Raw genomic sequence first — 54,180 nt, 5'->3', positions numbered from 1 at the left:
ACCACCGGCAAGGTCGACCGGATCATGCGCGCAGGCGGCATGCTGTCCGTCTCCCATGGCCATCCGCTGATGACGAGGGTCACCGGGGTCGGCTGCGCAGCGGGCGCCCTGATCGCGGCATGCTGCGCGGTCGAGGGCGATCCGGCAGTCGCGGCCGCCGCCGCGCTGACCGCCTATGGCGTCGCCGGCGAGATTGCGGCAGAGACATCGCAAGGGCCCGGCAGCTTCGCCGTGCACCTGATCGACGCGCTGGCAGGGATGGACGAGGCCACGCTGCGCGAACGGATGGGAGAGCACGGGTGAGCGTTGATATCCGCCTTTACGGCATTGTCGATCCGCAGATCGCGGCCGGGCGCTCGCTGGCCGATCTGGCGCGTGCCGCGGTCGATGGCGGCGCCACCCTGATCCAGCTGCGCGCCAAGACCGAGACGACGCGCGAGATGGTGCGCGAGGCCCGGGCCATCCGCTCGGCCCTGCACGGTACAAGGGTGCCGCTGCTGATCAACGATCGCGTCGATGTCGCGCTCGCTTCCGGTGCCGACGGCGTCCATCTCGGCGCCGACGACATGAAGCCGAACGATGCCCGCCGCCTGCTCGGGCCCCGCGCCATCATCGGCGCGACGCTGAAGCATGAGGATGAACTCACCGCGCTTGCCGCGGCGAAGATCGACTATGCCTGCATCGGCGGTGTCTTCCAGACCTCGCACAAGGACAATGCCGGCTCCTCCCTCGGTCTCGACGGCTTCACGGCCCTGCGGCGCAAGGCCGCTGCCGCATTGGGGCCGCTCCCGGTCGGAGCCATCGCCGGCATCACGGCAATGAATGCGGCCTCCGTCATCGAGGCTGGGGCTGACGGCATTGCCGTGATCGGCGCATTGTTCGTGCAGGACGATGTCGAGGCCGCCGCGCGCGCGCTGCGCGCGGTGCTCGAGCGGCTGCTGCCGACGCCGCCAGAAGCTCCCGCATCCGCCTGAACCGTCACGCGGCAATGCCGGGCGCGCAGCCCCGCCACGAGCGCCCGGCCCCTTGCTTCGCGCCCGTCGCTCGCCCATGAACGGCACGACATCGAGGGAGCGCTGCGTCATGACGAATTATGTGATCGAACCGCCCGGCATCAACGCGGTTCCGGTAGCGGGTGGCGGGCGCTTCCCCGTGCGCCGCATCTTCTGCGTCGGACGCAACTATGCCGAACATACCCGCGAAATGGGGGGCGATCCCGACCGCGAGGAGCCGTTCTTCTTCACCAAGCCCGCGGACGCGCTGGTGATCAACGGCACCGACATGCCCTATCCCAGCAAGACCAAGGACCTGCACCACGAGATGGAGCTGGTCGTCGCGATTGGCACCGGCGGGCGCGACATCCCGGTCTCCGAGGCGCTCTCGCATGTCTATGGCTACGCGGCCGGGCTCGATATGACCCGCCGCGACCTGCAGGGCGAAGCCAAGAAAACCGGCCGCCCCTGGGACATGGGCAAGGGCTTCGACCAGTCGGCCCCGATCGGGGAGATCGTGCCGGCGAGCCATAGCGGCCATCCCGCGGCCGGCAAGATCGAGCTCACGGTCAATGGCCGCGTGCGCCAGACCTCCGATCTCGCCAAGCTGATCTGGAGCGTGCCGGAGACGATCGCCTATCTTTCCGGCCTCGTCGCGCTGGCTCCCGGCGACCTGATCTTCACCGGCACGCCGGAAGGTGTCGCCGCCGTCGTCAAGGGCGACGTGCTGGAAGGCGCCATCGACGGCGTCGGCACCGTCCGCACCCGGATCGCCTGAAGAGACTTCGAGGAACCTGACCATGCAGCTGACCCCTGACGCCCGCGGCGTCTATCCCATTGCGCCGACCCCCTTCACGCCCGATGGCGCCATCGACTGGACGAGCACCGACCGGCTCTTCGATTTCTACGCCGGCATCGGTTCTGACGGCATCACCGTGCTCGGCATCATGGGCGAGGCGCCGAAGCTCGAACCGGAAGAGTCCGTCGGGCTCGTCAAGCGCGCCGTCGCGAAGATGGGTGGCAAGCCGATCATCGTCGGCGTTTCGGCGCCGGGCTTTGCGGCTATGCGCTCGCTGGCGCGGCAGGTGATGGATCTCGGCGCCGGCGGCGTAATGATCGCCCCGCCGCCGAGCCTGCGCACCGACGACCAGATCGTCGGCTATTACGCCCAGGCCGTCGAGGCGATCGGCAGCGACATTCCCTTCGTCATCCAGGACTACCCGCTGACGCTCTCGGTGGTGATGACGCCGGCCGTGATCCGCCGCATCGTCCAGGACAACCCGTCCTGCGTAATGCTGAAGCACGAGGACTGGCCGGGACTCGAGAAGATCTCGACGCTGCGCAAGTTCCAGGCGGAAGGCAGCCTGCGCAAGATCGCGATCCTCACCGGCAATGGCGGGCTCTTCCTCGATTTCGAGATGGAGCGCGGGGCCGACGGCGCCAATACCGGCTATGCCTTCCCGGAATTGCTGATCGACGTCGTCCGCCTTTCCAGCGAAGGCAAGCGCGACGCGGCTCATGACATCTTCGACGCGCACCTCCCCCTGCTGCGCTACGAGCAGCAGCAGGGTGTCGGCCTTGCCGTCCGCAAATATACGATGATGAAGCGCGGCATCCTGGCCAGCGACGCCCAGCGCAAGCCGGGCGCCGGTCTGACGGCCGCGGCCAAGGCGGAAGTGGACTATCTGCTGACGCGGCTGGCAAAGCACGACCCGCGCGCCAAGTTCTGAATGCCGGAATCGCGATGGCCCCCTCTCAACGAGAGGGGGCCATCGCCTTGTCTTCAAGCGCTCAGTGCGTGTGCTCGGCGGCTGCGCCCTTGGCGCCGATCCCCTCGACCTTGAACTCGACCTCCACCACACCAGCCTTCTCGAAGGTCAGCGTGCCCTTGACGCGCTCATCCTGCTTCAGCGGCTGCTTCAGCTCCTGGAACATGATGTGGAAACCGCCGGGCTTCAGCTCGACCTTGGCGCCGGCCGGGATTTCGATACCCTTTTCAAGCTCGCGCATGGTCATCACGCCATTGGTGACCGCCATTTCATGGATCTCGCCGCGACCGGCGAAGGGCGCAGAGACCGCAATCAGCCGGTCGGGTGTCGAACCGGTATTCTCGATCGAAAGGTAGCCGCCGCCGACCTTGGCGCCGGCCGGCGTGGCGCGCGACCAGGGATGGCCGATCTTCAGCGGGCCAGCCTTGTAGTCATGGGCGAAGGCGGCGGCGCTCGCGAGTGTGAGCGCGATCGCGGCGAGGTAGTGAACGGGCCTATTCATCAGCATGGTCCTGAAAGAGGTCGCGGCCATTCGCGAATGGCCGGAAATCCCGGCTTGCGGCGGCCTGTCCGGCTGGCCGCGAGACGAGAGGGAGAGACGAAACCGTGTTCAGGATGCGATCGGCGGCGCTCGCGATTGCGGCAGCCCGAGGACCGCGCCATGGATGGCATCCGTCCGAATGGGAACGGAGCGCTCCAGCGGGGCCGCAAGGCGCGCGCCCACCGGCTGAGGCGGTACAGGAGGGATCGCAAGGGCAGGATTGATCGGACAGCCGATGCAATGCTGGACGCCATTCGCCGGCTCCGGAACCTCGGACGTGTCCGAGACGGATTGCCCGGAACACAGAACCGCACCTGCGAGCGCTGGATGAGCCGCAAAGGCTGATGCCGGCGCCAGGCCTGCCGCCAGAACGGCCAGCGCATAGACGGCCGCAAGCCAGGCTCCGAGGACGGAGCGGCGCAGCGTCTCAAGCGGGGGACCAAGGGCCGACATGGCGCGACTTGGCCTCGTCACCTGCTCTCCGTCAAGCCGCGCTCTGTCGCAGGGGGAGGTCCGCGGGATGGTCGAGGAGAGATTTCTGCCCCCTCGGCAACGGCGCGCGAAAGATTCATGCCCTTTCATTCGTTTCTTTAAAAGAACGATCGGGTTGACAAAGAGGACACTTTCACCCAGATTGGCACTGTCGCTGGACATGGTTCGGCGGCCGCGGAGATTTGAGCGAGCAGCTTGCGCCGCGTCACCAAACGCTAAAGCGCCACGACCGGGTCGTGGGCTCCAGTGACGAGGAGATGAACATGACCGTTTCGACCTTGCGCCGGTCCGCTGCCACCATGCTGATGGCTGCCTGCTGTTGTCGATGCTGATCCTGCATTGAAGGACCGCCCGGGCTGACGCCGGGGCCTCTCCCAATCCGATCCGCCCAATCGAACGCCGCCCATGCGGCGGAGGCAAGCCATGACCCAGTCGCAGACCCAGCAAGCATTCATCATCGAAATCGGCGAGACCCAGGCCGGGCTCGTCAATCGCCGCAATGACGAACGCTTCTTCACCTTCATTTCCGCCTCGTCCGCCTTTCGCGCACTCGAGGGCCTCCGTTTCGCAACGCCAAGCGCTGCCGAGATCGCGGCCCGGCAACTCGCCGCCTCCCAGCGCCGTCCCGCGCTGCGGCTGGCGTCATAGCGGGGGCAGGCCGATGCCGCTGATCACGACCCTGAGCGCATTGCTGCGGGACTGGCTCGACCGGGCCCTTTCCACCGCGCTCGCACCATCTTCGACCCAGGAGCGAGTGGACGAAGACGAGAACACACGCCGCTCCATCCACGACGTGACGCTGGAACAGCTCGGCATCTCGCACTGGTCCTGCCACACGCTCCTCTGAGGTTATGATGAACGCTCTCGTGAAGCCCGACGCCTTCAGCGTCGGTGCCAACCCCGTTTTCAGTCCCGAGCCGGCGATCCGGTTCGAGAATGTCGGCAAAATCTTCTCCGGCCGCTCCGGGCAAGGCGCCGTGACCGCGCTCTCGGGCATCGATCTGACCGTGCCGCGCGGCGCAATTCTCGGGGTGATCGGCCGCTCCGGCGCCGGCAAGTCCACGCTGATCCGGCTGGTCAACGGTCTGGAGCGGGCGAGTTCCGGCCGCATCCTGATCGAGGACGAGGATGTCACAGGGCTGACCGAAGCCGGTTGGCGGGCGCGGCGCCGGACGATCGGCATGATCTTCCAGCACTTCAACCTGCTCTCGTCGCGCACCGTCTTCGACAATGTCGCGCTGCCGCTTGAAATTGCAGGCGCGCCCAGGGCCGAGATCGAACGCCAGGTCACGCGGCTGCTCGATCTCGTCGGCCTGTCCGACAAGCGCGAGCGCTATCCGGCCGAACTCTCCGGCGGCCAGAAGCAGCGCGTCGGTATCGCCCGCGCGCTTTCGACCGAGCCGAAGGTGCTGCTCTGCGACGAGGCGACCTCGGCGCTGGACCCCGAGACGACACAGTCGATCCTCGGCCTGCTGAAGCGGGTCAACCGCGAGCTCGGCATCACCATCCTGCTGATCACCCACGAAATTCCGGTGATCAAGGAGATCTGCGACCGCGTTGCGGTGATCGAGGGCGGGCGGATCGTCGAGGAAGGCGAGACCTTTACCGTCTTCACCCAGCCCAAGCACCCGACCACCACGCGCTTCGTCGAGACGGTGACCGGTGTCGAACTTCCCGCCCATCTCGCCGGCCGGGTCAGGCCGGAGGCACGTCCAGGCGACAGCGCCCTGCTGCGCATCACCTTCATCGGCGAGAATGCGACGGCCCCGGTGATCAGCCGGCTGAGCTCGATCGTCGGCGTCGATGTCAACATCCTCGCCGGGCGGATCGATGCCATTGCGGGCCAGCCCTTTGGCAGCCTGCTCGTCTCGGTCACGGCCCATGAGCCGGAACTCGCTGCCGTGCTCGGCGCCCTGAAGAGCCTCGAACTCAAGGCGGAGGTTATCGGCCATGTCTCCTGAACTCATCCGCCTCATCGCCCAGGCGACCGCCGACACGCTGCTCATGGTTGCGGTCGCAGCCGGGATCGGCACGCTGATCGGCCTGCCCCTCGGCGTCTTCCTGGCGACCAGCAAACGTGGTGAGCTCTTCGCCGCGCCCGCCGTCAACGCCGTGCTCGGCGTGCTCGTCAACGCCACGCGCTCGACGCCCTTCATCATCCTGGTTGTCGCGATCATCCCTTTCACCCGGCTGCTCGCCGGCACCTCGATCGGCACCAATGCTGCCATGGTCCCGCTCACCGTCGCAGCCGCCCCCTTCATCGCGCGACTGATCGAAGGCGCCATCCGCGAAGTCGATCAGGGCCTGGTCGAGGCCGCGCGCGCCATGGGGGCGAGCCCGCTGCAGATCGTGCGCAAGGTCCTGGTGCCCGAAGCACTGCCGGCGATCACACTCGGACTGACGCTGGCCATCGTCAGCCTGATCGGCTTCTCGGCCATGGTCGGCGCCGTCGGTGGCGGCGGCCTCGGCGATCTCGGCATCCGCTACGGCTACCAGCGCTTCATGCCGGACGTGATGGCCGTCGTCGTCGCCGTGCTGATCGTCCTCGTCCAGACCGTGCAGAGCATCGGCGACCGGCTTGCCCGGCGCCTCAACAAGCGCCTGCGCCACGTCTGAGCCAATCCGTGCTCAACCGTTCAAACACCCGCAAGGAAACATCATGTCGATCAACCTGACCCGCCGCGCCGCGCTTGCCGCCTCCGGCCTCGCCCTTCTCCTCTCGGTGCCGGCCCTTGCCCAGCAGAACCAGACGCTGCGCATCGGCGTCTCGCCCGGCCCGCATGCCGAGATCCTCGAGAAGGTGAAGCCGATCGCCGCCAAGAAGGGCCTCGACATCAAGATCGTCGAGTTCTCCGACTATGTCGTACCGAACCAGGCTCTGGATGCAGGCGAGCTGGAGGCCAACTCCTTCCAGCACCAGCCCTATCTCGACAACCAGGTGAAGGACCGCGGCTACAAGCTGGTCAGCGTCGGCCTGACCGTGAACTTCCCGCTCGGGATCTATTCGTCGAAGTACAAGAGCTGGGCCGAGATTCCCGATGGTGCGACTGTTGCCATCCAGAACGACCCGACCAATGGCGGCCGCTCGCTGCTGCTGCTGCAGGACAAGGGCGTGATCAAGCTGAAGGACGGCGTCGGCGTGAAGCCGAGCGTCGCCGACATCACCGCCAATCCGAAGAAGCTGAAGATCATCGAAATCGATGCGGCGCAGGCGCCGCGCTCGCTCGCCGATGTCGGGGCCGCCTCGATCAACACGAACTACGCCGTCGACGCCAAGATCGAGCCGACCTCGGCCATCCTGCGCGAAGACCCGAAGGGCCCTTATGTCAATGTCATCGCCGTGCGCGAGGCTGACAAGGACAAGCCCTGGGTCAAGACCCTGGTCGAAGCCTATCACTCACCCGAGATCAAGGCCTTCGTCACCGAGCGCTTCAAGGGCAACGTGCTCGCTGGCTGGTGATCTCAATCGTTCCTCCCACCTGGTCACGCGATACGGCCAGGCACCTGCCCCGGATGCGCAAGCATCCGGGGTTTTTCTTTGCAGGCAAGATGGGCCGGGCCTGCGGCGGCGCAGGCGGCTATGATGGTCGCAGGATTGTCGCGATCAGAGGAGGAGATCATGCGTTGCCTGCCGCTCGCCGCCTGCGCCCTCGCCTCACTGCCGGCCGCCGCCCAGACCGAACGGCTGGCGCGCCCTGAACTCGTGCTCAAGACAGTGGTTCCGGGAATGCCGACCGGTCCCCAGCAGGAAATCAGGGTGATGACCGCCATGATCAAGCCGGGAGACAGGACACCGTTCCATACGCACCGTTTCCCGGTGACGGTCCATGTCATCGAAGGCGCCTTCACCCTGGAAATGCAGGGGCGCACGGCCGTGACAGTGAAGGCCGGCGAATCGCTGGTCGAACCGCCGAACGTCAAGATGACCGGCTACAACCGCGGCAACGAGATGCTGAAGGTGGTGATCTTCTATGTCAGCGAGCCGGACACGCCGTTCCTGGATCCGGTTCGCTAGAAACCCGGCAACGCTGGATCATCAGACCGGACCTTCCGGTCCGACGATCCAGCCATCTGTGTTTGCGTCGTCTTTCCCGAAAACCGCAATCCGCTTTTCGGGGCGGTGCCTGAGGCCCGCTGCCGGGCGATTGCGCGTGCCTTACCGCGAGATCTTGCCGAAGGCGAAGAACTGGGTCTCGCCGGAGGAATCGTCGACACCGTCATTGTCGGTGACAACGAAGAGATTGCCAGCCTTGTCGACAGCCATGCCCTCAACCTTGTCGAGCCCATAGCCGCCAGCCTTCATCAGATCCGGCGTGAGATCGCGCAGCGGCTTCTTCTCGACGGTCGGGATGGCGGCGGCGCCGATTGCGGCCGGCGTCAGACCCTTGACCGAGAAGGTGGCCAGCGTCTTCACCGCCTTGGCGCCGAAGAGATTGTCGCGCTCGATCACGGCAAAGGTCTCGTTGCCGAGATAGGTCAACTCCGAGAGGCCCATCCAGGCACCGGCGGCCGGAGCCGTCAGCGGGTAATGCAGCACGCCCCACTGCTTGCTGGCCGGCTTGTAGGACAGGATCTTGGTCTTGCCCTTGGGATCGTCCTTCCATTCGCGCTGCACGGCAAGCCAGACGGTCTCGTCCGCGCCCTCGCCGGTCACCGTCACGCCCTCGAAGCCGAAGCGCACGGCATGCTTGTCGAGCTCTTCGGGAAGGTGGATCTCCTCCTCGATCTCACCCTTTGCGGTCGCCCGCAGCAGGATATTGCGAGTCGGCTTGTCCTTGATCTCGGGATTGCCCTCCGAAGCCAGCCAGAAGCCGCCATTGGCGCGGGTCGCGATCCCTTCCAGGTCATAGGAGGCGGGCTTGCCATCCTTGGTCACCGTCAGGCCGGCGACGATCCTGGCCGGCTTCTGCGTGGCGTCGATCTCGAGGATACGGGACGGCGTATAGGCGCTGTCTGTCACGGCAAAGAGGCGGCCAGCTGTGCTGCCATGGGCGGCAAGTCCGGACAGCGCGCCCCAGCCGATCGGCAGACCCTCATGATCCTGCGAGACGATCGTCGGATAGGCGGCCGGGCCTTCGTTGCGCTCATAGATGGTCACTGCGGAACGGGCGCCACCCTTCTCGCCGACATCGGTCTCGGAGGCCGACACAAGGAGATTGCGCTGCGGGATGGCAAGCAGGCCTTCCGGACCGATGCCACCCGGCAGGGCCTGGAGGTAACGCGGTGCTTTCCCGGCGCCCTCGTCCTTGAAGACCAATACGAGCGAGGCGCGCTCCAGGCCGACGAAGATCAGCTTGTCATTGCCGTAGGTGCCGACCTCGATCCCTTCCGGTTCGCTGCCCTTGGCGGCCGAGCGCTTTTCCGGATAATGGCCGTGACGCATGGCGATATGGTCGACCATCGCAGCCGAATCGAACTCGATCGTGCCGTCCTTGCGGAAGATGGTGAAGCCGCGCGAGCCACCCTTCCAATCGCCTTCATTGGCGGTGACGAAGCGCTCGGTGTCGATCCAGCGCACCGCGTCCGGCTCGCGGGCGACGCCCTTGAGTTCCTCGACCGGCTTGATTTCGCCGTCGCGGGTCTTGTCGATGTTCTTCAGATCGACGGTGCCGGCGGAGAAATGGGTGACGATCTTGCCGGTCTTGGTATCGATGATGGCGAGGTGGTTGTTCTCCTGCAACGTCACCACGGCGAGGCCGTCCTGGTTGACGTCAACGAATTCCGGTTCGGGGTCGGTCGGCTCGATGGCGGCGATGCCCGTCAGGTCGATCACCTGGCGCGAGGCGCAATCGGCGCCGCCATCCTTGATGCCGACCAGGGTCAGGTTGCCGGCGGGCAGCTGCGGCAGCGCACCCTTGTTCAGCTTCTCGTCGCGCTCGTTCTCGATGACGATGGCGAGCTTGCCCTTGTCCTTGGTCAGCGTAATCGAATCCGGCTGGCCGCCGAGCTCGCATTTGGCAACGACCTGCCGCGCCTTGAGATCGACCGTGGCAAGATGCCCGGCGGGCTCCTTGAAATTGTCGCCGGAGGTGACGACCACGACGAAGGCCTTATCGCCAAGGATCACGACCGAGGTCGGTTCGCCCTCGAGCGGAATGAAACCTGCCGGCTTCGGAGCGGAGGCCGTCGTGATGTCGATCAGGCCGAGGGCCTTCTGCTCGGCATCGGTATAGGCCAGGAGCGTTCCCGCTTCGTTGGCCGCGATGATCTCCGACACCGTCTTCTTGGACGCGTCGCGATCGGCCGGCAGGTTGAGCGGCACGGAGAAGGTCGCGACACGGTTGAACATCGGCTCGGCCAGAGCTGTGCCGCCAAGCAGGACCGAGGCGAGAGCCGCGAGAACGAGTGAGGTACGCATGGGGCGGTCCTGTTCCGTTGGGGCAAGAAACTGTGCAGGCCGCATCAGCTATTGAGTGCGCACGACAGTTTCGTGACGCTTTCCCCGATCGGAGCCCGCGCTCCCCCATTGGGCCGCGAACAAGACGCCCCCACCACATGATGGCTTTGCGAAAACAGCTCGACGCCCTCCGGCGGCGGCCGGAAGGCGTCGAGTTGGAGATGCCTGCCGCTTGCATTCAGGCGGCGACGGCGGCGGCGGTCGAGCGCTTGAAGCCGATGATCTCGAGTTCGGTGACGATCGCGACCGCTGCAGCCTGCGCGAGCACGAAGGCGATGCCGAGCCCGGTCGGCGCAAACCATCCCGCAACCAGGATCAGGATGCTGTCGGCGATCCAGAGGAGGTTGATGCCAATCACCGCATAGACGGCGAGCCGCGGCAGGGTTTCGCGACTGGAGAAGAGGGCCAGCAGCGCGGCGCAGGGGAGCAGCACCAGGCCGGCGCCGCGGAGGAAAGCCTCGGGGAAGCCGAGCAATCCGGTGAGCGGCGCAGCAGCGAAGGCGAGCAGCAGACCGGTGGCGGCGCAGGCAGCGGCATCGAGAGCAAGGGCATTGCGGAGGAAGCGCGAGGACTGGATCGAGGACATGGCGTGGTCTCCTGGGTGTGAGCCCGTTCCGGCGGCCGGCCCGGGCTGTTGATGTTGGAGACATGCTGACGCTGTCGTGTCGGCCCGTCGATTAAGCGAGAGGTAATTGGAACGAACCGACAGCCCGGATAGGTTTCTCGCCATGAACAAGCATCATCAACCCACCGTCGGTCACCTCATCCGCGACTGGCGCCAGCTGCGCCGGCTGAGCCAACTCGACCTCGCGCTGGAAGCAGAGATCTCCCAGAAGCATCTCAGCTTCATCGAGAGCGGCCGCTCGGCGCCGAGCCGCGACATGGTTCTGCACCTGGCAGAGTATCTCGCTGTGCCGCTGCGCGAGCGGAACGCCCTGCTGCTCGCCGCGGGCTATGCCCCGGTCTATCTCGAACGGTCGCTGGAGGATCCGAGCTTGCAGGCAGCCAAGTCGGCGATCGATCTCGTGCTGAAGGGGCACGAGCCCTATCCGGCCGTCGCGGTCGACCGGCATTGGACGTTGCTTGCCGCGAATGCCGCGGTGACGCCTCTCCTTGGCCTTGTCGCGGATGCCGAGCTGCTGCGCCCACCCGTCAACGTGCTGAGGCTCAGCCTGCATCCGGGCGGGCTCGCACCCTTCATCGTCAATCTCGCGGAATGGCGAAGCCATCTGATCGCAAGGCTGAGGCAGCAGATCAGGGCGACGGCCGATCCGATCCTGGCCGATCTCCTCGTCGAGTTGCTTACTTATCCGGCGCCGCCTCAGCCCGCTCGCAAGGGCCACGCGCCGGAGCCCGAGGCGGAAGCTGCGATCGTCGTGCCGATGCAGCTGAAGGTCGGCGAGCAGGTGCTCTCCCTGATTTCGACCACAACCGTCTTCGGCACGCCGGTCGACATCACGCTGTCGGAACTGGCGCTGGAAACTTTCTTTCCGGCCGATGCGGCGACCGCCGAGGCGCTGCGGGCGATGGCAATCGCATCCGCGGACCGGTCCGGAGCAGCTTGAACTTTTCCGGGAACCTTTGCCCGTTCCAGCCGTTTCCTCAGCACAAGTCGCTGATACGACATGCGTTTTTCAACAGAGGAACAGGACCCATGGGCAGCACCGCGGACAAGATCAAGGGCATGGCCAACGAGGCCGCTGGCAACGTCAAGCAGGGCGTCGGCAAGGCGATGAACAAGCCGGGGCTTCAGGCCGAAGGGATTGCGCAGGAGCGCAAGGGCGAGGCCCAGCAGGCCGTTGGCAAAGCCAAGGATGCGGTCAAGAAAGTGATCGACAAGGCCTGATCTGCATCAGGCCGGCGATCTGAAAGGCGGGTGCCCCGGACGGGTCGCCCGCCTTTTCAATTGCGGGGCCCGTGCTCAGGCCGCGCCGCCGCTCATGCCGCCCAGGAACTCCTTGACGCGACCGAAGAAGCCGGCGGTTTCCGGGTGGGTTGCGCCTGAGCATTCGCGCTCGAATTCGAGCAGCAATTCGCGCTGACGCGCCGTCAGCTTCTGCGGCGTCTCGACGACGACCTCGATATAGAGATCCCCGACTTCGCGCGAGCGCAGCACGCTCATGCCCTTGGCCTTGAGCCGGAACTGCTTGCCGTTCTGGGTGCCCTCGGGAATTTTGACCCGTGCCTTCTCGCCCGTCAGCGTCGGGACTTCGATCTCGCCGCCGAGAGCCGCCGAGGTGAGGCCAAGCGGCACCCGGCAGAACAGATCGGCCCCGTCGCGCTGGAAGATCGCGTGCGGCTTGATCGACAGGAAGATGTAGAGATCGCCTGCYGGCCCGCCGCGCAGGCCAGCCTCGCCCTCACCGGCAAGCCGGATGCGTGTGCCGTCCTCGACGCCGGCCGGAATGTTGACCGAGAGCGTGCGCTCGCGGGTGACGCGCCCGGCGCCCGAGCAGTTCTTGCAGGGGTCGTCGATGACTTCGCCGCGTCCGTTGCAGGTCGGACAGGTGCGCTCCACCGAGAAGAAGCCCTGATTGGCGCGCACGCGGCCATGGCCGCCGCAGGTCGGGCACTGGCGCGACGTCGAGCCCGGCTTGGCGCCGGTCCCGGAGCAGGATTCGCAGGCAATCGAGGTCGGTACGCGGATCGAGGCGCTCTTGCCGGCGAAGGCGTCCTCCAGCCCGATTTCGAGATTGTAGCGGAGATCGGCACCGCGCTCGCGGCCATTGGCACCGCGCGGTCCACCGCGGCCCCGCGCATCGCCGAAGAAGGAATCGAAGATGTCCGACATGAAGTCGGAGAAATCGGCCCCGCCGCCCGGACCACCGCCGCCATTCTCGAAGGCCTGGTGGCCGTAGCGGTCATAGGCGCCGCGCTTCTGGCCGTCGGCCAGGACCTGATAGGCCTCGTTCAGTTCCTTGAACTTGGCCTCGGCCCCCTTGTCGCCGGGATGGCGATCGGGATGGCATTGCATGGCGAGCTTGCGGAAAGCACTCTTGAGCTCCGCCTCGTTAGCCGTCTTCGAGACGCCGAGGATCTCGTAGTAGTCGCGTTTGGACATCAAACAGCTACCCCTTCGTTCTTCTCGGCATCATGGCCGGGGGAACCCGGCCATGTTCGTCAGAAGAACGACATTTCCCTTGCAAGAGGCCCTTCCCGAACGAGATGGCCGGGGCAAGCCCGGCCAGGTCGTCGTGGAGAGGTCAGAGCGCGATCAGGCGCTCTTCTTCTTGTCGTTCTTGTCGTCGCTGACATCCTTGAAGTCGGCGTCGATGACGTCGTCCTTCTTGGCGTCGGCATGCTCTTCGCCGCCTTCAGCCGTGGCACCCTCGGCCTGGCTCGCCGCATACATGGCTTCACCGAGCTTCATCGAGGCCTGCATCAGGTCGGTAGTGCGCGAGGTGATCGCCTCGACATTCTCTTCGGCCAGCGCGGCCTTGAGCGCGTCCAGTGCGGTCTCGATCGCTGACTTGTCGGCGGCAGAAACCTTGTCGCCATAGTCCTTCAGCGACTTCTCGGTGGAGTGCACCAGGCTCTCGCCCTGGTTCTTGGCTTCCACCAGCTCGCGACGCTTCTTGTCCTCGGCGGCATTCGCCTCGGCGTCCTTCACCATCTTCTGGATGTCGGCCTCGGAGAGACCACCGGAAGCCTGGATGCGGATCTGCTGCTCCTTGTTGGTGGCCTTGTCCTTCGCCGTCACCGAGACGATGCCGTTGGCGTCGATGTCGAAGGTCACCTCGATCTGCGGCATGCCGCGCGGCGCCGGCGGGATGCCCATCAGGTCGAACTGGCCGAGCATCTTGTTGTCGGCAGCCATCTCGCGCTCGCCCTGGAAGACCCGGATCGTCACCGCGCCCTGGTTGTCCTCGGCGGTCGAGAAGACCTGGCTCTTCTTGGTCGGGATCGTGGTGTTGCGGTCGATCAGGCGGGTGAACACGCCGCCGAGCGTCTCGATGCCGAGCGAGAGCGGGGTCACGTCGAGCAGCAGCACGTCCTTGACGTCGCCCTGCAGCACGCCGGCCTGGATCGCGGCGCCAATGGCGACGACCTCGTCCGGATTGACGCCCTTATGCGGCTCCTTGCCGAAGAACTGCTTCACCACCTCCTGGACCTTCGGCATGCGGGTCATGCCGCCGACGAGAACGACCTCGTCGATCTGGCCCGCCGAAAGACCGGCATCCTTGAGCGCCTTGCGGCAGGGCTCGATGGTGCGCTGGATCAGATCGTCGACCAGGCTCTCGAACTTGGCGCGCGAGAGCTTGATGGCGAGGTGCTTCGGCCCGGAGGCGTCGGCAGTGATGTAGGGCAGGTTGATTTCGGTCTGCGCGGCGCTGGAAAGCTCGATCTTGGCCTTCTCGGCAGCTTCCTTCAGGCGCTGCAGGGCGAGCTTGTCCTTCTTCAGGTCGATGCCCTGCTCGCGCTTGAACTCGTCCGCAAGGTACTCGACCAGGCGCATGTCGAAGTCTTCGCCACCCAGGAAGGTGTCGCCATTGGTCGACTTCACCTCGAAGACGCCGTCGCCGATCTCGAGGATCGAGACGTCGAAGGTGCCGCCGCCGAGGTCATAGACCGCGATCGTGCCGGTGGTCTTCTTGTCCAGGCCATAGGCGAGCGCAGCCGCCGTCGGCTCGTTGATGATGCGCAGCACCTCGAGGCCGGCGATGCGACCGGCATCCTTCGTGGCCTGACGCTGGGCGTCGTTGAAATAGGCGGGAACGGTGATGACCGCCTGCGTGACCGGCTGCCCGAGATAGGCCTCGGCGGTCTCCTTCATCTTGGTCAGGGTGAAGGCGGAAATCTGCGAGGGCGAATAGTCCTTGCCGTCAGCCTCGACCCAGGCATCGCCCGTCGGGGCCTTCTTGATCCGGTAAGGGACAAGATTCATGTCCTTCTTCGTCATCGGATCCTCAAAGGTCCGACCGATCAGGCGCTTGATGGCGAAGAAAGTGCGCTCCGGATTGGTGACGGCCTGACGCTTGGCCGGCTGGCCGACAAGCCGCTCGCCGTCATCGGTGATGGCGACGATGGAGGGCGTGGTGCGCGCGCCCTCGGAATTCTCGATAACCTTCGGTGTAGTGCCTTCCATCACGGCAACGCAGGAGTTCGTCGTGCCGAGGTCGATACCAATAACTTTACCCATGGACGGGATCCCTTTCGATTAGCAGATCGCCGACCGGCGACGCATTTCGCACCGCCTGCCGGCCCATGGACCGGCCCGCCCCCGCCTTACGCGGCAAACGGAACCGGCATTCCACGTTTCGCGGTCGTCAAACCGCCTCTTGGCGGCGTATATAGTGAGGGTGTTCCCGCCCTTGCAAGACACGGAGCCGGATTAAGAATCGGCAACCGCGCGCGTCACGCGGGGAGAGGTCGCGGCCGCATCATTGCCAAGCAGTGTTGCGCCAATGCTCTTGCACGCGTTCGCTCGCCAATTCATGCAGAAGATTGCGTTTACCATTTCACGGCACCCGATGCTGACCAGACCCGGCCGCATAGCCCTCAAGATCTTCGCGATGCTGGCTGCAGCCGGTTCGGGTGGGCTTGCCCAGGCTCAGCCGATGCAATTGCCGGGCGCGCAACCCTTCAATCCGCCGGGCGCACATCAGGCGGCGCCCCCCGGCACGGGCGGACCGGCCAAGCCGCACACCCCGTCGATGCCGGCCATCAAGCTGCCGACCGAGGAAGGGATCATCGGCCGCGTGCTCCGGCAGAATGGCGGCGCCGGCGAAGCGGTCTTCGAGAAGACACCGACCGGCTTTGGCCTCAAGCTCAACGCTGCCGGCTTCCAGCCCGGCAACCTGACCGAGCCCTGTGCCATTTCCTTCGGCGATACGCCGCTGCCGGTGACATCGCTCGGCAAGCCGGCCGGTGTGCCACGCTACAAGCTGGAGGCCTCGGCCTGCCCGATCGTGTTCGATGTCCTGGAGGGCGCCTTTCTGGTGGTCGAGCCGGAGCAACCCTGCGTGATCGAGGCAGCCGCCTGCCGGATCGATCCGCGAGGCCTCTGGGGCCCTGATGCACGCACCCTCTCGGCGCGGGCCAAGGAGATCGAATCCGAACGCGGCAGGGCGGAGCGCGCGGTGCGCGAGGGCTTTCGCGCGCTTGCAGCCAAGGGCGATCTCAGCACGCAGCGCAGCATCGCGCGGGAACAGGCCGGGTTCACCTCCGAGCGTGAGCTGACCTGCCGTGATTTCCAGCGCGAAGGCTCGCTCGGTTTCTGCGCCGCGCGCATCACAGAGGCCAAGGCTGCCGCAATCCGTGCCCGCCTCGGCCTGCCCGAACCCAAGCCCGAACGGCCCAAGCCGGCGCCCCCCGGCGCGGGCCCCCCCGGCGCGCCCGGCCGCGCCGGCGGTTGCCGTTCCGACGCAGTAAGCCCGGCCCTTACACTTTCGGCAGGTCCGGAACCTTGTAGGCCGTGGTCGCCTTGATCCGTTCCATCGCGAAGCGGGAGGTGACGTTCTTCAGCGGAATCGTCTCGATCAGCCGCTTATAGAACCCGTCATAGGCCGCCATGTCGGCAACCACCACGCGCAGCATGTAGTCGACATCGCCGGCCATCCGGTAGAACTCCATGACCTCCGGCATCGACGCGACCATCTGCGCGAATTTTTCCAGCCAGGGACCGGAATGGTCGGCGGTCTCGATCTGGACGAAGACCGTGAGCCCAAGTCCGATCTTCTCCGGCGCCACCAGCGCGACACGCTTGGTGATGACGCCCGTCGCCTCCAGCCGCTGAATCCGCTTCCAGCAGGGGGTCTGCGAGAGGCCGACGCGATCGGCCAGCTCGGCGATCGAGATGTTCGCATCACCTTGCAGGACAGTCAGGATTTTCCGGTCGATCGCATCCATTCTCTCAGCCCATCAATTGGAGAACTAATTTCCTATTGAATTGGGAATCTAGAGAAAAATCATCTTTTCGATGCCCGCATCTTGCTTTCAGATAGAAAATCCTTTTCTCAATCTGTCAACCGGCGTTCTCGCCGGACCGATTTTCATGAAGGATGGATCGATGGATCGCCGCCAGTTTCTGCTCGCCGGCTCTTCGCTTCTCGCGAGCACTCCCCTTGCCGGCGCTGCATGGGCCCAGAGCGGCGTGACAGCCCGTGTCGGCTACATCCCGGTCATCGGCACGGCGCCCGTCTTCGTTGCCAATGGCGAAGGCTGGCTCAAGGAGGCCGGCATCAATGCCGCCTTCACGGTTTTCGAATCCGGTCCGAACATGATCCAGGCCCTGGCCTCGGGCACGATCGACCTCTATGTCGCGGGCATCGCGCCGCTTGCCGTCGCCCGCTCGCGCGGCGTCGACATTCGCGTCGTGGCCGCAACTGCGATTGCCGAGAACGTCTTCGTGGCAGCTCCCGCGCTCGCCAAGTTCTTCACGCCCGGCACCGCACCGGCTGCGGCCTTCAAGGCGCATAGGGCCACCACCGGAAAACCGGCCCGGCTTGCGACCCAGCCGGCCGGCTCGGTGCCCAACACCACCCTGCAATATTGGCTCTGGGAGGTCGCCAAGGCCGACAAGGCCGATATCGAGGTCGTGCCCATGGGCATCGACGCGACACAGCAGGCCGTGCTCGCTGCAGCTGTCGAGGGCGCGATCGTGCGCGAGCCGGCGCTGTCGATCATCCAGACCCGCAATCCCGGCATCAAGCTGATTGCCGGCGGCGAGGAGCTGTTCCCCGGCCAGCCCGGGACCGTGGTGGCAGCATCAGGCGATTTCGTCACCAAGAATCCGGACGCCGTGCAGAAGCTGGTGACGAGCCTGGTGCGTGCCGCCGCTCTGATCGCCAAGGACCCCGACAAGGCTGCCCCGCATGTCGGCGCCGCGCTTGGCAAGGGTATCGTCGACCCGGCCCTGATCCGACAGGCGCTGACCTCCCCCGCCAGCAAGTTCCAGATCGATCCGCGCGTCATCATCGAGCCGTCGCGTGCCATGCAGGCCTATCAGGTCAAGCTTGGCTCGCTCGAGAAGGAACTGCCTTTCGACGGCCTGTTCGAGACCCAGTATTACGAGCGCGCCATCAAAACCCTCTGACAGAATCCGGCGGCTGATCTTGACCTCGCTCAGGGCTCCGGCCCTCGCCTTTGCAGGCCTCCTCGCCTTCTTGCTGCTCTGGGAGGCGATCCCCTATTTCGGGCTGGTGAACCCGGCCTTCCTGCCTGGCCCGTCTGCCTTGCCGAAGGCATTCTGGCGCGAAGTGACCTCGGGCGCGTGGTTGTCGGCGATCGGCGGTTCGCTCGGCCATTATTTCACGGGCCTCATCGTCGGCGCCGGCCTCGGMATTGCCACCGGCGTGCTCGTCGGCATGTCGCGCACCGCGGAAGAGGCCACGGCCTGGGTCGTGCGCGTGCTTCGGCCGATTCCCGGCCTCGCCTGGGTGCCCTTCGCCATCATCTGGTTCGGGGTCAATCCGTCGGCGGCGGTCTTCATCATCGCCATTGGCGTGTTCTGGATCGTCTTCTTTGCGGCACAGGGCGCGATCCGCGGTGTCGATCGTGACCTGATCGAGGTCGCGGACGCGTTTGGTTTCCGATCGGCTTGGCAGCGTCTGAGCAAGATCCTGCTGCCGGCCGCAATGCCCGGCATTCTGGTCGGCGTCCGCACCGCGCTCGGCCAGGCCTGGATGGCGGTGGTCGCCGCCGAGATCTTTGGCGTCGCCGGCGTCGGGCAGCGCATGATGCAGGCCTCCAGTCTGCTCGCGACCGACATCGTGGTGATCTACATGCTGACCATGGCCGCGCTTTACGGCCTGCTCGACACCGCCTTCGTCGCTTTCCAGGGATGGGTGCTGCGATGGAAAGCGTGATCGACATCAAGGCCCTGTCGCTGACCTTCACCCGCGACGGGGAAGCGACCGAGGTGCTGCACAAGCTTGACCTGCAGGTCGCGCGCGGCGAATTCCTCGCCATTGTCGGCCCATCCGGCGTCGGCAAGTCGACCCTGCTGCGCGTCATCGCCGGGCTCGCCAAGCCGAGCGGCGGCGAGGTCATCTTCCATGCCAGGGACCGGACTCGCCGGCCAGTCGCGCTGGTCTTCCAGGATTCGCGCCTGCTGCCCTGGCGCAAGGTGATCACCAATGTCGGCTTTGGGCTCGAGGGGCGGGCCTCGCGCCCCGCGCGGCTCAAGCAGGCTCAGGAGATGCTCGATCTCGTGGGGCTGGGTCAGCTCGCACAGCGCTGGCCCCACCAGCTCTCGGGCGGCCAGCGCCAGCGCGTCTCGCTGGCGCGCGCGCTCGCGGTCGAGCCGGAAATCCTGCTGATGGACGAGCCCTTCTCGGCACTGGACGCACTGACGCGCGAAACCCTGCAGGACGAGCTGATCCGCGTCTGGCAAAGCACCGGCAAGACCGTGCTCTTCGTCACGCATGACATCGACGAGGCTGCCTATCTCGCCGACCGCGTCGTCGTGCTCTCGGGCGCACCCGGCCAGATCATCGCCGAGCATCGGATCACCGCTCCGCGTCCGCGCCGCCGCGGGGCCGCCGCCGAGACCGAGATCGTGCGGGCCGTGCGCCGCGGACTTGGCGCCGATATCGTCGCGGATGGCGCAGCGATCTGATCGCCGGTCACACCACGTCGTGATTCCGCGCAGCGCAGCGCAGCCTCGGACGCCCTCACGGGCGCCGGGAGCGATGATCGCGTCCGGAACGGCGGCGCTGCGCGGCTCGCCCGGAATGGTGACGCTCCCGTGCGCGGGGCGACATCATGGCGCGGGGCATCCTTGCGCCTGACGCCCGAAGAAGGCCCTGCTCACGCGCTATCACCGGCTTGTCATTGGCGCGCAGCGCCAATCTGGGGCAGGTGAGCTGAGGCTTTTACGATTTGATGACGGAAAACATGGTCGAGCGCATTACAAACGGCTTGCTGCGGCGGGGCCTTCTCATCCTCGCGCTGCTCCTGCCCGGCGCCGCCCTTGCCGCCGAATCTGCTGCGGTCACCAGCCCCCGCGTCACTGCGACCCTGCTCTCCAGCCGCGACGTCGTTGCGCCCGGCGAGCGCTTCCAGGTCGCGCTCAGCCAGAAGATCGCCAAGGGCTGGCACACATACTGGGCCAATCCCGGCGATTCCGGCGAACCGACGCGGATCGAGTGGACATTGCCCGCAGGCTTCAGCGCCGGTGCGATCCAATGGCCGGCGCCGAAGGCGCTCCCGGTCGAGCCGCTCGTCAATTTCGGCTTCAGCGATGCCGTGCTGCTGCCGGTGGAGATCACCGTTMCCGAAGGCGCACAGCCGGGCGAGCGCCTTGCCCTCAAGGCGAACTCGACCTGGCTGGTCTGCGAAAAAATCTGCATCCCCGAGGAAGGCTCCTTCACGCTCGACCTCAAGGTCGGCCCGGCCCCGGTCGCCGATGAGGCGGCACAGTCGCGGATCGATGCGGCCCGCGCCGCGCTGCCGCAACCTGCCGATTTCCGGGCGAAGCTGACCCAGGACGGCGATGCGCTCGCCCTCGCGCTGCCGGGCCTCGGGCAGCCCGTCGAGGAGCTGCGCTACTTCCCGCTGCTCGAGACCTTGATCGAGCACGCAGCCCCGCAGACCGCGACGAACACTGCCGCGGGCACGGTCTTGCAACTTGCCCGCTCCAGCTCGTTCAAGGTCGGCGAGACCGAGCTCAGCGGGGTCATCACCTATCGCGAGGCCGGCGTGCCGCGTGCGCTCAGCCTGATGGCCGATGTCGAGCCTGCGCTGGTCAATTCCACCGCGGCGCCGCAAGCTGCCCAGGCCCCGGCCGTGGTGCGCGTCGCCGCAGCGCCCGAAAGCAACCTGACGCTCTGGGCGGCACTGGCCTTCGCCTTCGCCGGCGGCCTGATCCTCAACCTGATGCCCTGCGTGCTGCCGGTGCTGTTCATCAAGGCGCTCGGCTTCGCGCAGGCCGCGCAGGCGAGCCGCGCCGAGGTGCGCGAGCAGGGTCTGCTCTTCCTTTGCGGCGTCCTTACCAGCTTCATCATCCTTGCCGGCGCGGTGATCGCACTGGCAGCGCTTGGCACCAGCATCGGCTGGGGGTTCCAGCTGCAATCGCCGCCCGTCGTGATCGCGCTGGCGGTCATCATGGTGCTGATCGGCCTCAACCTGCTCGGCGCATTCGAAATCGGCGGCTCCGTCCAGGGCGCCGGACATGGGCTTGCCTCCAGCGGCGGACGCTTGGGCGCCTTCATGACCGGAGCACTCGCCGTCATCGTCGCGACGCCGTGCACCGCCCCCTTCATGGGCGCGGCGATGGGGTATGCCGTGACGCAACCGCCGCAGATCGCGCTTGCGGTCTTCCTGGCGCTGGCGCTCGGCTTTGCCGCGCCGGTGGTCATCCTGTCCTTCGCTCCCGGCTGGCTGCGTCTGCTGCCCAAGCCCGGCCGCTGGATGGTGATCCTCAAGCAGGCCTTTGCCTTCCCGATGTTCGCGACTGCGACCTGGCTGGTCTGGGTCGCCTCCGTCCAGGCCGGGCCCGGCGGCGTGCTTGCCGCTCTGGCGGCGATCCTCGCCGCCGGCTTCCTCGTCTGGCTGCTCGGCCTCGGCCGCAGTGCCGGCGGGCGGACCCGAATCGCCCTGTCGGCTCTCGCCCTGTTCGTCGCCGTCAGCGCCGGGGCCTTCGTGCTGCAGAGTGCCGTTCCAAGCGCGACGGACGCAGCACGGGCCGGCGACATCGAGCCCTGGTCTCCCGAGCGCGTCGCCGCGCTGCAGGCGGAAGGGCGTCCCGTTTTCGTCAACTTCACCGCGGCCTGGTGCATCACCTGCCTCGCCAATGAGCGGGTCGCACTGGTCCGGCAGGAGGTCAAGGACACCTTTGCCAAGCTGAACGTCGCCTATCTCAAGGCCGACTGGACCAACCGCAATGCCACCATCGCAACCGCGCTTGCCGAGCACGGCCGGGCCGGCGTGCCGCTCTACCTGTTCTATCCCGCCACGAAGGGCGCGCCGCCCGAAATCCTGCCGCAACTCCTGACGACCGACATGCTGGTCGAGGCCGCCGGCCGTGCCGCCGGCAAAGAGGCGAGGACCGCGCAGAACCGACCCTGATCCTGKGAAGACGGAGGCAGACGTGACAGCTGTGACAGGTCAGAGGTTCATCGCAGGCCTGGTCCTTGCGGGCCTCACCCTCGCAGCGGGCCCGGCGCTCGCGCAGAGCGGCCTGCGGATCGGTGCGCCGGCCCCCGCCTTCTCGGCGCTCGATGTCGACGGCCGGACCCGGTCGCTCCCGGAATTCGCGGGCAAGACCGTGATCCTGGAATGGACCAATCACGACTGCCCCTATGTCCGCAAACACTACAACAGCGGCACCATGCAGAGCCTGCAGCGTGATATGACGAAGGAAGGCATCGTCTGGCTGAGCGTCGTCTCCTCACCGCCGGGCGAGCAGGGCTATGTCACGGCCGCCCAGGCCAAGGGGCTGACCGCCTCGCGCAACGCCGCCCCCAGCGACCTGTTGCTCGACTCCAAGGGCACCATGGGCCGCGCCTATCGCGCGCAGACCACGCCGCATCTGTACATCATCGATGGAAAGGGCACGCTGGTCTATGCGGGCGCGATCGACGACAAGCCCTCGGCCAGCGCCGCCAGCCTGAACGGCGCCAAGAGCTATGTGCGCCAGGCAGTCGCCGAAATGAAGGCCGGCAAACCGATCTCAGAAGCCACAACCAAGGCCTATGGCTGCGCGATCAAGCTCGCCCCGCTGAGCTGACGGCGGCGAGCGCCGCCTCCGCACTGTCGCGGTGCCGCCGATCCACCTATGTCGAGGTCAGCGCGGCATGGTGCCTGATCGGCCACATCGACGATCGGATCCCTGGTCCGGCGGGGGGCCTGGGGCGTCTCCTTGAGCGTCGCCTATCTCGCGACCAGCTGGACCAGCCCCAGGACAAAGCTCCATCCGGGCCGGGAAATGTCGTCACGTACGAGCCGGAAGCCGAGATTGCTCGGAGGCGTGCCGGATGCGCAGCCGCCGGCGCGCGCATCGCGAACGAAATCCGCCATGTAGGCCCGATGGCGGCCCTCAACGACGCGAACCCCGCAATTGGCCAGGACAGCCGTCCTGGCCCCCGTAGCATCGACGGCGATGCGCTGAAAACAGGTGTCGGTCCATTCCCAGACATTGCCGGCCAAATCGAGAAGGCCATTCTCGTTCGCGCCGAAACTTCCAATCGGTTGTGGCGCCTTTGCGACTGTCGTCACGCGGCTCGCGTCCCTGTCATAGATAGCAAGCGCTCGCTGGCCGGGGTCGCCGCCGCTGAGGTTTTCCGGCAGGGCGTCGTCGTGGAATCGGCTCGCGGCTGCATAGGCCCACTCGTCGTCCGTCGGCAGCCGGAACGTCGTCCCCATCTCGCGTGACAACCAGGACGCATAGGCCTGAGTATCCCGCCAGCTCACTCCGACGACGGGACGGTCAGCGGCAGCAGCGTCGGTGCCCGCCATCAGGCAGGCTCGGGCTTTGACGCAGCGCAGATAATCCGCGACCGTGACCTGATTTTTCATCACAGCCAGCGGCCTGTCGACAGCAACCGCCACAATCGGCGCGATGATCGGCTTCCCGTCCCGCAAGAACTCGCCGCTGGCACGATAGCGGAATGTACCCGACCGCAGTTCCACGAAATCCGGGAGCGGCGCACGTGCTGTCGCCGATCCGGTGCCATATCCCGGCGCAAGGACCGAGATCGCGATGGGCGCCAGCGCCGCGGTGGCCAGGGCCATGAGTTTGAACGCGGACAGCATGATGCCTCCCGAGGCGGCCGTCCGACGGCCCTAGGCGGATGATGGTCAGATCATTTGTGCGCGACATTGCTCACAATCGGTTCGGGCGCCTTTACCTGGGTCATCAGGTCATCATTCCATTGACCCTCGACCCTGAAATGGGCTGTCGCACCAAGTTCGAAGGCCTCGATCATGTTGTGGTTCACGTAACCGACAATGCCGGGCTGAAGGAATTTGGTGAGCGCCGCGYCCGCGGATCCGCCCCGAATGAACCAGGTTTCGAGATTGGTCTCGGGAGGATTCGAGAACTTGCCGGTCTCCCAGACATAGTCGCCGAACCCGCCGACCAGATGTGGACGTGTGTCGCGGCTTGCCTGGGAATGCACGATCAGCACGTTCTCACCGACCTTTGCGGGCATCGCGTTTTTGCCCGTCAGGGCTCCGACCGCGCCGTTGAACACGACGTGACTTGGCACCAGCTTTCGCATGACCTCCATCGTGTCCATGTAGGCGTCGCCATGCGTGTCGTAGTGCTTGAATTTGCCCTTCTCGTCGCGAGGAACGTAATAATCATGCTCGCCGATGTAGTAGACGCGATCGTAGTGAAGCGGCCGTCCGGCCGCATCCTTGAGGCCGTCCCGCGGCAGCACCATCACGGCGCCGCTCATGCCCGAGGTGATATGCCAGGGGGTCATGGCACCTGGGATGCAGTGATAAGCGAACACACCCGTCCGGGTCGCCTTCCAGCGCAGCACGGTCTGCTCCCCGGGGTTGATCAAGGTCAGATCGGCACCGCCTGATGCGCCCGCAGCAGCATGGAAGTCGATATTGTGCGCCATCGAGTTGGTGTCGGGATTGGCAAGCGTCACCTCGACATAATCACCCTCGTGCACGACAAAAAGCGGCCCAGGGATCGACCCGTTGAAGGTCATGGCCTGCAACGTGGTGCCCTCTTCGTCGATAACGATCTTCTTCTCCTCGACCCAGAGCCTGAACTCCATGATCCTTGGGCCCAGCTTGGTCGCCTGCTCGTGAGGATGAACGAAGGGCGGTGCGACGAACTCGACCTTCTGTCGCGGCAGATCGAGCGCCTGAGCCGATGCTGGAGCGACCAGCGCCCCGGCCAGGAATGCGGCGCCCCTGAGGGCGGCACGTCGGGAGATGGTGACCTTACCATCGGCAATCTCGAATGCCTGTCCCATGGCCATCCCCCCTTGAGCACCATTCATTCGAAAGGATACCGGCGGTGCAGTCGTGGAACTACGGACCAAGGTCGAAGAGCATTCGGGCGGTAGGTCTTGCAGCCCTTTGGCCGTGGCGCTGGCGCGCCCGGAGCAGGGAACGGCAGATGCTGGACTCGGGCAGAGCCACTACGGGCAGCTATCGCCGGCCGCGTCGCTTGGCCTGTTCCCCCGCGCCCTTCGGCCGAGATTCCGGAACCGGACCCATCTCGTCCAAGTTCGGCTTGCGCGGACGCGAGACCGGTTTGGCTTCGCCGCCGCCCCAGTTATGCGGGCCCATGTCCTCATCGGTGGGTTTGCGCGCCCGTGTCGGCAGGTTCGCCGACGCGCCGTAGCTGCGCTCCCCCTTGTACTTGCCAGCCGAGGCCTCGACATCGCTCTGGCGGGCGAGCGGGTCATCGGAGATGGCGAGTTCGGTCGCCTGCAGGCGCTTGATCTCGTCGCGCAACCGGGCGGCCGTCTCGAATTCGAGATCGGCGGCAGCCTCGCGCATGCGCTTCTCGAGATCGGCCAAGGCGGCCTTGAGGTTGTGCCCGGCGATCGGCGCATCGACCAAACCCTTGTCGACCGTGACATGGTCGCGCTCGTAGACCGAGCCGAGGATGTCGCCGATGGCGCGCTTGATCGTCTGCGGCGTGATGCCATTCGCGAGGTTATAGGCCTCCTGCTTCTCGCGGCGGCGATTGGTCTCCGCCATCGCGCGCTCCATCGAGCCTGTGATGTGGTCGGCATAGAGGATGACCTTGCCGTCGACATTGCGGGCGGCGCGGCCGATGGTCTGGATCAAGGAAGTCTCGGAGCGCAGAAAGCCTTCCTTGTCGGCGTCGAGAATGGCGACGAAGCCGCATTCCGGGATGTCCAGGCCCTCGCGCAGCAGATTGATGCCGACCAGCACGTCGAAAGCGCCGAGGCGGAGATCGCGCAGAATCTCGATGCGCTCGATCGTGTCGATGTCGGAATGCATGTAGCGCACGCGCACGCCGTTCTCGTGGAGGTACTCGGTCAGGTCCTCGGCCATGCGCTTGGTCAGCACGGTGACGAGGCTGCGGTAGCCCTTCTCGGTGACCTCCTTGATCTCGTCGAGCAGGTCGGCAACCTGGTGCTTGGCGGGGCGGACCTCGACCGGAGGGTCGATCAGCCCGGTTGGACGGATGACCTGCTCGGTGAAGACACCGCCGGTGCGGTCCATCTCCCAGCCGCCGGGCGTCGCCGAGACATGCACCGATTGCGGGCGCATCGCGTCCCATTCCTCGAAGCGCAGCGGCCGGTTATCCATGCAGGACGGCAGGCGGAAGCCGTATTCGGCCAATGTCGCCTTGCGGCGGAAGTCGCCCCGGTACATGCCGCCGATCTGCGGCACGGTGMCGTGGCTCTCATCGGTGAAGACCAGCGCATTGTCGGGCAGGTACTCGAACAGGGTCGGCGGCGGCTCGCCCGGCTTTCGGCCGGTGAGATAGCGCGAATAGTTCTCGATGCCGTTGCACGAACCGGTCGACTCGATCATCTCGATGTCGAAGGTGCAACGCTGGTCGAGCCGCTGCGCTTCGAGATAGCGCCCCATGCGATTGAGTTCCTCAAGGCGGGCCTTGAGCTCCTCCTTGATCGACTTGACAGCCTGGGTCAGCGTCGGGCGCGGCGTGGTGTAGTGCGAATTGCCGTAGACTTTCACGAATTCGAGGTCGGCCGTCTTTTGACCGGTGAGCGGATCGAATTCCGAGATGCTTTCGACCTCGTCGCCGAACAGGCCGATGCGCCAGGCGCGGTCCTCATAGTGGGCCGGGAACAGCTCGATGACATCGCCACGCACGCGAAAGGTGCCGCGGGCGAAATCGCCAAGCGTGCGCTTGTATTGCAGGGCGACGAGATCGGCGATGAGCTGACGCTGCTCGATGCGCTCGCCGAGTTTGATGGCGAAGGTCATCGCCGTATAGGTCTCGACCGAGCCGATGCCGTAGATGCAGGAGACGCTGGCGACGATGATGACGTCGTCGCGCTCCAGCAGCGAGCGCGTGGCCGAGTGGCGCATGCGGTCGATCTGCTCGTTGATCGAGGATTCCTTCTCGATAAACGTGTCCGAACGCGGGACGTAGGCCTCCGGCTGATAGTAGTCGTAGTAGGAGACGAAGTACTCCACCGCGTTGTCGGGGAAGAAACTCTTGAATTCACCGTAGAGCTGTGCGGCCAGCGTCTTGTTCGGGGCGAGGATCAGAGCCGGGCGCTGCGTCTCCTCGATCACCTTGGCCATCGTGAAGGTCTTGCCGGAGCCGGTAACGCCGAGCAGGACCTGGTCGCGCTCCTGCCGTGCGACGCCGTCGACGAGATCGGCGATCGCGGTCGGCTGGTCACCAGCCGGCTCGAAATCCGACTGCATGCGGAAGGCGATGCCGCCCTCGGACTTGTCCGGGCGGGCCGGGCGATGCGGCGTCCAGGGCTTGCCGGGATCGATGAAGGGGCTGCCGGACTCGAGCAGGTGCTGCAGCGAATGCGCGGTGACGGAGGCAGCGGTCTCGCCCTCGGCCTCGCCGAAGGCAGAGGCCGCGTCGCCTTTCTTCGGCTTTTTCTTCAGCTTGGTGTCGCCGGGGCGCGGCTCGCCATAACCGGCCTGCGGCTGGTCGCTGAAACCGGAGGCGCCGCCCGGGACCGCCCTGCCGCGGTTGATCGCGGGATTGAGCAGATCGGCGAGATAGCCCTCGAGCGGCTTCAACTCGGGCTTGGTGGCCTTGGAGTTCGGCGTGCGCGCGGAGGCGGGCTTTTTTGCAGGCTTAGCCTTGGCGGTCGTGTCGGAGCTTTTCGGCATGGCGGCAATATGGGGCGAAACCGGGCGGAGCGCGAGGGGTACGCCGTCGCAGCAGGCGGATAACTGACAGCAGGTGACAGGAGTACACCGTGGCAGGAGAAGCCGGATTGAAGCGGTCCCGGGGGTGGGCGCGATGCAAGTCCGGCTTTCATCGCGCGCCGGCGCATATCGAGACGGAGCGAGGCTTATCCGCGGGACTTGGTCTTGCCGCAGCCGCCGGACGTGTTGAGGGTCACGGCTGCGCGAATGAGAGCCTTCAATGCCCCTTCGTCAATCGTCTCACCCTCGTGGATGTCGATGGCCCGCCTGGTGTTGCCATCCAGACTGGAATTGAAGAGGCCCGATGGGTCGTCGAGTGAGGCCCCCTTGGCAAAGGTCATTTTGACGACGCTCTTGTAGGTCTCCCCAGTGCAGATCAATCCGTCGTGGGACCACACCGGAACCCCTCGCCATTTCCACTCCTCTACCACCTCAGGATCGGCTTGCCTGATCCATACGCGGAGCTGGGAGAGCATCTTGCCTCGCCAGTCGCCCAGCTCGGTGATCCGCTCGTCGATCATCCGAGACGGGGAGTTTTCGTTCTGGGACTCGCTCTGGCTCATGATCTTCCCTTCTCTCCGGAACTCTCGCTTCTGGGATCGGGCCAACCGTCTGCTCGAGATCGCAGCGCAACCTCTCGAAGAGGCTGGGCCGGCCGGTAAACGTCTTGGAGAGCACGGTGTGTCTGCACGGATCACAACGCATAACTCTCTGGCTATTGATCTGCATTCATAATCATTGGGCTATACGTCAGTCAATCGAAGCCTGCGCGCGCAACGATCGCCGTCGGGTCTCGCAACTCAGGATCAAGGTGGCCGCGACGGACGGCCCGACGCAAGCGCGGCGCTCTTCCGGCATCGGCTGCCCCCTTGGGAACGGGACTGCGCTCGTGATCGGGGGCCAGGGGCAGCGCGCGATGGCTCTGCTCTTGATGGTGCGGCCGGACACGGGGGTGTAGACTGTTCGGGTCTTGTCTTCGGCAGTGCCTGATCCCCATCTCCAAGTGGTCGCCGCTTCAGATTCCAGCATCGGGTTGGCGCTGCATCGCAAGCAGTCGTGAGGACGTAACACTGAAAGCTGTGGTCCGGTTCGCCGGATGTGCCGAGATCAATAGGAGGAGGCCAGAATGACTCGCGCCTTCGTCAAGGAAGCCGAGGAAAGAGGGACCCTGGACGAGCTGCCGGACCGGCCAGTCTCGCCTCACCCGAACCTCGTGACGCCTGAAGGGCTCGCACAGATCGAGGCCCAGCTGGCGCGCTGGCATGACGAACACGCGGCGGCGCTGGCCGGAGGCGACCGCACAGAGATCGCTCAGACGCGGCGCGAGTTCCGCTACTGGGCGGCGCGGCGCGCCAGCGCCAAGCTGGCCCCTGCGCAGGAAAGGCACGACATCGTCCGCTTCGGCTCGACAGTGACGATCCGCCGGGCCGATGGGCGCGAGCAGAACTGGCGGCTGGTCGGCGAGGACGAGGCCGATCCGGCACACGGAACGCTGCCCTATGTCGCGCCGTTGGCGAGCGCGCTGATGGGCAAGGGCATTGGCGAGAGCGTCAGCATCGGCACTGAGGCGGTCGAGATCATCGCGATCGCCTGAGGCGATCGTTCAGCTATCCGCGAGCCAGGCCTGAATCCCTGCTGCAGCTGCGACTCCGGTCGCGAAACAGGCCTGCAGCAGATAGCCGCCGGTCGGCGCCTCCCAATCCAGCATCTCGCCTGCGACAAAGGTACCGGGCAAGCGTTTCAGCATGAAGCCTTCCTCGATCTCGGCGGCGGCGACGCCACCGGCGGTGGAGATCGCCCGCTCGATCGGCCTGAGACCGGTCAGCACCAGAGGCGCGGCCTTGATCAGTGCGGCCAGCCTCTCCGCGTCTTCGGGGAGCGGCCCCTTCGCCGCTTCGCGCAGCAGCGCAATCGCGGATGGAGCAAGACCTGCAGCCTTGCGCAGATGATTGCTCAGCGTCACGCCCTTGCGACGATGCGCGAGGCGCTGGACCAGCAGCGCCGCCTCGTGATCGGGCCGCAGATCGATGGTGATGACCGCCCTGCCCTCGCGCAGGATCGTCTCGCGAATCGGGGCAGAGAGTGCATAGACCGCGCCGCCTTCCAGACCCGTTGCATCGATCATCGCCTCGCCGGGCACGGATTGGCCGCCGAAGCTCAGGACGATGCGCTTCAACGGTACTCCGGCAAAACGCTCTCGCATGGTCTGGGACCAATCGACCGTGAAACCGCCATTGGCCGGGCGCAGCGGCGCAATCGCAACGCCGCGCGCCGCCAGCAAGGGTGCCCAGCCACCATCCGAACCCAGCCGTGGCCAGCTCGCACCGCCGAGCGCGAGCAGCGTCGCGTCGGGCCGCGCCTCGACATCGGCGCCATCGCGGCTCCGGAACGTCAGAGCTCCCGCTTCGCTCCAGCCGGTCCAGCGATGACCAGGCGCGAAGCTGACACCGAGGCCCTCGAGCCGGCGCAGCCATGCCCGCAGCAAGGGCGAGGCCTTCATGGCGCGCGGGAAGACGCGGCCGCTGCTGCCGACGAACGTGTCCTGCCCGAGCGCATCGGCCCAGTCACGCAGGGATTGTGGCGGGAAGGCGCGAATGGCCGGCTCCAGCCAGGCTTGCGCATCGCGATAGCGGGCCAGGAAGCCGTCGAGCGGTTCGGAATGGGTGAGGTTCAATCCGCCTCGCCCGGCCAGCAGGAATTTGCGGGCCGGCGAGGGCATGCGATCGTAGATCGTGACCGCGTGGCCGGCCACCGCGAGGCGCTCGGCCGCGATCAGCCCGGAGGGCCCTGCTCCAATGATGGCGATGTGATGTGTGGGCATCGGTCCGGCTTGCCGTCAGCGCGCCCTGCGGTCAAGGGTAATCCCGCCCCGAAGGCCATCGACAGGGACAAACCATGCCGACCATCGCCGCTTATTTCGGCGCAGCCATTCTCGAAATCGCCGGCTGTTTCGCGTTCTGAGGCTGGCTCCGGCTCGGCAAGCCCATCTGGTGGCTCGTACCCGGACTGTTTTCGCTCGCCCTGTTCGCCTGGCTGCTGACGCTGGCGGAGAGCGAAGCCGCCGGACGGGCCTATGCCGCCTATGGCGGCGTCTACATCGTCAGTTCGCTCGTCTGGCTCTGGGCCGTGGAAGGCTTTCGCCCCGACCGCTGGGACATTGCCGGCGGGCTGATCTGCCTCGCCGGCGCGGCGATCATCATCGCAGGGCCGCGCTAGGGTATCGGCCCGAAAGGTGGATTGCGGTTTTCGGGAAGGCCGATGCAACCATAGACGGTTAGATCGTCGGGCGGATTCGATATCCGGCCCGATGATCCAAGTCCCCGATAATCCAAGTCTCAGCTCCGCGCAAAGGTCTCGTCGAAGGCGTAGCCGGCACCGCGAACGGTCCGCAGCGGATCCTTGGCGTTGTCAGGGGTGATCGCCTTGCGCAGCCGGCCGACATGGACGTCGACGGTGCGCTCGTCGATATAGACGTCGCGGCCCCAGACCGCGTCGAGCAGCTGGGCCCGGGAATAGACCCGCCCCGGCGCCTGCATCAGGAACTCGAGCAGGCGGAACTCGGTCGGGCCGAGATGCAGCTCGCTCCCTGAGCGGCGGACACGGCGGGTGGTGCGGTCGAGCTCGAGATCGCCGGCGGCCAGCAGGCCGGCGACATGACCCGGCTTGGCGCGGCGCAGCAGCGCTTGAATGCGGGCGATCAGCTCGGGCAGCGAGAACGGCTTGACGACATAGTCGTCGGCCCCGGTGGCAAGGCCGCGCACACGCTCGGTCTCTTCGCCGCGGGCGGTGAGCATGATGATCGGCACCCGCTCGGTATCGCGACGGGTCCGCAGCCGCCGGCAGAGCTCGATGCCGGAAAGGCCGGGCAGCATCCAGTCGAGCAGCACGAGGTCCGGCGTATGATCGCGCAGATGCAGCTCGGCATCGTCGCCACGCGCGACGCTGTCAACCTCGAAGCCTTCGGCTTCGAGGTTGTAGCGCAGCAACAGGGTCAGCGGCTCTTCGTCCTCAACGATCAGGATGCGTGCAGGCATGTCTCACTCGGTCCCAAAGGTGTCGGGCGCCGGTCACTCACCGGTGGCGGCGTCCAGAAGGATGTTGGTCGTGTCGAGCTTCGGGCGGGCTGCGTCCAAGGCTTCGCCCGTGACGAGATAGTGGATCGTCTCGGCGATGTTGGTGGTGTGGTCGCCGATGCGCTCGACATTCTTGGCGCAGAACAGGAGATGCGTGCAGAAGGTGATGTTGCGCGGGTCTTCCATCATATAGGTGAGCAGCTCGCGGAAGAGCGAGGTATAGAGCGCGTCGATCTCATCGTCGCGGCGCCAGACCTCCATGGCCTTCTGCTCGTTGCTGACGGCGTAAGCGTCGAGCACGTCCTTGAGCTGGGCCTGAACCAGGCGGCTCATATGCTCGAGGCCGACGACCGCGCGCGACGGCGGCTGGAACTGGCCGGAGATGGCGACCGCGCGCTTGGCGATATTCTTGGCGAGATCGCCGACACGCTCGATATCGGCGGCGATGCGGATGGCGGAGATCAGCTCGCGCAGGTCGTTGGCGAGCGGCTGGCGCCGGGCGATGGTGAGCACCGCCTTCTCCTCTACCTCGCGCTGCAGATTGTCGAGGCGCTGGTCGGCGCTGATGACCTTCTGTGCCAGCCCGGTGTCGCGGCGCACCAGGGCGACTGTCGAATCGCCGAGCATGCGCTCCGACATGCCCCCCATCTCGGCCAGGCTGCGGCGGATCCCCTCGAGATCGGCATCATATGAGCGGACGATGTGATCAGTCATCGCGGCGTATCCTTTGTCGGCAAAGCAGTTGGAAGGCTGGGCGCCGGTTCAGCCGAAGCKGCCGGTGACGTAGTCCTGCGTCTGCTTCTTGTGCGGGTTCATGAAGATGGTGTTGGTGGCGTCGAATTCGATCACCTCACCGAGATACATGAAGGCGGTGTACTGCGAGATACGCGCCGCCTGCTGCATGTTGTGGGTGACGATGACGATGGTGAAGTCGGTCTTGAGCTGCTCGAGCAGGTCCTCGATCTTGCCGGTCGAGATCGGATCGAGCGCCGAGGTCGGCTCGTCGAACAGGATGACTTCCGGCTTCTGGGCAATGGTCCGCGCAATGCAGAGGCGCTGCTGCTGGCCGCCGGACAGGCCCATGCCGGAGGTCTTCAGCTTGTCCTTGACCTCGTCCCAGAGCGCGGAACGGCGCAGCGCACCCTCGACGCGGTCATCGAGCTCGGATTTCGGCGGCTTCTCGTAGAGGCGGATGCCGAATGCGACATTGTCGTAGATCGACATCGGGAAGGGCGTCGGCTTCTGGAACACCATGCCGACGCGCGAGCGCAGCTCGTTCACATCGATATCGTTGCTGATGACGTTGCGGCCGTCGAGCAGGATCTCGCCGGTGGCGCGCTGCTCGGGATAAAGCGAGTAGATCCGGTTGAAAATGCGCAGCAGGGTCGACTTGCCGCAGCCCGACGGTCCGATCAGGGCCGTGACATGGCGGTCCCGGAAGTCGAGATTGATGTTCTTCAGCGCCTTGTGCTCGCCGTAGTAGAAATCGAGGTTCTTGACCGCGATCCGGACGGGGGCCTCGGCATCAAGCGCTTGCGGGCTCAGTTCCAGCGTCGAAAGCATCGACTTGTTCCTTCAGATCGAACGCGACGAGGGTTTAAGGCCGTTCATTTGCCGCCCCGCACGATACGGCGGGCGATAAGCGAGAGGCACAGGATCGAGACGGTGATGATCAGCGAACCGGCCCAGGCGAGCTGCTGCCAGTTCTCATAGGGGGCGGAGGCGAACTGGTAGATCGTCACCGGCAGGTTGGAGACGCCGCCGACGAGGCTGGGCGAGAACCAGAAATTGTTGTTCAGCGCAGTGAAGATCAGCGGCGCCGTCTCGCCGGCGATGCGCGCCAGGGCCAGCAGGATACCGGTGACCATGCCGGATTTCGCCGCCCGCCAGGTCACGCTGGTGATGACGACCGAAGGCGGGGCGCCGAGCGCAGCACCGGCTTCACGCAACGAGCTCGGCACGAGGCGCAGCATGTCCTCGGTGGTGCGTACGATCACCGGGATCGCGATGATGCCCAGCGCCACGCCGCCGGCCCAGCCGGAATAGCCGCGGAATGGCTCGACCAGGATGACGTAGACGAAGAGGCCGATCAGGATCGACGGCGCGGAGAGCAGGATGTCGTTGATGAAACGGATCAAGTCCGCGAGCTTGGAGCCCTTGCCGTATTCGGCAAGGTAGGTGCCGGCGAGCACGCCCACCGGCGTCGCCACGGCGATGCCGAGGAAGGTCAGCACGATCGAGCCGACAATGGCGTTGGCAAGGCCGCCCCCCTCGCTGCCGGGACCGGGCGTGACCTGGGTGAAGGTCGCGACGGAGAGCCCGCCGATCCCCTTCACGAGCAGCATGCCGAGAATCCAGAACAGCACGAAGATGGCGAGAAGGGTGAAGCTGGTGGCGATGATCTTCATCGCCCGATCCGCGGTGCGACGCGCGGGGCGGACGCGGCCCCAGACCTGATGAGGCGTCGTTGCGGGCGGGGTGACGGCGCTGTTCATGGCCAGGCTCCGCTCAGAAGGACTTGACGCGCGCGACAAGGATACGCGCGATCACGAGGACGGGCGTGGCGCCGATGCCATAGGCGCTCTCACGCAGCACGGACGGGATCTGCTCCAGCATGTCGCGGGTGATCGAGGCGATGAAGGGGATGATCATGAAGGCGAGGATGATGCCGGCCGTCAGGATGCCGAGCCCCGAGGGCGAGCGCGAATACAGCACGGTGCCGACCAGCGGAATGCCTTCGACGATGTTCGAGACCGGGATCTGCACATAGGCCGCGAAGAGCGGCACGAAAACGAAGAGACCCCACATGCCGTAAATGATCGAGGGCACGGCGGCGAGCAGCTCGATCGTCGTTGAGACCGGGCGCTTGAACCAGGGCGGCGCGAGCTGGGTGAGGTAGACGGCGATGCCGAGCGAGAGCGGCACGCCAAGGACCAGCGCGATCAGCGCGGTCGACAAGGTGCCGACGATGGCAGGCCAGGCGCCATACTGCTCGTTCTGGGTGTCCCAGACGCTGGATGTGATGAAACCAAGGCCGAATTCGCGGAAGGCGGGCCAGCCGCCGATGATCATCGAGGCGATGATGCCCGCGAGCAGCACCAGCACGAAGAGCGCGGCGGCCCGGCTGGCATTGCGGAAGACAATGTCGAAGGTGCCCTTTGGAGTGCGGCGAATGGCGGGCGCGCCGGGCGCGGCCATCTGGTCTGTCACGGCAGCCATCCGTGGTTACTCCGGTCGCATAAGAAGCACGAGGAAACGGGTCTCACAAAGTCGAACGCGAGGCGGGAACAACCCGCCTCGCGTCATAGCATGGATCAGAAGATCGGCTTGCCAGCCGGGTCGGTGGCGCCCTTCCAGGCGGCGCGGACCTGATCCTTGACGTTGGCCGGGAGCGGCACGTAGTCGAGATCGAGCGCGAGCTTGTCGCCATTCTTGAAGGCCCAGTCGACGAATTTCAGCGCGGACTGCACCTCTTCGGGCTTCTCCGGCTTGGCATGGACGAGCAGGAAGGTGGCGGAGGTGATCGGCCAGGCCTGGGCGCCCTTCTGGTTGTTCAACGAGATGCCGAAGCCGGCAGCCTCGTTCCAGTTCGCATTGGCGGCAGCGGCCTGGAAGGACTTGTCGTCCGGAGCCGGGAACTGGCCGTCGGCGTTCTCGACCAGCGCATGGGCCAGTTTGTTCTGCTTGGCATAGGCGTACTCGACATAGCCGATCGAGTTCGCGACCTGCTTGACGGAGGCCGAGACGCCCTCATTGCCCTTGCCGCCGATGCCGACCGGCCACTGCACGGCCGTGTTGGTGCCGATCTTCGACTTCCAGTCCGGCGAAACGCGCGAGAGATAGTCGGTGAAGACGAAGGTCGTRCCCGAGCCGTCCGAACGATAGACCGGGTTGATGTTGGCGTCAGGCAGGGTCAGGCCGGCATTGATGGCGACGATCTTGGGATCGTTCCACTTCTTGATGGTGCCCTGATAGATGTCGGCGATGATCGCGCCGGTGAGCTTCAGCTTGCCCGGCTCGACGCCGGCAATGTTGACGGCCGGAACGACGCCACCCATGACGGTCGGGAACTGGATCAGGCCGTCCTTGGTCAGGTCCTCGCCCTTGAGCGGGGCATCGGTCGCGCCGAACGCAACCGTCTTGGCCTTGATCTGCCGGATACCGCCGCCTGAGCCGATCGACTGATAGTTGAGACCGATATTGGTCTCCTTCTTATAAGCTTCAGCCCATTTCGAGTAGATCGGGAAGGGGAAGGTCGCGCCCGCGCCGGTAATGTCGGCGGCCTGGGCAACGCCGGCCAAGCCGATCGTCGCAGCCGCGAGAATGAGAATTTTGCGCATTAGAGGAGTCCTCGTCTGGGTCGCAGTCTTTAGCAGCCCCGCTAGAACACCTTCCATGTGACAGACAGATGACAGACCGTCACGTTCGCCGTCACATTGGTCAGGACGGGCTCCGCATCATCGCGCCGAGGCGCGGCAGGATCGCCTTGAAGAGGGCGCCCTTGCCGTACTCGCTCTCGATGGTGAGACGGCCGCGATGGCGTAACACGATGTGCTTGACGATGGCGAGACCAAGGCCCGTGCCACCGGCCTCGCGGCTCGCGGCCGTGTCGACACGATAGAAGCGTTCGGTGAGGCGGGGCAGATGCTCGGGCGGGATGCCTGGCCCGTCGTCACGAACGCTGACGCTGGCTTCGCTCGCGCCCTCGACCACATTGATTGCAACCACGCMGCCCTCACGGCCATATTTGATGGCGTTCTCGACGAGGTTCTCCATCAGCCGCAGCAACTCGTCGCGGTCCCCCGCGACTTGGACCGGCTGGGTCGGCGTCTCGAGCTTCAACGCCACCTTGCGCTCGCGTGCCATCAGGGTGAGCGAGTCGACGATCTCGCGCGAAATCGCGGAGAGATCGACAGGCGTGTCCGGCGCGAGATGGGCGCGCAGCTCGATGCGCGAGAGCGAAAGCAGATCGTCGACCAACCGCGCCATGCGCAGACCCTGTTCGCGCATGATGGCGAGAAAGCGGTCGCGCGCGCCGGTATCGTTGCGCGCCGGTCCCTGCAGGGTCTCGACGAAGCCGAGAAGGGAGGCGAGCGGCGTGCGCAGTTCGTGGCTGGCATTCGCCACGAAATCGACGCGCATGCGTTCCGTGACGCGCAGCTCACTCAGATCCTCGAAGGTCAGCACCACGGGATTACGCCAGACGCCGCCGGTCAAAGCTGCGATGTGGATGCGGAATGTGCGCTCGACCGGCACGCGCTCGACCAGCTCGATGACCCGGCGCCCTCCACGGCGCGAAACCTGCTCGATCGCGTCGATCAGGTCGGGGTCGCGCAGGACGAGCGTGAGCGACTGGCCGCGTTCGAGCGCCGGAATGAGCGCGCGCATCGCTGGGCTCAGTGCCTGCGCCACCCCTTGCGCATCGAGCAGCACCACGGCGGAACCCAGCGCCTCGATCAGCGCTGCAGTGGCCGGCGCGTGGGGATCGACGACATCGACCATGTGAACATGCCTATCAGGAGGAAGCTGGCGCCCTCATAGGGGCTGGCACGCGCTCTGCCAATCGCTCCGGGCGAGATGCCCCCCGCACTTGCGAGGCCCCCCACAGCGCGCGGCGACACTGGGCGAAATCCACGCCATCCAGGATCTCAGCAGGAACGAAGCGCGCTTGGGTGGTCACTATCGGCGACGCGCCGGGTGCCGCGGAGGCCGAGGCTGTCTCGACCATGATCGGAATTGCGACCGGCCGCTCTCGCTCAGATAAAGAATGTATTTTCAGCCAATTATCATCGTTTTATTGAGACAACATCGGACTTGGAAAGGCTACGGATAATGACGCTCAATCGATGGAACGATGACCATCGGCATGGCCAGCCATCTTTTGGCCTTCTACGGACACTATTCGGACATGGAACTGCTCAGCCAGACCAAGAATTTGGTGGCTTGAGCCTTCCATTCTCCCTAGTCTTGTTGAGTCTTTTATGCGTCATTTTATCTTGGCTGCATGCGTTGCAGTATGCCTCCCTGCGACCGCTCAAGCCAATGTCCCCGCCGGCAAGGTTTCCTTCCAACCGCAAGTGAAGGGGTTGGGCTGCCTCAAACCGGAAACCCTGGCGATGATCAGCGAGTTGGTCGCCAAGATCGGCCCGATCAAGATCACCTCGACCTGCGGCGGTCGCCATGCCCGGAACTCGCACCATTATAGCGGAAAGGCGATCGACTTCAGGCCACTAGCCGCCTCTACACGCAGCGCGGTCGCTGCCGCCAAGGCCCTCGCGAGCACCGGCGGCGTCGGTTCCTATTCGAACGGCATCGTCCATGCGGATGTCGGCGCGCGCGAGGCCTCCTGGTATGGGCACAAGCGCAGCAGCCGCCAGGTCGCCTACGCAGCGCGCAGCAGCCGCTAAAGCGTCGATCCGAAAAGTGGATTGCGGCTTACGAGAAAGACGCGGCAATCACAGCAGTCGGATCATCTGACCGGATACGAGATCAGGTCAGATGATCTGAAGGGGCGGCACCCTAGATATCGTGGCGCTTGATGCGGCGGATCATTTCGTGGAGCGCCAGCATCACCAGCGCCAGGATGAAGGGCAGCAGGTAGTAKATGATGCGGAAGAGCAGCAGGGCTCCAAGCACATGGCCATAGGGCAGTCGGTTGAGGGCGACGAGCATCGTCGCCTCAAAGACTCCCAGCCCGCCGGGCGTATGGGCGGCGATGCCGATCAGGCAGGCGAAGACATAGGCCGCCAGGAAAGCCGGATATTCCAGCCCATAGCCGCCGGGCAGCAGTACGAAGAGCACGGCGGCGGCGGCGCAGACCTCGCAGGCGCCAAGTGTCATCTGGCCTAGCGTGATGCCGAGCCCCGGCAGCGGCAGATTCCAGCCGCGGACCCGGAWAGTGCGTTCGTCGGTCGCGACCCAGACGAGATAGCCGAGGATGGCGAGCCCCGTGGCGCCACCGACGACCTGCACGACCCAGGGCGAGGTGCGCGCGAGCATCGCGACAGAATCGGTGGCATAGAACAGGCAGGCGCTGAGGATCGCGCCGAGGCCGAGCCAGAAGGTCAGGCCGGCGATAATCGTCAGGCGAGCGACCTCGGAGGCGCGCACCCCCTTGGCCGAGTAGATCCAGTAACGAACGGTGCCGCCCGTCACGATCGGGAATCCGAGCGTGAAGGACACGGAATAGCTGGTGAAGGAGGCGAGTGCGGTCGTTCGGTAGGGGATCGACATCCCCAGCCTTCTCAGCGCCAGCGCATCATAGCCGGTCAGCAGCAGATAGCTCAGCGCGGTGAAGCCGAGCGCCAGCCCGATCTGGCGGCGGCTGGCATCGGCGAAGGCACCGGCTACCTGGCCCGGCTCCATCTCGCGGATGATCAGCCAGAGGACGGCCAGCGAAGCGACGAAAATGACCGTGCTGGCAAGTGGGCCGAGCCAGCGCCAGCGACTGCGTTTGCGCAGCGGCATTCCGGGCTCGTGCGGGCCGTACGACATGCTCTCTCGTGGTCAATTGCGCGAGGTGGGAATGTGCTCGCGTCGATTGCGGACGGGAGGCACCGCAGCGCCCCGGCCCCGACAGATAGCGCCTCGGCCGCGATCCACAAGACGGGACGACGCGGCGAATGCGCACCATGAGGCTGACGCAGGTCGTGTCGGGCCGGCATTGCGACGGCCCGACGACAACTGTCCGCTTCAGCCCAAGCTTTTGGCCAACCTCAGGTTTCTCCGGCTTGAGCCGCAGCGAAGAATGCCTCCGGCCCCTCGATCTCGACCAATTTGCGATTCTCGATCAGCCAGAAGCGATTGCCGACCGCCCTGACGAAGCTGCGGTCATGCGAAACCAGCAAGCAGCTCGCCTCATGCGCCATGAGTTCGCCCTCCAGCGCCTCCTGCCCTTCGATGTCGAGATGGTTCGTCGGTTCGTCGAGCAGGTAGAAATTCGGATTGGCCAAGCGCAAGACCAACATGGCGAGCCGCGACTTCTGCCCGCCCGAGAGCGCGCCGATCCGGCTGCTCTGCATGTCGATCGACACTCCCGCCCCCGCCAGCAGGCTGCGCGCCGGCTGGTCGCCGACATCGAAGCGCCGGGTGATCACGCCATGCGGCGTATCGCTATCGGCGAGTTCGGAAAGACTCTGACTGCTATAGCCAAGGGCAAGCGACGGCGTGACCTTGATGCGCGCAGCGTCGGTTTCCGCGATCGCGTCCCTGATCAGGCCAATCAGTCGCGACTTGCCGGTCCCGTTGCGGCCCAGCAGCACGATCCGGTCACCCTGGGTGATCGAGCGCTTGCCGGTCTTGAACAGCAGCGCCGCATCCGGCGTCTCGACGGAAAGATCGTCGAGGGTCATCAGGACCTTGGCATGCGTGCCGCGATTGGCCAGCCTGATCGCGCCCGATGAGCGTTCCTGATAGCCAGGCCTCGCCGCCTCTTCCAGGCGCTCGGCCCTTTGCCTGAGCTGCTTGGTCTTGATCACGAGCAGGTCGCTGCCGGAATTGATCCCGATATTGTTCAGCTTCGCCGCCTGCCGGCGCAACTGCTGCGCCGCCTTCATCTCGCGCTGGTAGCGGCGCTCCTCCGAGGCGTCGACCTCATCCAGCGCGGCGCGCGCCCGCGTATAGGGCAGCGCGAAGACCGGTGAGCTCTCCAGCCTGAGGAACAGCGTGCGATTGGTCACCGCGTCGAGGAAGGCGCGATCATGACTGGAGATCACCACGGGCACGTCGCGCGGCAGACCGTTCAGCCATTCCTCGAGTTGGCTGATCCGGGCGAGGTCGAGATGGTTGGTCGGCTCGTCGAGCAGCAGCATGTCGGGATCGGTCACCCAGACGCTGGCCAGCATGGCGAAGCGTTGCCAGCCGCCGCTCAGCTGCGAAAGGGGGCGCCGGCGAAGCGCCTCGGGAATTTCGAGCGCCTCCAGCGCAACGTCGACGCGCCAGGATTCCGTCTCGGCCTGCTCCATCGGCAGCGCGCGACGGACGAGGTCATAGAGGGGCAATGCCAGCAGCGCGGCGGGAATTTCCTGCTCGAGATAGCCGACGCGAAGTCCGCGCGACCGCGTGATCTCGCCTGTCGTGGGCTCATGGGAACCAGCAAGGCAGCGCAGCAGGGTGGATTTACCCCGGCCATTGGCTGCGACGAGGCCGAGGCGATCTCCCGCCCCGATCGCAAGATTGAGATTGGAAAAGAGCGGCGCACCGAGCGTGACGCCAAGTTTGCGGGCGTTGATCAAAGCCATAATCGTTCTCTGGACTGCGCGAGCCGTTGTCCGGCATCCAGGAAAGGCGCGTTCCACGGCCTTGAGGATGCGGATGCCGGATGCCTGTGCGGCGTCAGCTCGTTGGGTTGGGAGAGGCGCAGTTCACCGGAGCCATGAGGCTCGACGCTGCGCCGCCACGAAGGGCAGACCGGAAGAGAACCGTTGAGCGATCGTCTTTGGGTCAGCCCTGCAAGACAGCTTGCAGGGCCTGAACGGGGCCACGCTGACGATGGTGACGAAAGAACGTAATCACGCAGCCCCCCTTTCTCGAGTGAACGATGGCAACAGCCCTAGCGCCGTTCCAAATCGTTCGCAACTGCGGCTTGCCTCAGGCAGTCTTGCGGAAAACGCGCAGCGTCTTGAACAGGCCGACCTCCTCGACCGGGCGCGACTTCGCCCAATCCGCAATGATCGGCTCGGCCGAGGCATAGGCGAAGGAGCCGGTATAGAACAGGATATAGCCGCCGGCGTCAGTCTGGTCGGTGAAGAGCTGCATCACCTCGAGATCGGTAAGCGCGCCATAGGCATCGTTCTTCTCGCTGCGGAACTCGCAGGAATGGAACAGGGTGACGATATCGAAGCGCGGCAGCAGCTTTGCGTTGCTGGTATAGATGTCGCCGAAATAGGCGGAATAGGTCTTGGTGATCGAGGGGTTCTCAGTCGCCAGCTTGACGAAGGCATCATATTCCTTGGGCGAGGCGGTGATGCCCAGCACCGTGCAGTCGAGCTCCGGCTCGGCGCAGCGGATGCCGATATAGTGATGCCCGCCGGTCCCGAAATGATAGATGCGCTTGCCGGTTAGGCTCTGCTCCTCGAGCCATTCGACGAAATGCACGTCACAAGGGCACTGCTCGACCCGCAGGCCCCAATAGACGTCCCAGATGTTCAGCATGCGATCAGCTCCGTTACAGGCAGGTCCGTCAGACCTGCGGCATGAGGCAAGGCGGGCTTGGTCGGGCCCGAGGCACAGGGTTTCGCGGCAAGGCGGACCGAAACGACCGTCATGTCAGGCCCCGCTCCACCACACTGGCCCTCAGGGCGGGCGTGCCATCCGGATTGGCCATCCGCGCCACGCCGCCGGCCCGCTTCATCACGAGATGGTGGCTGGCGGCCTCCGCAAAGCCAGGGCTCTGGCCCATCAGCAGGATGATGGCGCCGGGCCGCACGGCTCGCAGCTCGGCGATGAGCTCGAGCGCAGTGTCGGTTTCGAGGGCGCTGGTGGATTCGTCGAGCAGGAGCACGTCAGGCGCTTCGAGTTCGGCGCGGGCGAGCGCCAGGCGCTGCCTGTCGCCCGTCGCCAGGAGCTTGTCCCAGTCGCGATGCTCGTCGAGGCTCGCGGCGAGCGCAGAGAGCCCGTAACGGCGCAAGGCATCGGCAAGCGCATCGCCCGGACGGGTCAACGCGGTATCGAGAATCGTGCGCAGGCTGCCTTCGCTCAGGTGCAGGCTGTGCGGCACGACGGTCACCCGCGCTCCCTCCGGCAGGGAAATCTCGCCTCTGCCCCAAGGCCAGAGACCGGCGAGCGCCTGGATCAGCGCCGATTTGCCGAGCCCGAGTTCGCCCGAAAGATGCAAGGTCGCGCCGGCCGGCAGGGAGAAGCTGAGATCGGCGGCCAGGTTGCGGCCATCGCGATCGGTCAAGGTGACATCCGCGAGACACAGCAGAGTGTCAGGGCTTTGCTTCACGGTCAGATGATCATCCGGCCGGCTCTGTTCGACACGGTCGAGCGCGTCGGCCAGTTCGTTGACGCGCCGCGCGGCGGCCAGCCACTCGGCGATGCGCATGAAATTGTCGAGCACCCAGTTGAAGGCGTTCTGCACGGCGACAAAGGCGGCAGCGACTTGAACGACCCCGCCGAGCGACATCTCGCCGGAGAGATATTTCGGCGCGGCCAGCAGCAACGGAACGACCGGAACGAGCGCGCCGCTGCCATTGGTGATCCAGGTCAGCCTGCCGCGCTGGCGGATCATGGCGAGCCAGCGCTGCGCCAGGCTGTCATAGGTGCGCGCAACGGCGCGACGCTCGCCTGCCTCGGCGCGAGCGAGCGCGATCGGCTCGCCATGATCGCGAATGCGCATCAGGGCGAAGCGCAACTTGGCTTCGCCCTCGTTTCGAGCCGCAACGAGGCGCGGCAGCCGGCGGCCGACAATGGTGATCAGAAGCGAAACCAGCACCGCATAGAGGATCGCCGCCAATACGAGATAGGCCGGAATGGTGATCGCCCCGGAGCCGGCCGGAATCGTCAGCGCGCCCCCGATCTCCCAGAGGATCTCGATGAACATCACGATGGTGATGAAAGCCGACAGCAGACCTATGGCAAAATCCACCAGCGGTTCGGTTGCCCAGCGCACATCGTCGGCGATGCGATATTCGGGATTGGCCGGCTCGTCATTCGACAGGCTCAGACGGAAGAAGCGTCGCTCTCCAACCCAGCCGTCAGCGAGCTTTGCCGTTACCCATTGCCGCCAGTGCACCTGGAGCGTCTCGCGCGTGACCAGGATGGCGACGCCGATACCGGCGACAATGAGCGCGAGCACCGGAAAGACCGCCATGGCGGTCAGCGCGCTCTCCGTGTCCTTTTTCTCCAGCGCATCGAAGAACCAGCCGTTCCAGCGATTGACGGTGACATTGACGAAGACGCTGAAGATGATCGATGCCGCCAGCGACAGCGTCCAGAACCAGGCCTTGCCACGGGTCGCTCCACGCCAGAAACCGCCGGTCAAGCCGGCAAAGCGCCAGGCGACCTGCCGATCGGAGGGCAGGCTTTCGGCAATGCCAGGCGCTTCGACTGACTTCAGCAAGAACGATGATCCCCCCGGATCGGAACAACACACGTCCGCGCCCGGGTTTTCCCGGTTGCCGCACACGCCTGCCAGCATGGCGCCTATCCTGCGCTCGATGAACCAAGGCTGAATGATTCTGACCTTGCGGCACCAATGCCACCCCGCAGTTTCGAACTGTTCTATTTATTCAATGAAAACAATAAATTGCACTACAACCCCCTCGCGCGTACTGGATTTCGCCATGTAAGAATCGGTCACGGCGAGGCATCGAGATGGGCGAGATTTCTGCAGGGGACGTGGTTGCGGCAATCGGCAGGAGCGACGAACTCATCATCCAGGAAACGCTGCGGACCAAGGCGACCACCCTCGAACTGCGTCGGGCGCTCGCCTTCGCAAAGGGCCCCGCCAATGCAAGCCCGGCCGCCTATCAGGCGTTGCCGGCGCGGATGCAGCGTCTCGTCGACCTGCTGACTGCTGCGCTCGAGGCATCGGCGCAGCCGCTCGGTCCCGCCCAAGGTGAGAAACCCAACCATCGGCGAGAGGACGCGCACCGTGCCGCTTGAACTGATCCATGACGAGAACACCGAGGCCGCCCGCGCCGCGCTGCGGCAGGTGGTTATGACGGCATTCTGCAACGCCTTGCACGATTCCCAGCTCGCCCCGATGACCGTGATGCGGCTCGCCGCCGAGGCAATCGGCTCGATCTATCGCGAGGTCTCCGATGCCCATCGCCATGAGGACGCTTGTCCATGCGGCTGGCGGCCGAGCCCGGAGCAGGATATCGACGCCCTGCAGGTGGCCCTAGCGCGTCTGGCAAGACCGGCGCCGATCGCCGATCTGAGGCTGGTCGAGGTTGCCGGCCGGGCTTAAATCATCGGTGATCTGAGTCTTCGGGTTTGCATCGGCTTTCCCGAAGGCCGCAATCCACTTTTCGGACCGACTGCAGCGCTGGCCCGCATCCTGACGATCGCCGCCCGCGTGCCCGATCATGGCGTGCTCGAACCCTGGCGCTTCATCGTGCTTGCGGGAGAAGCGCGCAAACGGGCAAGCGAGCGCGTCTCGCGCCTCTATGCCACCGAGAACGCGGCGATGGATGCCGAGAAGCGTGAGAAATTCACCGGGATCATCGGCCGCTCGTTGACCTATGCGCCCCTGATCGTCCTGGTCGTCAGCAAGAGCGACCCCGAGGCGCGTGTCCCGGTCTGGGAGCAGGATCTCTCCGCCGGGGCGGTCTGCATGAACCTGCTCACCGCAGCCCACGCGCTTGGCTTCGGCGCGAACTGGCTCACCGGCTGGGCCGCCTACAGCCCCGGCGTGCACGCCCTGTTCGGGCTTTCGAGCGGCGAGAAGCTCGCGGGCCTCGTCCATATCGGCACGATGAAGGWAGCGCCGACCGAGCGCCGGCGCCCCGATATCGAGGCGATCACCACCGTGTGGACGGGGACGGACTGATCCGGCGCCGAGGGGCCTGGGTCAGACCAGGGCCGGGCTGCCAGCTGCGCCGATCGTCTGACCGAGATAGCTGCGCTCGAAAGTCTCCATCACCGTCGCCACCATCTTGCGGGCGACATGGAGCTGGTCCTCCTCGAAAGCGATGGCACGCGGCGAGTTCAGGACGATCTCGTAGCTCGGGAAGTAATCGACGAAATCGAAGCGCCGGTAGAGCTCCTCGGCGACGGCGCGCAGCACCGATTTCGAGGCGCTGTTGGCCACGATGACGTCGGCATCCTTGAACGTCGCGCCTAGCGGCACGGGCGAAACGGTAACGATGAAACGCATCTCCGGATGGGATGGATATTCATGGCGAGCCCGGTTTCGGAGTCGAGCCAGGTCTCGGTCAGCCCCAGCGTAAAGAAGCAGATCCGCGCGTCCCTGATTCGCGAGGTCGCGGCCGTCAGGCGCTTGCGGTTGGCAAGCGCGGTCTGCTGGTCGAGCAATCTCAGGCCGCTGGCGTGCGGATCGAACCACTGGTCGGGGGCGAGCTCGATCAGCCCTTCATGCGGATAGGATTCGTCGAGCAGGACGCGCTTGAGCTCATGCGTCATGGACCGCACCGAGTACTTGTTGAGCGCGCCGCGACTCAGACTTCCGCGCGCCGCACCACCGCCGCGGCCCGTCGCCTCGTTCCAGCTCTCGAAATGCTCAGCCGGAACGCCGTGGCCTTCGAGCAGGAGCGACAGCCCACGCATCATCAGGATGTTCTCGACCTCGCGCGCGAAGCAGGAGCCCATCGTAAAAATCGGCCAGGCCGGATCGATCTGGAACTTCGGCTTATGCTCGACCGAGAGATAGTTGCCGGTCGTCAGTCGCTCCTTGGCCATGCGCTCGGGCTTGCCCGAGATCCAGCCGCGCACCGGATTGCCGCGCATGATCGTGAGCGCGGTGCCCGCGTCGTATTCGATCTTCATGGTCTGCTCCTGCCGCTCCTGGCCGTCGACACCATGCCGCCGGCCTCTTTCAGGGTGTTCGGTTCAGGCGCCCCCACAGCTTACGCGCTGCGGGGAAGCTCGCCCTCCCCCTTCAACAATCAGGGTTCAGGACAACGGGTCAGCCTCACATCCGGTGGGGAACGCCGTTCCTGTCGAGGAAGTCACGCATGCGGTCGTAGGAGGCGGCATAGCTCTTCGCGAGCGTGTTGAGCTGCGCTTCCTGATAGACGGCTCGCCACCCGCCTTCGGCGAGGGCGGACTCCGGCACGACAGGGATCTTCAGGGTCTCGGCCAGTTCCTGGCTGCGCGTGTCATAGGCGACGAGAACGCCCGGCACGCCCTGCGCCACCGCCGGCAGCACGCCGTGGACGCGGTAGCCGACCGCAAGATCGAGCCCCTGCGCAAACGCGTCATAGCGCTCGACATCGAAGAAGGTGAAAAGCTGTTTCTCGTAGATCCGGCGCATCGCCGCATCATCGGCGCCGCTCCACCAGCCGGTGTGAACGAACTCGGCCACCGCCTTCTCCATCGCCTTCTCGTCGCGCAGGAAGAAGGCTTTCTCCTCCTGCTCGCCATGCGAGGACATCACCATCTCGCTCTGGCGATCGACCTTGAGAAGCGCGGCCTTCTGGTTGCGCAGATAGGCCTCCGGGTCGGCGGTATAGCTCTTGTCCGCCTCGCGCCTGAGGCTGAAGGCGACCTTGCGGATCTCGCGCTGGTCCGGAACCCGGATGGCGAGATCGCGCTTGCGGGTCCGAAAGATCGAGGGGCAACCGACCACCTCGACATTGCGAATGCCGTTATGGCGCAGCGTCTCGGCGCTGAAGGCGCCGCGCACGCCAATGGCGGCGCAGCGGTCGGAAACGATCTGCCAGAACCGCTTCGAGGCGTCCGGCAGTTCAATGGCGCGGTTCTGGCTCGCCTGCGCGCCGACGCCGATGGCGTAGACCGGCAGCTTGACCTTCTCCAGCACCTCGACGGCACGGAACCACTCCATTTTTTCATGGATGAAATTCGAGCCGCGGACGAAGACGTAGTCGAACTCGCTGGCATAGCGCTCGATATCGGCCTCTGTCGGATTCATGATCTTCATCGGCTCGAGATGCGCATAGCGCAGCAGCTTGAGCGTCGAGTCGAAGACGATCATGTCGCCGATGTTGAAATAGTCGGAGAGCAGCTTCTCCATCGGCGCCCGGTACCAGCGCACCTTGTCGTGCTCGTAGACCTCTCCGGCCGGGTAGATCACCAGTGCGCGCAGCCTTTTCTCGGTCGCGATCGGGGCGAGGCCCGAGCCGGGCGCGATCTTGCCGCTCTCGGCATCGAGCACCGCGATCTCGCGCGGCCGACCGTCCGCGAGCCTGGGCAGCGGGATGGTGAGCTCGGCGACGACGGCATCGCCGGTTATCACCGCGCCCGGCTGGATCGTCGCATAATCCTGGCCGTCGAGCCGCAGGCGCAGCGCCGGCCAGGCCCCATCGGGGCGCCTCGCGACGGAGACGACGATCTCGTTCGTTGTGGCACGCAGAATTTTCAAGGCTGGTCCTTCACGATGTGAATCTTGACGCGGACGAGGTCGCGCTCGGGACCGAGCTTGCAGTCCTTCACCCGCATCCGGGTCATGAACAGGAACGCCTCGTCCCCGGTCGTTTCGAAATTGCGCGAGGTGGAGTCGGGGTCGGCAACCGCGCCATAGGCGTAGCGGGTCGTGTCAGCGCAGTTCTTGCTCCACATCGTCGGATGCACGACGAGCGTCTGCAGCGGCGACCAGCGCAGCAGATCCGCGGACCAGCTATAGGCGACGCGGCCGCCCGCGATCCCCTGGCTGGGGTCGGGACCGAGATGGAGCACCGCCAGATAAAGTCCGCTCGGCTCGTGCTTCGTGACGGAGCCGACCGTGGTCGGCAGTCCCTTGAGCGGCTGGCAGGGCTTCGCCTGCGACAGGTCCTCGCGATAGGGATCGACCGCGCGCACCGTGTAGTCGGTGCCGTCAAAGGCCCGCCACGAGGCGGCATCCTTGATGTCGGTGCTGCGGAACAGGCAGACGCCACCCTTCTGGCCCTCGCCGCCGGTGGTCGCGATCAGCGCATACCAGGCGCCGTCCCGCTCGATGATGTTGGACGGGTTGAAGAAACCGCGATGGCGCCCCTGGCCGACATCCTGGCGGAACGCCGGCGCGGCGACGAGCTGGCGCGGCTCTGCGCTGAAATGGCGCCCGCCATCAGTCGAATGCGCTGCCGTTACGACATTGTACCAGCAGCTCATCCTGTCCTTGAAGCGGCAGGCATTGCCGTAGCGGTCGGCATGGTATTCCGCATGCATCAGCCCGAAGACGTCGCGACCGTCGCTGGTCCATGTCGCGGTCAGCCAGTTCTTGTCGCTGAACTCGCTCGGGTCCGGACTGCTCTTGGCCTCGAAGGAGACCGAACAGGAAATCCCGATCCGGTCGAGGCTGGGGCCGGCCATGGCGCGGTTGCGGTAATTGCTGGCGAAGGCGACCACCGCGCCGTTCTGATTGCGGAAGGCCCGCAATGGCGCGTCTGGAATATGCCATTCCTCGCAGCGCTGGCGCGACCAGGCGTAGACGGTCTCCTCCGTGGCGCCGGGAACGATCTCGACGCGATAGCCGGGAGCCTGCGCAAATGACAGGTGCGGAACGGCGAGCAGCGGCAAGGCCGCCAGCGTGGCCGCAAGGATGGTGCGTTCCACCATCAGGCCACCTTTCGTTCGGCCTCGGGAATGGCGGGGGCGACCGCCGCCCTGACCGCCGGGGCGCGCATCTTGGTGTCGACCTTGTTCTCGACCAGGAAGTCGCGCATCGCGGCGTAGACCTGGGCATAGGTCGTGTTGAAGCGGTCGAACCGCGCCTGATCCCAATGCTCCTCCAGCCTGAAATCCTGGCCGGAGAAAACGTCGAAGCTCGGGATCTGGAAGGTCTCGGCGAACTCGACCGTGCGGCTGTCATAGGTGAAGTAGATCGAGGGCGTGCCGTTGGCGAGCGCCATCAGGTTGCCGTGCAGCCGGTAACCCAGCACGAGGTCGAGGCTGCGTACGAGATTCTCGTAATCGGCAACCACGTCCGAATAGAACATCCGGCCGCGATAGAGCGCCTCCATCGCCTCATCGAGGTACCAGGAGGTGGCCCACTCGTTTCCGCGCAGCGCCGCCATCGCCTCCTCCTTCTGCTCCGGCGTTCCCAGCGCGAGTTTCTTCTCCTCGATCTCGCCCTGCGCCATCAGCGTCGCCTCGAACCGGCCCGCCAGCGACTTCACGAGGTCGCGGTGGAAGGTGAGGTAGCGCTTGATGTCCTGCGCATAGGTCGGCGAGACCTCGCGCCGCAGCGTGATGCCGACCTTCTTCACGCTGTCGAGCGCAGGCAACTTGATCGCGAGATCCGGCCTGTTGGCGCGGAACGCCGTGGGGCAACCGATGATCCGGACATTCTTGATGCCGATCTCGTTGAGAATCTCGGCCGAATAGGTGCCGCGCACGCCGAGCGAGGCGGTCGAATCCGCCATCAGCCTGAGCACGGTCTTGGTGTCCTCGCTGAGCTCCAGCTTGCCGCTGACCGGCGCCTGCGCGCCAATACCGAAGGCGATGACTGGTATCTTTAGCCGGCGCAGCACATCGGCCGTCTGGTTCCATTCCATCTCGGCATGGACATAGTTCGAACCGCGCAGGAAGACGTAGTCGTATTCCGCGTTCATCCGGTCGATCAGCGCCATGTCCGGATTGGCGATCGGCAGGACGTCGAGCTTCTCGAAATTCAGCAGCTTCAACGAGGAGTCGAAGACGAAGGCGTCGCCGATATTATGGTAGTGGTTGATGTGGCTCGCGAGATCCGCGTGCTGGTACCAGCGCACATTGTCATGGTCGTAGACCTCTCCCGATGGGATCATGACGAGGATGCGGGCCATGGTTCTGTCTCCCCTGGTTTTCGTGTCGGCTTCTTCTGGCATCAGGCGATCATCGGCGTGGCCGCGCGGCTGGCCGGAACCGGCATGCCGCGCTGCTCGATCAGGCGCTGGTAGAGCGCGATATGCTGGGCGGCGCAGTCGATATGGGTGAGCGGACGGGTGATCCCGGCGCGCAGGCGCGACCAGAGATCGGGCTCGCTCAGGGCGCGCGTCATGCAGTCGACCAGATCCTCCGAGCTGCCCGAGCGGAAATGCAGGCCGTTGACCTCGTCGACGATCTTCTCGGCCATGCCACCGATATTGCTCGAAAGGATCGKGCGGCCGTGGAAATAGGCCTCCTGGATCACGATCGGCGAGTTCTCCCACCAGACCGAGGGCATCACCACCCAGTCGACCGAGCGCATCAGGTTCGGCATCTCGTGGTTCTGGAAGGCACCGCAGAAACGCACCCGCCGGCCGGCATTCTCGACGAGTTCGGCGAACTTCTTCTTGTAGGCCTCGGGCTGGCGCTCGAGATTGCCGCCATAGACGAGCAGGATGGAATCCTCACCCCAGACGGCTTCCGGGATGCGGGTGACCGCATCGATCAGCACATCCGCCCCCTTGTAGGGCGTGAGCTGGCCGAAATAGGCGAAGCGCGAACGCCGTGCCGTCTTGTCCGGCAAGGGCCGGGGCGGTGCGACCTCGGCAACGTCGATGCCGTTCTCGATCACCGAGAAGCGATCGGCCGAGAGGCCCCAATCCTGGTAGCGCTCGGCCAGGAAGCGGCTCGGCGAGATGAAATGATCGGCGAGATTGAGCATGCCCCGGATGAAGGTCTCGCGCGCCAGGAAGCGGCCGGGCGCGATATCCGGGAAGCAGGCATTGCAATCGGTCGGCGAGGCCCGGTAGCAGAGCTTGAAAGCGCCGGTCTTCACCATCTGGCCGTGATGATGGCAGATGCTGAGATATTCGTGGAAGGTCACCACGATGAGAGCGTCAGGCAGCGTGTCCCGCACCGCGAACAGGCATTCGAGCCCGAGCCCGATGAAATGGTGGAAATGCACCACATCCGGCTTCAGGTCGCGCAGCACGCGGACGAAATCGCGCTCGATCTCCTCGGTGTTCCGGTTCGAGAGCAGGAAGTGATCGTATTCCTCGGCGTAGTAGAGTAGCTCGCCGCCGCGCTGGCGCAGGCTCATCAGTGCCGTACCGGCGTGACGCGGCGTCGGCGAGCCGACACGGGCAAGGTAATGCGCGTCGAGGCCTTCGCTTGCCTGCAGGCCCTTGTGCAGATTGTAGGAGGCGATTTCGGCGCCGCCGAGAGACAGGGTCGGGTGTCCATGGGACACGACGAGTACGCGCATCATCATCCTCGCATGTTCGAAACGGCCAGCGCCCAGCGACGGTCGAAGCTGGAGCGGTCGGCGAGCTGGGCAAGCGAGACCAGATGCGGCCGCGCCATCTCGCCATCATCGACGACGTAAACCTCGACCTCCGGCACCCAGAGCGAGGGGAAGCCGTTCATCCTGAGCTTCAGGCAGAGATCGAGGCCCTTTTCGGCCGTCGTGAAGTAGTTGCGGGCGAAACCCCCGGCTTCGATGAAGGCAGCGCGCGACATCACGCAGCATTCGGTGGCGCCGGCCGCGACTTCCATCGGACCGAGATTGCCGATCGCCTCCAGGGGATAGCCGACGAAGCGATTGAAGACACGCCGGCTCGGCCCCTCCCCTTCCATCCAGGCGCCGGCCCAGCGGATCGAGTTGTCTTCGAAAAGCAGCGTGGGGCTCGCGACGCATTGTCCGCCACGCGCCTTGAAGGCGCGCTCGAGCCGGCCAAGCCAACCGGGCATGCGGATCTGCGCGGCCCCCGAAAGTAACGCGATGGTCTGGAAGCGGCAGGCGCGCGCGCCGGCCTCCATCGCGTCGCAGGCGTCCTCGACCCCATCGACGAGCGCAAGCCGCACGGCGAGGCCGTAGAAGCGAGCAAGCCGGCGTGCCTCGGCACCGACCCGGTCAAAGCTCTCGCCGGGGACCGCGAGCACGATCGGCACCGGGCGTATCTCGGGGTCGATCGCGAGCAGGGCGAAGAGCGAGGAGAGCTCGCGCTGGCGATGGTCGAGGCCGATCACCAGCCCCAGATTCGCATCAGCCTTGAAGGCGCCGATATCGATGGTCTCGATCACGCGCGGCGGGGCGATCTCGGCGGCCTGCAAGGCGGGAGCGATCTGGCGTTCGACCACGGAGGCTGCGGTCGAGGATTTCGGATCAAGCAGCGCGAAGACGCGTTCGAGCGTGCGCCGCGGCTGGCCGCGCCCGGCCTCCAGGGGCAGGAAGGCAGGGCCTGACCCCTCGATCTCGAACTCGAGATAGAGCGGCTGGCCGGGCTCCGGCGTGAGCTTCGGTGCGAAGACGATGAAGCCGTGGCTGTTGCGGCGGCCGCCGAGCATATGGGCAAAGCGCGGATCGCCTGCAAAGGCATCTGCGACGTCCGGACGCGACACGCGTGTCCAGACGCGGTCGAGCACGCAGGACTGGCTTCCGGAGCGCAGCGTCACCGCGCTGACATGACGGTCCGGATCGAACAGCCAGCCGATGATCAGGGTGCCGGTGCCCTCCACGATGGTCGCGTCGTCGATGCCGGCCCGCACCGGCGCCTCCAGCAATGCGACCGTGTCGCGGCCGTCGAAGCGCTGCGAGGCACGCCGGAGCTTGTCCGACGTCGCCTGCGGCGCGCTGCCGCGCTGCAGCCCGTCGCGCAAATGGCCGGGAACCGTGATCGGTTCGAGCAGGACATGGCGCTCATAGACATCGAGTGCGCGCCAGCCATCCGTGGCGCGGAAGAACAACCGCTCGATCTCGCTGGGATGCCGGATCTGGCATTCTTCGAGCAGGCCGAAGAAGCCTCGCGCGCCATCGGCAAGATCGTCGCGCTCGAAGGTTCCTGCCTCCAGAACGGCGAAGGACAGCCCGCCATGGGCGATCAGCAGCTTGGTCCGGCCTGCCGAGAAATCGGAGGTCCAGCCCTGAATGAAAACGCCGTCGTCGATCGGCCCCATGACCTCGACGAAGCCGCCGGGCTTGGCGATCGACTGGAGCAGCATCGAGGCTGCACGCAGGCGGCGCGGATTGGGTTTTCCGGCGAGCAGGATCTCCAGGAGCCCGTCGACAACCATCGGGAAAGCCTGCCCGGAATCCTCGGCAAGACCGGCAAGGAAGGATTGCAGCGGCAGCGGCTTCGATGCCAGCACGAGGCGCAGCGGCCGGCCGGGGCGACCGAGCAGCAGGGCGCCGGAACCGGAGCGGTCGGTCGCGGGCGCGGGTGCGAGGCAAAGGAAGCCGATGGCTGCCGAGGATTCGGCCTGCGGCCGGCGCCAGGTCAGCGCCATGGTCTCGGCCTTGTTGCGCGGATTGCCGTCGACGGCGACAGGTACCTTGCCCGGCATCGCGTCGCAGGTGCTCATGATCAGGATGGCGTTCTCGCCGAGCGGCGTCCAGGCGACGGTCGGCGCCGGGCTGATCCGGGTCTGATCGGGGACGATCACTTCACTCATCGCATCACCGGTCCAGCAGGATCAGGGTCAGGGTCACGAACGACATCAACGCAGCGAGCCCAGAGAGCGAGCCGAGCAGGATGGTCGCCTGCCGCATCGGGCGCTGCGCCTCCTTGCGGATCGTGACCAGGCGCTCGTCGAAGCTGCGCAGCGTCGCATCGAAACGGAGCTGGAAGACATCGAGCTCGGCCAGGCGCTGGGAAATATGGTCGGCGCGCGCGGCCTCCGCGGCCTCGTCGCGCTGTAC

50 protein-coding genes and 4 pseudogenes are annotated in these 54,180 nt (G+C 65.6%); 24 read left to right on the top strand and 30 right to left on the bottom strand.

Annotation, left to right across the window (positions count from 1 at the left end; all coding sequences use genetic code 11):
* The 4 genes from AC1D34_RS06955 to AC1D34_RS06940 all read left to right on the top strand — a co-directional run.
* A partial coding sequence (locus AC1D34_RS06955; protein ID WP_476823837.1) for a hydroxyethylthiazole kinase occupies positions 1 to 303 on the top strand: 303 nt, incomplete at its 5' end.
* A complete protein-coding gene (thiE, locus tag AC1D34_RS06950) occupies positions 300 to 974 on the top strand; it encodes a thiamine phosphate synthase (protein ID WP_476823836.1) in 675 nt (224 codons plus the stop codon). The genes AC1D34_RS06955 and thiE, both read left to right, overlap by 4 nt.
* 109 nt (positions 975 to 1,083) lie before the next feature.
* Positions 1,084 to 1,770: a fumarylacetoacetate hydrolase family protein gene (locus AC1D34_RS06945; protein ID WP_476823835.1), complete on the top strand. Its 687-nt coding sequence runs from the start codon at positions 1,084 to 1,086 to the stop codon at positions 1,768 to 1,770.
* Positions 1,771 to 1,792: 22 nt separating this feature from the next.
* Positions 1,793 to 2,722: a dihydrodipicolinate synthase family protein gene (locus tag AC1D34_RS06940; RefSeq protein ID WP_441490806.1), complete on the top strand. Its 930-nt coding sequence runs from the start codon at positions 1,793 to 1,795 to the stop codon at positions 2,720 to 2,722.
* A gap of 61 nt (positions 2,723 to 2,783) precedes the next feature.
* Here the strand turns inward: AC1D34_RS06940 and AC1D34_RS06935 are convergent, their stop codons facing one another.
* Together AC1D34_RS06935 and AC1D34_RS06930 are read right to left on the bottom strand one after the other, a co-directional pair.
* A complete protein-coding gene (locus AC1D34_RS06935) occupies positions 2,784 to 3,263 on the bottom strand; it encodes a copper chaperone PCu(A)C (protein WP_476823834.1) in 480 nt (159 codons plus the stop codon).
* Between the two features lie 108 nt (positions 3,264 to 3,371).
* Positions 3,372 to 3,776, bottom strand: coding sequence for a hypothetical protein (locus tag AC1D34_RS06930; RefSeq protein WP_441490804.1), 405 nt, complete (start codon positions 3,774 to 3,776; stop codon positions 3,372 to 3,374).
* A gap of 441 nt (positions 3,777 to 4,217) precedes the next feature.
* On the opposite strand from AC1D34_RS06930, the gene AC1D34_RS06925 reads away from it, so the two are divergent.
* The 6 genes from AC1D34_RS06925 to AC1D34_RS06900 all read left to right on the top strand — a co-directional run bounded on the left by AC1D34_RS06925 (position 4,218) and on the right by AC1D34_RS06900 (position 7,809).
* A complete protein-coding gene (locus tag AC1D34_RS06925; RefSeq protein ID WP_441506350.1) occupies positions 4,218 to 4,442 on the top strand; it encodes a hypothetical protein in 225 nt (74 codons plus the stop codon).
* Positions 4,443 to 4,455: 13 nt separating this feature from the next.
* Complete coding sequence (locus AC1D34_RS06920) at positions 4,456 to 4,641, top strand: hypothetical protein (protein WP_441506351.1); 186 nt, start codon at positions 4,456 to 4,458, stop codon at positions 4,639 to 4,641.
* A gap of 7 nt (positions 4,642 to 4,648) precedes the next feature.
* On the top strand, positions 4,649 to 5,755 hold the full coding sequence (locus AC1D34_RS06915; RefSeq protein WP_476823833.1) for a methionine ABC transporter ATP-binding protein: 1,107 nt from the start codon (positions 4,649 to 4,651) through the stop codon (positions 5,753 to 5,755).
* Positions 5,745 to 6,410, top strand: coding sequence for a methionine ABC transporter permease (locus AC1D34_RS06910; protein WP_441506353.1), 666 nt, complete (start codon positions 5,745 to 5,747; stop codon positions 6,408 to 6,410). Before AC1D34_RS06915 ends, AC1D34_RS06910 begins: the two co-directional genes overlap by 11 nt.
* Positions 6,411 to 6,453: 43 nt before the next feature.
* Positions 6,454 to 7,254: a MetQ/NlpA family ABC transporter substrate-binding protein gene (locus AC1D34_RS06905; protein WP_441490800.1), complete on the top strand. Its 801-nt coding sequence runs from the start codon at positions 6,454 to 6,456 to the stop codon at positions 7,252 to 7,254.
* Between the two features lie 159 nt (positions 7,255 to 7,413).
* Complete coding sequence (locus tag AC1D34_RS06900; RefSeq protein WP_441490799.1) at positions 7,414 to 7,809, top strand: cupin domain-containing protein; 396 nt, start codon at positions 7,414 to 7,416, stop codon at positions 7,807 to 7,809.
* A 141-nt stretch (positions 7,810 to 7,950) separates the two neighbouring features.
* Here AC1D34_RS06900 and AC1D34_RS06895 read toward each other — a convergent pair whose 3' ends face one another.
* Positions 7,951 to 10,152 (bottom strand): esterase-like activity of phytase family protein, encoded by a 2,202-nt coding sequence (locus AC1D34_RS06895; protein WP_476823832.1) that lies wholly within the window; start codon positions 10,150 to 10,152, stop codon positions 7,951 to 7,953.
* A gap of 217 nt (positions 10,153 to 10,369) precedes the next feature.
* Entirely contained in the window at positions 10,370 to 10,777 is a 408-nt protein-coding gene (locus tag AC1D34_RS06890; protein WP_441490797.1) for a hypothetical protein, read from the bottom strand.
* A gap of 142 nt (positions 10,778 to 10,919) precedes the next feature.
* Between AC1D34_RS06890 and AC1D34_RS06885 the strand changes: the two genes are divergently transcribed.
* Together AC1D34_RS06885 and AC1D34_RS06880 are read left to right on the top strand one after the other, a co-directional pair.
* Entirely contained in the window at positions 10,920 to 11,756 is an 837-nt protein-coding gene (locus tag AC1D34_RS06885) for a helix-turn-helix domain-containing protein (RefSeq protein ID WP_476823831.1), read from the top strand.
* A complete protein-coding gene (locus tag AC1D34_RS06880; RefSeq protein ID WP_441490795.1) occupies positions 11,753 to 12,037 on the top strand; it encodes a CsbD family protein in 285 nt (94 codons plus the stop codon). Before AC1D34_RS06885 ends, AC1D34_RS06880 begins: the two co-directional genes overlap by 4 nt.
* A gap of 75 nt (positions 12,038 to 12,112) precedes the next feature.
* Here AC1D34_RS06880 and dnaJ read toward each other — a convergent pair whose 3' ends face one another.
* Positions 12,113 to 13,252: a molecular chaperone DnaJ gene (dnaJ, locus tag AC1D34_RS06875; protein WP_476823830.1), complete on the bottom strand. Its 1,140-nt coding sequence runs from the start codon at positions 13,250 to 13,252 to the stop codon at positions 12,113 to 12,115.
* Positions 13,253 to 13,405: 153 nt separating this feature from the next.
* Complete coding sequence (gene dnaK / locus AC1D34_RS06870) at positions 13,406 to 15,331, bottom strand: molecular chaperone DnaK (protein ID WP_441490793.1); 1,926 nt, start codon at positions 15,329 to 15,331, stop codon at positions 13,406 to 13,408.
* A 331-nt stretch (positions 15,332 to 15,662) separates the two neighbouring features.
* Here dnaK and AC1D34_RS06865 point away from each other — a divergent pair, with 331 nt between their 5' ends.
* A complete protein-coding gene (locus AC1D34_RS06865) occupies positions 15,663 to 16,619 on the top strand; it encodes a hypothetical protein (RefSeq protein ID WP_476823829.1) in 957 nt (318 codons plus the stop codon).
* Here AC1D34_RS06865 and AC1D34_RS06860 read toward each other — a convergent pair.
* The gene (locus tag AC1D34_RS06860) at positions 16,573 to 17,040 is read right to left on the bottom strand and encodes an Lrp/AsnC family transcriptional regulator (protein WP_441490791.1); all 468 of its coding nucleotides are present in this window, start codon (positions 17,038 to 17,040) and stop codon (positions 16,573 to 16,575) included. The genes AC1D34_RS06865 and AC1D34_RS06860 overlap by 47 nt on opposite strands.
* A 160-nt stretch (positions 17,041 to 17,200) precedes the next feature.
* Here AC1D34_RS06860 and AC1D34_RS06855 point away from each other — a divergent pair, with 160 nt between their 5' ends.
* From AC1D34_RS06855 to AC1D34_RS06835, 5 genes are all read left to right on the top strand, one after another.
* Positions 17,201 to 18,226, top strand: a complete 1,026-nt coding sequence (locus tag AC1D34_RS06855) for an ABC transporter substrate-binding protein (RefSeq protein ID WP_476823828.1) — start codon at positions 17,201 to 17,203, stop codon at positions 18,224 to 18,226.
* A gap of 19 nt (positions 18,227 to 18,245) precedes the next feature.
* Positions 18,246 to 18,998, top strand: a complete 753-nt coding sequence (locus AC1D34_RS06850; RefSeq protein ID WP_441478728.1) for an ABC transporter permease — start codon at positions 18,246 to 18,248, stop codon at positions 18,996 to 18,998.
* Positions 18,986 to 19,750 carry an ABC transporter ATP-binding protein gene (locus AC1D34_RS06845; protein WP_476823827.1) on the top strand — a complete coding sequence of 255 codons (765 nt, stop codon included), beginning with the start codon at positions 18,986 to 18,988 and terminating at the stop codon, positions 19,748 to 19,750. The genes AC1D34_RS06850 and AC1D34_RS06845 overlap by 13 nt, the downstream gene beginning before the upstream one ends.
* 278 nt (positions 19,751 to 20,028) lie before the next feature.
* The gene (locus tag AC1D34_RS06840) at positions 20,029 to 22,200 is read left to right on the top strand and encodes a protein-disulfide reductase DsbD family protein (protein WP_476823826.1); all 2,172 of its coding nucleotides are present in this window, start codon (positions 20,029 to 20,031) and stop codon (positions 22,198 to 22,200) included.
* 22 nt (positions 22,201 to 22,222) lie between these two features.
* Entirely contained in the window at positions 22,223 to 22,861 is a 639-nt protein-coding gene (locus AC1D34_RS06835; RefSeq protein WP_476823825.1) for a redoxin domain-containing protein, read from the top strand.
* A 143-nt stretch (positions 22,862 to 23,004) separates the two neighbouring features.
* Here AC1D34_RS06835 and AC1D34_RS06830 read toward each other — a convergent pair whose 3' ends face one another.
* The 4 genes from AC1D34_RS06830 to AC1D34_RS06815 form a co-directional block, all read right to left on the bottom strand.
* Complete coding sequence (locus AC1D34_RS06830; RefSeq protein ID WP_476823824.1) at positions 23,005 to 23,886, bottom strand: formylglycine-generating enzyme family protein; 882 nt, start codon at positions 23,884 to 23,886, stop codon at positions 23,005 to 23,007.
* A 50-nt stretch (positions 23,887 to 23,936) separates the two neighbouring features.
* Entirely contained in the window at positions 23,937 to 25,067 is a 1,131-nt protein-coding gene (nirK, locus tag AC1D34_RS06825) for a copper-containing nitrite reductase (protein WP_476823823.1), read from the bottom strand.
* A 178-nt stretch (positions 25,068 to 25,245) separates the two neighbouring features.
* Complete coding sequence (gene uvrB / locus AC1D34_RS06820; protein ID WP_476823822.1) at positions 25,246 to 27,903, bottom strand: excinuclease ABC subunit UvrB; 2,658 nt, start codon at positions 27,901 to 27,903, stop codon at positions 25,246 to 25,248.
* A 185-nt stretch (positions 27,904 to 28,088) separates the two neighbouring features.
* Complete coding sequence (locus tag AC1D34_RS06815) at positions 28,089 to 28,505, bottom strand: DUF1801 domain-containing protein (RefSeq protein ID WP_476823821.1); 417 nt, start codon at positions 28,503 to 28,505, stop codon at positions 28,089 to 28,091.
* 563 nt (positions 28,506 to 29,068) lie between these two features.
* On the opposite strand from AC1D34_RS06815, the gene greA reads away from it, so the two are divergent.
* A complete protein-coding gene (gene greA, locus AC1D34_RS06810; RefSeq protein WP_441490782.1) occupies positions 29,069 to 29,536 on the top strand; it encodes a transcription elongation factor GreA in 468 nt (155 codons plus the stop codon).
* Between the two features lie 9 nt (positions 29,537 to 29,545).
* Here greA and AC1D34_RS06805 read toward each other — a convergent pair whose 3' ends face one another.
* Positions 29,546 to 30,763, bottom strand: a complete 1,218-nt coding sequence (locus tag AC1D34_RS06805; protein ID WP_476823820.1) for a TIGR03862 family flavoprotein — start codon at positions 30,761 to 30,763, stop codon at positions 29,546 to 29,548.
* 74 nt (positions 30,764 to 30,837) lie between these two features.
* On the opposite strand from AC1D34_RS06805, the pseudogene AC1D34_RS06800 reads away from it, so the two are divergent.
* Positions 30,838 to 31,158 (top strand): annotated as a pseudogene (locus tag AC1D34_RS06800) (YnfA family protein).
* A 119-nt stretch (positions 31,159 to 31,277) separates the two neighbouring features.
* On the opposite strand, the gene phoB reads toward AC1D34_RS06800, so the two are convergent.
* From phoB to AC1D34_RS06765, 7 genes and pseudogenes are all read right to left on the bottom strand, one after another.
* Entirely contained in the window at positions 31,278 to 31,976 is a 699-nt protein-coding gene (gene phoB, locus AC1D34_RS06795) for a phosphate regulon transcriptional regulator PhoB (protein WP_043235687.1), read from the bottom strand.
* 33 nt (positions 31,977 to 32,009) lie between these two features.
* Complete coding sequence (phoU, locus tag AC1D34_RS06790; RefSeq protein ID WP_069878062.1) at positions 32,010 to 32,729, bottom strand: phosphate signaling complex protein PhoU; 720 nt, start codon at positions 32,727 to 32,729, stop codon at positions 32,010 to 32,012.
* A gap of 48 nt (positions 32,730 to 32,777) precedes the next feature.
* A complete protein-coding gene (gene pstB, locus AC1D34_RS06785; protein WP_476823819.1) occupies positions 32,778 to 33,578 on the bottom strand; it encodes a phosphate ABC transporter ATP-binding protein PstB in 801 nt (266 codons plus the stop codon).
* A 44-nt stretch (positions 33,579 to 33,622) separates the two neighbouring features.
* Positions 33,623 to 34,510 carry a phosphate ABC transporter permease PstA gene (pstA, locus tag AC1D34_RS06780; RefSeq protein WP_441490779.1) on the bottom strand — a complete coding sequence of 296 codons (888 nt, stop codon included), beginning with the start codon at positions 34,508 to 34,510 and terminating at the stop codon, positions 33,623 to 33,625.
* Between the two features lie 34 nt (positions 34,511 to 34,544).
* Positions 34,545 to 35,234 (bottom strand): annotated as a pseudogene (locus AC1D34_RS06775) (ABC transporter permease subunit); the annotation flags it as partial.
* Positions 35,235 to 35,329: 95 nt separating this feature from the next.
* Entirely contained in the window at positions 35,330 to 36,355 is a 1,026-nt protein-coding gene (pstS, locus tag AC1D34_RS06770) for a phosphate ABC transporter substrate-binding protein PstS (RefSeq protein WP_441490778.1), read from the bottom strand.
* A gap of 100 nt (positions 36,356 to 36,455) precedes the next feature.
* Positions 36,456 to 37,517, bottom strand: coding sequence for an ATP-binding protein (locus AC1D34_RS06765; protein ID WP_476823818.1), 1,062 nt, complete (start codon positions 37,515 to 37,517; stop codon positions 36,456 to 36,458).
* 614 nt (positions 37,518 to 38,131) lie between these two features.
* Between AC1D34_RS06765 and AC1D34_RS06760 the strand changes: the two genes are divergently transcribed.
* The gene (locus tag AC1D34_RS06760) at positions 38,132 to 38,422 is read left to right on the top strand and encodes a hypothetical protein (protein WP_476823817.1); all 291 of its coding nucleotides are present in this window, start codon (positions 38,132 to 38,134) and stop codon (positions 38,420 to 38,422) included.
* Between the two features lie 112 nt (positions 38,423 to 38,534).
* On the opposite strand, the gene AC1D34_RS06755 is transcribed toward AC1D34_RS06760, so the two are convergent.
* The 4 genes from AC1D34_RS06755 to AC1D34_RS06740 all read right to left on the bottom strand — a co-directional run bounded on the left by AC1D34_RS06755 (position 38,535) and on the right by AC1D34_RS06740 (position 44,076).
* A complete protein-coding gene (locus AC1D34_RS06755) occupies positions 38,535 to 39,482 on the bottom strand; it encodes a lysylphosphatidylglycerol synthase domain-containing protein (protein ID WP_476823816.1) in 948 nt (315 codons plus the stop codon).
* Positions 39,483 to 39,730: 248 nt separating this feature from the next.
* Positions 39,731 to 41,254 (bottom strand): ABC-F family ATP-binding cassette domain-containing protein, encoded by a 1,524-nt coding sequence (locus AC1D34_RS06750; protein ID WP_441490774.1) that lies wholly within the window; start codon positions 41,252 to 41,254, stop codon positions 39,731 to 39,733.
* A 349-nt stretch (positions 41,255 to 41,603) separates the two neighbouring features.
* Entirely contained in the window at positions 41,604 to 42,167 is a 564-nt protein-coding gene (locus tag AC1D34_RS06745) for a hypothetical protein (protein WP_441490773.1), read from the bottom strand.
* Positions 42,168 to 42,276: 109 nt separating this feature from the next.
* Entirely contained in the window at positions 42,277 to 44,076 is a 1,800-nt protein-coding gene (locus AC1D34_RS06740) for an ABC transporter ATP-binding protein/permease (RefSeq protein WP_476823815.1), read from the bottom strand.
* A 254-nt stretch (positions 44,077 to 44,330) separates the two neighbouring features.
* On the opposite strand from AC1D34_RS06740, the gene AC1D34_RS06735 reads away from it, so the two are divergent.
* Genes AC1D34_RS06735 through AC1D34_RS06725 form a run of 3 tightly spaced genes read left to right on the top strand, consistent with a single transcriptional unit; the run spans position 44,331 to position 45,510 of the window.
* Positions 44,331 to 44,621 carry a hypothetical protein gene (locus AC1D34_RS06735; RefSeq protein WP_441490771.1) on the top strand — a complete coding sequence of 97 codons (291 nt, stop codon included), beginning with the start codon at positions 44,331 to 44,333 and terminating at the stop codon, positions 44,619 to 44,621.
* On the top strand, positions 44,611 to 44,928 hold the full coding sequence (locus tag AC1D34_RS06730) for a hypothetical protein (RefSeq protein ID WP_441490770.1): 318 nt from the start codon (positions 44,611 to 44,613) through the stop codon (positions 44,926 to 44,928). Before AC1D34_RS06735 ends, AC1D34_RS06730 begins: the two co-directional genes overlap by 11 nt.
* Before the next feature lie 3 nt (positions 44,929 to 44,931).
* Positions 44,932 to 45,510, top strand: coding sequence for a nitroreductase family protein (locus AC1D34_RS06725; protein ID WP_476823838.1), 579 nt, complete (start codon positions 44,932 to 44,934; stop codon positions 45,508 to 45,510).
* A 21-nt stretch (positions 45,511 to 45,531) separates the two neighbouring features.
* Here AC1D34_RS06725 and AC1D34_RS06720 read toward each other — a convergent pair.
* The 7 genes and pseudogenes from AC1D34_RS06720 to AC1D34_RS06690 form a co-directional block, all read right to left on the bottom strand.
* Positions 45,532 to 46,247, bottom strand: a pseudogene (locus tag AC1D34_RS06720) (GSCFA domain-containing protein).
* Positions 46,248 to 46,611: 364 nt separating this feature from the next.
* Positions 46,612 to 48,021, bottom strand: a complete 1,410-nt coding sequence (locus tag AC1D34_RS06715; RefSeq protein ID WP_476823814.1) for a polysaccharide pyruvyl transferase family protein — start codon at positions 48,019 to 48,021, stop codon at positions 46,612 to 46,614.
* A complete protein-coding gene (locus tag AC1D34_RS06710; RefSeq protein ID WP_441506377.1) occupies positions 48,018 to 49,196 on the bottom strand; it encodes a glycoside hydrolase family protein in 1,179 nt (392 codons plus the stop codon). Before AC1D34_RS06710 ends, AC1D34_RS06715 begins: the two co-directional genes overlap by 4 nt.
* Positions 49,196 to 50,401, bottom strand: coding sequence for a polysaccharide pyruvyl transferase family protein (locus AC1D34_RS06705; RefSeq protein ID WP_476823813.1), 1,206 nt, complete (start codon positions 50,399 to 50,401; stop codon positions 49,196 to 49,198). The genes AC1D34_RS06710 and AC1D34_RS06705 overlap by 1 nt, the downstream gene beginning before the upstream one ends.
* Positions 50,402 to 50,442: 41 nt before the next feature.
* On the bottom strand, positions 50,443 to 51,747 hold the full coding sequence (locus AC1D34_RS06700; RefSeq protein WP_476823812.1) for a glycosyltransferase family 4 protein: 1,305 nt from the start codon (positions 51,745 to 51,747) through the stop codon (positions 50,443 to 50,445).
* 2 nt (positions 51,748 to 51,749) lie between these two features.
* Positions 51,750 to 53,933 carry a glycosyltransferase family 2 protein gene (locus AC1D34_RS06695; RefSeq protein WP_476823811.1) on the bottom strand — a complete coding sequence of 728 codons (2,184 nt, stop codon included), beginning with the start codon at positions 53,931 to 53,933 and terminating at the stop codon, positions 51,750 to 51,752.
* Positions 53,934 to 53,937: 4 nt separating this feature from the next.
* Positions 53,938 to 54,180: pseudogene (locus AC1D34_RS06690) on the bottom strand (hypothetical protein); the annotation flags it as partial.

It is taken from the genome of Allobosea sp. P1_A7, from assembly GCF_056406775.1.
This window is presented reverse-complemented; position numbering and strand designations above follow the sequence as displayed.

Bases quoted from the DNA above. Each gene is read 5' to 3' on its own strand.
- AC1D34_RS06760 (WP_476823817.1), top strand. From the start codon at position 38,132: ATGATCAGCGAGTTGGTCGCCAAGATCGGCCCGATCAAGATCACCTCG.
- AC1D34_RS06855 (WP_476823828.1), top strand. From the start codon at position 17,201: ATGGATCGCCGCCAGTTTCTGCTCGCCGGCTCTTCGCTTCTCGCGAGC.
- AC1D34_RS06805 (WP_476823820.1), bottom strand. From the start codon at position 30,763: ATGCCCACACATCACATCGCCATCATTGGAGCAGGGCCCTCCGGGCTG.
- AC1D34_RS06830 (WP_476823824.1), bottom strand. From the start codon at position 23,886: ATGCTGTCCGCGTTCAAACTCATGGCCCTGGCCACCGCGGCGCTGGCG.
- phoB (WP_043235687.1), bottom strand. From the start codon at position 31,976: ATGCCTGCACGCATCCTGATCGTTGAGGACGAAGAGCCGCTGACCCTG.
- AC1D34_RS06860 (WP_441490791.1), bottom strand. From the start codon at position 17,040: ATGGATGCGATCGACCGGAAAATCCTGACTGTCCTGCAAGGTGATGCG.
- AC1D34_RS06745 (WP_441490773.1), bottom strand. From the start codon at position 42,167: ATGCTGAACATCTGGGACGTCTATTGGGGCCTGCGGGTCGAGCAGTGC.
- AC1D34_RS06905 (WP_441490800.1), top strand. From the start codon at position 6,454: ATGTCGATCAACCTGACCCGCCGCGCCGCGCTTGCCGCCTCCGGCCTC.
- AC1D34_RS06945 (WP_476823835.1), top strand. From the start codon at position 1,084: ATGACGAATTATGTGATCGAACCGCCCGGCATCAACGCGGTTCCGGTA.
- AC1D34_RS06910 (WP_441506353.1), top strand. From the start codon at position 5,745: ATGTCTCCTGAACTCATCCGCCTCATCGCCCAGGCGACCGCCGACACG.
- AC1D34_RS06865 (WP_476823829.1), top strand. From the start codon at position 15,663: ATGCTGACCAGACCCGGCCGCATAGCCCTCAAGATCTTCGCGATGCTG.
- AC1D34_RS06925 (WP_441506350.1), top strand. From the start codon at position 4,218: ATGACCCAGTCGCAGACCCAGCAAGCATTCATCATCGAAATCGGCGAG.
- AC1D34_RS06895 (WP_476823832.1), bottom strand. From the start codon at position 10,152: ATGCGTACCTCACTCGTTCTCGCGGCTCTCGCCTCGGTCCTGCTTGGC.
- AC1D34_RS06940 (WP_441490806.1), top strand. From the start codon at position 1,793: ATGCAGCTGACCCCTGACGCCCGCGGCGTCTATCCCATTGCGCCGACC.
- AC1D34_RS06915 (WP_476823833.1), top strand. From the start codon at position 4,649: ATGAACGCTCTCGTGAAGCCCGACGCCTTCAGCGTCGGTGCCAACCCC.
- AC1D34_RS06710 (WP_441506377.1), bottom strand. From the start codon at position 49,196: ATGGTGGAACGCACCATCCTTGCGGCCACGCTGGCGGCCTTGCCGCTG.
- AC1D34_RS06735 (WP_441490771.1), top strand. From the start codon at position 44,331: ATGGGCGAGATTTCTGCAGGGGACGTGGTTGCGGCAATCGGCAGGAGC.
- AC1D34_RS06695 (WP_476823811.1), bottom strand. From the start codon at position 53,933: ATGAGTGAAGTGATCGTCCCCGATCAGACCCGGATCAGCCCGGCGCCG.
- AC1D34_RS06705 (WP_476823813.1), bottom strand. From the start codon at position 50,401: ATGGCCCGCATCCTCGTCATGATCCCATCGGGAGAGGTCTACGACCAT.
- AC1D34_RS06845 (WP_476823827.1), top strand. From the start codon at position 18,986: ATGGAAAGCGTGATCGACATCAAGGCCCTGTCGCTGACCTTCACCCGC.
- AC1D34_RS06885 (WP_476823831.1), top strand. From the start codon at position 10,920: ATGAACAAGCATCATCAACCCACCGTCGGTCACCTCATCCGCGACTGG.
- AC1D34_RS06750 (WP_441490774.1), bottom strand. From the start codon at position 41,254: ATGGCTTTGATCAACGCCCGCAAACTTGGCGTCACGCTCGGTGCGCCG.
- AC1D34_RS06935 (WP_476823834.1), bottom strand. From the start codon at position 3,263: ATGAATAGGCCCGTTCACTACCTCGCCGCGATCGCGCTCACACTCGCG.
- AC1D34_RS06900 (WP_441490799.1), top strand. From the start codon at position 7,414: ATGCGTTGCCTGCCGCTCGCCGCCTGCGCCCTCGCCTCACTGCCGGCC.
- pstA (WP_441490779.1), bottom strand. From the start codon at position 34,510: ATGAACAGCGCCGTCACCCCGCCCGCAACGACGCCTCATCAGGTCTGG.
- AC1D34_RS06920 (WP_441506351.1), top strand. From the start codon at position 4,456: ATGCCGCTGATCACGACCCTGAGCGCATTGCTGCGGGACTGGCTCGAC.
- dnaK (WP_441490793.1), bottom strand. From the start codon at position 15,331: ATGGGTAAAGTTATTGGTATCGACCTCGGCACGACGAACTCCTGCGTT.
- phoU (WP_069878062.1), bottom strand. From the start codon at position 32,729: ATGACTGATCACATCGTCCGCTCATATGATGCCGATCTCGAGGGGATC.
- AC1D34_RS06890 (WP_441490797.1), bottom strand. From the start codon at position 10,777: ATGTCCTCGATCCAGTCCTCGCGCTTCCTCCGCAATGCCCTTGCTCTC.
- greA (WP_441490782.1), top strand. From the start codon at position 29,069: ATGACTCGCGCCTTCGTCAAGGAAGCCGAGGAAAGAGGGACCCTGGAC.
- AC1D34_RS06815 (WP_476823821.1), bottom strand. From the start codon at position 28,505: ATGAGCCAGAGCGAGTCCCAGAACGAAAACTCCCCGTCTCGGATGATC.